The organism is Butyrivibrio sp. LB2008 (assembly GCF_000621565.1).
Lineage (GTDB): Bacteria > Bacillota > Clostridia > Lachnospirales > Lachnospiraceae > Butyrivibrio.
The window spans coordinates 1-42,432 of sequence record NZ_JHXZ01000023.1 but is presented as its reverse complement, the minus strand read 5'-3'; the positions used below and the strand labels follow the sequence as shown (position 1 = coordinate 42,432).

Here is a 42,432-nt window from a genome sequence, read left to right as displayed (position 1 = left end):
AGATAGTTAGGATTGGGATACATCATGGTAGGATCATCGTCGCACATCTTACCAATAGTAGTCCGCTTTGGGATGTTGTACTTCTTGTCAGGCTTATACACCCTGTCGTACTCGTAGTTGATGTAGACAACTCCCTTGATCGTCTTCGTGTAAATCTTGCCCTTTTCTTCCGGGATCTTCACTCTGAAATCGTAGTACATAGATCACTTTTCTCCTTGATAATAAGTATGTATACCCACTCAATAATTATAACAAGAAAAGCCCGGAAAATCAACAGAATTGCTGAATTTTCTGGGCTTTTTGCCGTTTTTATTTGATTGAGTTTCAAAACTTACTGGAAGTTAGGATATAGTGATGTAAAAGAATTCATCAATTATCTGCACAAAAATTCGGCAACAAGTAAAGATGCCCGTATTAATTTCAATAAATTAGTTGCATATCTTGATATCCTTGAAGAGATGGGAACACGAGTTGGAGCTCCTATTACCAAGCATCTTGATGGCGATATCTGGGAATTGCGGCCTTTATCGAACCGAATATTATATGCATACTACAAAGACAACACGTTCCTACTTCTCCACCACTTCAAAAAGCAATCTCAAAAAACTCCTCCCCGAGAAATTGAGAAAGCAAAAAAAGAGCTGAAAGATTATATGCGGAGGTACAATACAAATGAGTAACTGGAAAGAATTTAGACAAGAACTTAATATCACTCCCGAAGAAGAAAAAATAATTGAACTTGAAAAAGACCTGCTTCGAACAATGGTCACTATACGCGAAGAGCAAGGCTTATCCCAATCAGAGCTTGCAGACAAATGTAACGTGAAACAACCTGTCATCGCCCGAATGGAAAAAGCTGTACACTCTCCACAAATCGATAGTCTACTTAAAGTATTGGTTCCGCTAGGGTACAAGCTCGCAATTGTACCAATAAAAAAATAATTATATATTTTTGCAACAAAAAAATCCCCCGATGCTCACAACATCAGGGGATTTTCTTTGTTATAGCAACTAAGCTTTTGCTCTAATTATGATCAATATTTCTTAGCTTCCTCTTCGCCGTTCATAACACGGATAGCGCCCTGTGCAAGTGCAAGGAGCTCGTCTTCTCCGGGATATACGGTTACAGGAGCGATCCAATCAACACTTTCCTTAATCTTATCTGTGATAACCTGACCATATGCGATACCGCCTGTAAGGATGATCTGATCAACCTTACCCTTAAGAACTGTAGCGCATGCGCCGATGTTCTTGCAGATCTGGTAGATGAATGCGTCACGGATAAGATTAGCCTTCTCATCGCCCTCTTCGCACATCTTGTTTACTTCTCTCATATCGTTGGTTCCAAGGTAAGCGTTAAGTCCGCCGCCACCAACGATCTTCTTTTTCATCTCATCATATGTGAACTTGCCTGAGAAACAAAGATCAACGAGTGCCTTAGCAGGAATACCGTTAGCTCTCTCAGGTGAGAATGCACCGTCACCGTTAAGTGCTGCAAATACGTCAACCATCTTGCCGTTCTTATGAACGCCTGTTGATGTACCGCCACCCATGTGAACTACGATAACGCTGATCTCATCATATTTTTTACCGATCTCTTTTGCATATCTTCTGGCAACAGCCTTCTGGTTAAGAGGATGATCGATTGAAACACGCTCAACTTCAGGAATACCTGAGATACGTGCAACAGGCTCCATCTCATCTACAACAACGGGATCAACGATGTATGAAGGAACACCGATCTCGTCACCGATCTCTCTTGCAAGGATACCGCCGAGGTTAGATGCGTGCTGTCCCTGAACACCAACCTTGAGGTCTGCAAGAAGTGCATCTGTACACTCGTATGTTCCGCCCGGAATAGGTCTTAAGAGTCCGCCTCTTCCTACGATTACGTTGAAAGATTTGATGTCGATGTTTTCTTTTTTAAGGAAATCAAGAATGATATTCTTACGAAAATCTTTCTGATCGATGATTGTTGCATACTGATTGATTTCTTCAGTGCTGTGTCTTAATGTTTCCTCTTTTACAAGTGTCTCATCCTCGAAGATACCGACTTTTGTAGAAGTTGAACCGGGATTTATAATTAAACTCTTTATCATGGTTTTTTTCCTTTCACATATTTTTTTATAAGGAACTTCCGCTCTCGGGCTTCGCCCTCGCCAGAAGACGTTCGAACTAGATTCGAAAAAACCTCATCAAGTTCTCTCAGCTTATTTATTGGCAACAACTGCTGCGAGTGCGATTGAGTTAACCTTTACCTCAACACTGTCAGATCTTGATGTAAGGATAACCGGTGCCTGTGTTCCTGTAAGGATGTTACCGTTTTTAACCTTTGCAAGACGAACGATTGTCTTGTATGTAAGGTTTCCTGCGTGGATATCAGGGAAAAGAAGGATGTCGGCATCACCGACGATTTTTCTGTCAAGAGCGCCTGCCTTGTGCTGAGCAGCCTCGGGATCGATAGCAAGATCCATTGAAAGAGGTCCGTCAACGATGCAGTTCTTAATCTCGCCTGCTTCGTTCATCTTTGTAAGCTCTGCTGCCTCAACTGTAACGGGCATTTTAGGGTTAACTACTTCTACTGCTGCAAGAGGAGCAACCTTAGGGCAATCAACACCGCAAGCTCTTGCTACATCTACTGTATATTCAATGATGACTTTTTTATCCTCAAGTGTGGGATATGGCATAAATGCAACGTCTGTAAGGAAAAGAAGACGATCGATTCCGGGAATCTCAAATACGCAAACGTGTGAAAGAGGACGTCCTGTACGAAGACCAACTTCTTTATCAAGAACGCTCTTAAGGAAATCTCTTGACTCCAAAGCACCCTTCATGTAAATGTCAGCCTTTCCGTCGTGTACAAGAGAAACTGCTGTACGAGCTGCCTCGATGGTATCCTTAACATCGATGATCTCGTAGTCTGCAAGGTTCATTCCAACCTCTGCTGCCTTCTTCTCGATTTCATCCTTGTCACCAACGAGGATAGAATCAACGATTCCTCTCTCCTTAGCAACCTTAACAGCCTCAAGAACGTGTGTGTCCTGCGCTACGGCAACAGACATCTTCTTTTTCTCAGCTGTCTTAAGCTTTGCCAAAATGTCATCAAAATTCTTACTCATTTTAAAAACCTCCAAAAATATTTATCTTAGATTAAAATATCCAAAAGCCATATGATAAAATTTTAACACTCAGTATTCATAAATGCAAGAATACCATTTACAGTAGCTACCTATTATTCAAAAAAATCTTTTCTTTTCTGAAAAAAATCATAGAAGTACCTAACGTTCTCGAGATCGTACCACTTGCTGACTCTGTAATCACATGTATCAAGATTATATATCTTGGCATTAAGAGTACCCAAAAGAAACGGTGAATGCGTAGCGATGATAAACTGGCATCCAAGAAACCTTGCCATCTTGTTGATTTCTTCCGCCATCGTCACCTGATTGGCGGGCGAAAGAGATACTTCAGGCTCATCAAGAAGAAACAACGCATCCGGGGTAATAAGATCATTTAATATCTGCAGCGCCGTCTCACCGTTTGAATATTTTTCCTGAGCAAATATTTTTTCAACCAAACGCTTTTTCCCTTCAGCTGAAGAAAGATACCGCTCTGCCTCCTTACGATTTTTTCCCTGCTTCATATTGTAATAGAGCATATCGCTTGACAGTACATCCCTTTGCTGAATCTTCTTGATCTCATAGAGAATATCTTCACTCTTTATATACATACTATTTCTTGGAATTTCATGAAAAGATAAGCCTGAATTCTCATCTACGCCAAGATCGTAAGCACACTCATTGTTATATTTCAATGTATAATCGATACGCCCCAAACCATTTGCAGTCACATGCTCCCTTCCTTTTAACTCGAGCTTGTTCGCAATGATATTGAGTATCGTCGACTTTCCCGAACCGTTATTTCCATACAGCACCGTAATATCCGAAAAGACAAACGGTTCCGGGTCCTTGCCTCTAAACACGCTGTACGGATAAATATGCGGACAGCTTTCTTCAAGCCGCTCACCGCTTAGTTTAAAACTCAAAAGATATTTCATTGTCCGTTAAACCTTTTTAATCTTGTCGACTTCGCCGCCGGTTCGCTCATAGCTATACTCACGGAGTATTCATCCTAATAGCTCCATAAAATCAGACTCTGTCATTTTTGAAATAATATTAGTCTCACCCGATAGTATTTCTTCAGCAAGGTCACTCTTACTGTTCTGGAGCTCAACTATTTTTTCCTCAATAGTTCCTTTTGCAATAAGTTTGTAAACTGTAACAGTTTTCTTTTGCCCAATTCTGTGTGCTCTGTCCGTTGCCTGATTCTGCGCAGCAAGATTCCACCATGGATCGTAGTGAATAACCATATCTGCTCCGACAAGATTAAGTCCTGTTCCTCCCGCCTTCAAAGATATCAAGAATACACTGTTCTCTCCGTCATTAAAGCGGTTAACAAGTTCTATCCTGTCTTCCTTCTTCGTAGCCCCTGTTATCTCAAAATAATTGATACCGGCCTTTCCAAAATCTTTCTTGAGAAGATCCAGCATAGTTGTAAACTGCGAAAAGATAAGGATTCTGTGCCCTGCTTCAATCGCTCTTTCCACAAGTTCCAGACAAGCCTGCCTCTTTGCCGATTCTCCCTCATAGTTTTCAACATACAACGAAGGATCACAACATATCTGCCTTAACCTTGTCATTTCGGCAAGAATCTTCATTTTGGCCTCATTGAATGATTTATCACGTTTTGCCGATTCTATCATAGTCTTTAGGTGCTGCACCTGCGCATTATAAAGAGTCTGCTGCGCACTCTCCATGACAACGGTCTGCTGCTTCTCAAGTTTATCCGGAAGCTCTTTTAATACATTTTCCTTAAGGCGCCTTAAAAGAAACGGTGCCACCATTTTCTTAAGCCTGTCCGAAGCGTCTTTATCTTCATACTTTACGATAGGTGTCTCAAATTGACGTTTAAACTGTTCATACTTATACAAAAATCCTGGCATCAGGAAGTCAAAAATGCTCCACAGCTCGCTGAGACGATTTTCAATAGGTGTACCCGTAAGCGCAAGGCGTCTTTTACTATTTATCACCTTAACCGCTTTTGCTGCTGCCGTAGTATGATTCTTTATATACTGAGCCTCATCAATTACCTCATAATAGAACTCTTTTTCCTCATACTGCGCCACATCTCTTTTCATCAGGTCATATGACGTTATAAGCACATCATATTTATCCGCATCGGAAATAGTACGCGTTCTCTCAGCAGCCCCGCCCGCTACCGTCACAACATTCATATCAGGTGCAAACTTGGCAAATTCATCCGCCCAGTTATAAACCAATGATGCGGGACAAACAACAAGTGAAGGAAGTTTTTCACCAATACTCTTATCCGTGTAATGTTTATACAAAAAACTTATGGTCTGCAAAGTTTTGCCAAGTCCCATATCATCGCACAAAATTCCGCCAAAACCATATTTTTCCAAAGTGCTTATCCACTTAAATCCTGTCTTCTGATAATTACGCATTATCTTGGAAAGATTTTTGGGCGCTTTAAAATCCGCATCCTTTATAGTCTTAAAGCCTTTTACAAGATTCTTAAATCTGCTGTCTCTATCTTCATAGATTTCCTCATTTTCCTCCAGAAGTTTATCAAGATAGAGCGTACGATATACAGGGACATGCATGTTTCCTTTAAGAAAATCTTTCTCTGAGATCTGCAAGGTTTTAAGCATATCATCAAGAGTTGCAAGCGCTTCGTCATTAAGATTTATGTAGCTGTTATCACGAAGTCTGTGATACCTCTTTTTGGCTCTGTAACTCGCAAGTATTTCCAGAAGTTCATCCTTTGATATCTCATCGGAAGAAACTTCGAGGTCAAGCATGCCCTTCGAAAGCGAAACTCCGACAGACAGATTTGCCTTTTTGAACACATTAACGTGTTGAAAAGAATCCGTAACTTTAATTTCTCCGAGTTTTGCAAGTTCTTCGACACCCAAAGTCACAAAATCATATATCCTGTCTTCATCCCTGTCACAATGAAACATGCCTCGATCCGTATCAATCTCCGGCAAAAATTGCATAACACTCCCAAGAACTTCGTTCTCCTTTGAAAAAATACGCTCTTGGCCAAGTATACCTGATGTATTGGTATTTAATCCCTTGCAATCTATAACATTGTATTCATTATCGCCATACTCAGCGATTGCCTTGCAGGTAACATTTCCATTTTCCGCATCAAGATAAAAGCAGAATTCAACATCCGAGGAAAGATATTTTGATATAACTTCTTTGTCAGTTTCCTTAACTGTCACGAAATCCGCCAATTCAGGAAGAATTGAATGGTAAAAATCCGAAAGGTAGTTGCGGCCGATATCCATATGCACGCTTCCCATGTATCTATCCTCAATGAGCGGAATCATCTTCTTATAAACATCCTGAGGTATCCTGCACAAATTGTCACCATCAATATAATATCCGTAAGCTTCACCGTGAAAAAGCTGTGGAAGAATTATTTCTGCCTTCACTCCGGAAAATTTCTTTTTCTTTCCTTTACCGGTCAAAAAAGGTGTAATCGTCATGCTAAGTTTAGGCTTCTTTTCCTTGAAATGGATAACGGACTTTTTCTTTTCAAAATCTTCATAATCTATTCCACGATTTTTAAAGCTGTTAAAAAAATCATCCAGTCCACGCCCGCTAAGTGGAATGCTTTGTCTTATATGATCCTCGCTGCGTCCGTATCTTCTGTCAAAATAGCCTTCACTGTAAGAAAATCTGATTCCCTCCTCAATGCGACTTATTGACTCACCTATATAGTCCAAATATTCACAGGAAGTTTCATCAAAATAATCTCTGTTAAGCGGAAGAACAGTCGTTTTTCCAAATGTTTGTGATGCACCGTTTTTCACGTTCCTATGAAATTCAGACAGATTCTTTATTACAAAAAGTCTGCTTGCTCCAACTTTAAAAGACAGTTCTAAAGTGCCGTAATCATTTTTAAGCCTGGGCTGCAGAGTAAGTCGTTCATTAAAAGTCTCAACAGATTTTGCCGCAATCTTTCTTGCTCTGGAATTATGTATACTCTTAAACAAGTTGATGGTATTTTCATCGGTGAAGTCGATCAAACGCTGATTTCGCAGTTCTTTATAAGCGGCATAAAACAAAGCCCTTGCGTGCTTACAGGGTTTGTTATACCAATAGTAATCCGAATGTTTACACGACTTACAGCCGCAAAAAAATCCTGAAATATTATTTTCCGTAATAACGAACCCTACAGATTTATCGTACTTATCCGTATCGCTTTCCCTGGCCATTCCATATACATGAATAGTCCTTTCATCAAGCATATTCGCTCTGCCTGCCGTCATGTGACTAAACTTTACGAAATCTTTTTCAAGGAGCTGGAGTGCAATCTTTTTATCACGTTCTTTTTCAAAAAGTTTTTTCTCAATCCCATCAAGATCTATGTAAGAATAGTCATCCTCCCCATCTGCCCCAACCCACTTATCACGTAGGCTAAGATTGATCTTCTCAAGTTCTGCATTCTCCGCCTCAAGAGCAATTTGACGACTGAGCATATCTTTATATTCCAAAAGTGCTGCCACCTGATGCTTGCATTTTTCTCCACTATAGGCATATTGGCAATTACAGTGCGTATCTTTAACTCTGTCATTATCTGTAATAATTTCTACCCTATATAAATAATGCCCGGCGACTATTGCTTCATAGCCGCCGGTAATCTTATGCATTTCTCTTACATGACCGTTCTTATAATACTGCACGCCCCTTCTGTAAATTGTATCAGCAAACCAATTTCTCCAGTTGTTATCCATTGTAGTCATTCTCCGTTGTTTATTATTTATAGCTTAAATATTTTCATTCAAAAAAGCAGTTACACAAACCATGCCGAAAATTGCCATTATGTTTCAAAAAGCATTCGCACGCTTTCCGGTTCGGCAAGTATACTATCAATGTCCTTTATGTTAATAATTCCTGATTTGAGAATCACCCATTCGAATGATTCAGGAAAATACATTGTTACATATTTTCTGCTTTTAGCTATAGCCATTACTTTAGCAATATATGCACCGAACGCAGCTCCATCAGCGATAACAACAACCTGCTTATCTTTATCCGCATCCTCAATCTTACTTACAAAATTTGAATTGCCATCAACACTTATGCACGCATCTTTTTTACATATCGAAGAAAAAAACTGATACCCAGACTTTGAATCCTCTACCATGACAAGCACATCTTTTGAACTCTGTTCTTCCGTATCATCCTATATCCTATAAAACTCATTATAAATTTTCTCAGGATAATGATATTTTCCGGTAGTTCTGATTCCATATATCTCCTTAACGCTATATGGCAAGTTGTATAATGGCTGTCTTGTAATCAAAACATAATAATTTGATGTTCCCTGTATTACATCAGCAAACTCTTTAGAATAAATGAATGAATAATCTTCATCAATGAAAACTATGCTGTTTTGATATGTTTCCATTGCAACTTTCCAAAGACTTGTATCTCCGCCAAATACAACACACGGAACATCTGACTGGAGGCGTACTCCACTGTCTTTTCCATACCTCGAATATGTCTCAAGAAGCTGAACAAGCGTTGTCTTTCCCGTTGCACTGTCTCCTTGAATAACAGTGATATTCCTTCTTATATCAAATTCATATTTTAGTCGCTCTGTCTCGACAACAATATGATGCTTATTCTTCATTTTCAGATTCCTCTATCAAACATATTTCAGAGCTATATGCATATAATCATCAATATTATTAATCTTTTTATCCTCATTGATAATTCTGACCTTAAAATCTCCGCAATTATCAAAAGGCATATAATACCTTAGGTTCACAGAGACATCTATTCTTCTTCCAATCTCCAAAAGCCACTTGGCACAATTTTCTCCACAACTTGTAGCATTAAACATAAGATCAGGTCTTTTATAAATGCAAATAAGCGTCTGTAAACCGCCTGACAATCTTTCAGGCGGAATCGGGCCAAGTACATCACTCTCAATAAGTTGTCCGCCCTTATAATGTGATTTATCAATATCTTCCATCATCTCAGCAATAAGCGGATCTTCAAACCACTCTTCCCGAAAGTTAAACCTGAACCATGACGGCCCATGCATCGCTCCTTCAATTTCTCCAAAATAAATATTCAACATATATATTTGTCCTCAAATAAATACACTCAATACCAATGCCTTATGACTAATACCGAATCATAATCGTACATTATATAAACAGCCTTATTTCACAATATTACAAAAAAACAATCGCATAATATAACTCTATCAATCATTACGAACTAAAAACTTTTTAATCAAAATACTTACTCCCAAAACCATCAAATATATTGCGCCACTAAGCAGTATCTTAATCAGTAATGCCACCACAGAATTCTCTATTGGTAAAACATAATTTTTACACAAAAAAAACATAACCATTCCCGCAAAAATGAACGGTAAAGAATTTAATATATTCTGACCGATATTGGCTTCTTTATATACATATGCAACCTGAACAACACATACTACCATTTCAGCTACTAATGTTCCAATTGCTGCACCTACAGAAGCATATCTTGGAATTAATGTAGCATTTAAAAATACATTTACAGCTGCACCTGAAAACAAAGAAATAATAAACAGCTTATCCTTCTTTCTAGGTAAAAGATACTGTGTCCTAATGACGTTAGCAAACGCCAAAAAAAGACAGCTGGGAAGAATTATCAAAAATAGCAGCTCGCATTTTTCAAATCCCTCGCCAAAGTATAATATCACAAACTCCTTGGAAACTGTCATTATCCCCATGCATAATGCAGTGGACAAAAACATGGCAAAAGTAATGGATTTGTCAAAAACAGTTCTAATCTGTTTCTCATTTACATCATTTGATAACATATTAGACATTCTTGGAAGCATCACAGTTCCAAGTGCTGTAATAAAAGCCATAGGAACCATGATTATTTTCTCAGAACTATGATAGTACCCCAATTCATCACTATTTGACATAATTCCAAGCATTATCTTATCCATTGTTTTATATAAACTTACTGCAACTGTCGGTAAAAACAATATCAAATTGGGTTTGATGTGTGACTGTACACCTGCAAAACTAGGCATAATAAACTTTACCTTTTTAGATAATACCGGAAGTGAAACAGCCTGGCTGATAAAGAATCCAACACTATATATTAGTGAATACTTCCATACATCTGCCCCATCCTTAACAAATATAAATATACAGATTGAGGTTATGATTTTGGTTAATATATCTCTGATAGATGTAATCTTAAATTCTTCAAGTCCATATAACGCCCATGTAATATCTATTCCCCCGGCCAATACAACCGCTGTAAAAATAAAAGACAAAGACTTGTTTGGCGAAAGAAAGATGCAATACACAAGGTAAAGCACTGTCATAATCACACCTAAAGAGAATTGAAAAGAATACAATTCAAAAAAAACTTTTGATAACTTGTCAGTATCATCCTTCACATACGCTATAGTACGGTTACCATAATTATGAAGACCTAATCTAATGAAAATATAGAAATAATATGCCACAGAATATGCATATGAATATTCTCCCAACCCCTGCGCATGTAAAACTCTAGTCACATACGGTAAAGTTATCAACGGAATGATAATCCCGGATAATTGATAAAGAGCATTAAATATAAAATTTGATTTTATAGTTTCTTTCGTCGTCATATTCCCGAATTAAGATTCCACTGATCTCCCAAAATTCTATCAAATTCCTCCGGAACAAATCTAATATATCCGCTATTTGTCGTAAATGTCATTTCTCCAAAATATATCTTCCCACTAATATTGTATAAATCAACCCGCACATGAGAAAATCCATAAGAAAGCTTCTCTGCAATTTCAACCATCTTCTCGTAATTTTTAGGTTTATCCAATTGTTCCTTTAAAGAAGCATAATCAGCTCTATAATATGGCATCAAATTATAATCTCTGTCAAAAAAGCCCACTTCGCCTTTTGTATGCCCTTCATATGTCTTTATTCTGGTATATGAGCAAAATACTTTCCCACCAAAACAAAAAAACTTGTAATCCGGAAGATCACTCATGCCATCCTCCAGAAGGTTTTCTTCAATGTAAATCCGTGGAATAATATCCTTATATTGCAATTCTAAACTATTATATGCATAATTGCTATTCATCCATTTCTTCAGACTATTCTTAGCAGCTTCCTTATTTATTTCACTACTATCATTTACAATAATGTTAAAACCGCTTCCTGTATTCAACTTAATTACATATTTTTCCGGAAGGTTATCAAAATCAATATCTTCAGCATCAGTATAAACCTCCCCCACTATAGGAATAAGATATTCTTCACCAATTGTAGAAGACACCCACTTTCTAGCCTCAACCTTATCAGAAAGTTGCGTTAACAATGGATTTTTTCTATTTATTTTAGCCCATTGAATTTTCTCAGTATAATTAATTGGATTTCTAAAATGTAATTTCTTTCCAACTCTTTTTTTATATTGATATTTAAGATATAACGGATAGAAAATACTTGGCATTATTTCCTTCACATATTTTCTATATGCTAAAGTCATTACTATTCTCCCTTGTTAGATTGTTATTCTTATCCGTGAAGGAATTACATTTTCCTGCTTTAGTTCACGTCTAAATATCGGATATGAGAAAAGTAATAGGAATATATTTCGTGACATAGAGAAATTATTTTCCATAACTCCATAAATCGCAAATAAACACATTATTTCAAGAAGCATGTACTGTTTTTGTTTTTTTAAATAAAGCATAGTCGAAATGTATAATGATGAAAAAATCAGAAAAACTACCACTCCATACCTTAATAATATGGACATATATGCATTATCAAGCCAAAAATGATAAATGCGTCCAATTACATGACGTTTCACTATGCTTTGAATATCCTGCCCCCAAACAGATACGCCATAATGCTTCAGAGTCTCATGACCTGTAGAAAATCTAATCGACATTGCTTTATCAATTCGCTTTAAAAAAGGATATTTTTTTATATCAATAAATGTCAGAACAATACTTAATACATTCACAGCACCAGCCATATAAATTGTATAAGAAATATACCGCTCTATTCCAATATTCATCATGTTGGAAATAACACGCACAGTAATCATAACCGCAAACACCAACAATGAATAATAGGCCGTCTTTGAATTTGCAACACGATTAACAAAAATAGCTGCTGCAAGAATTATTAATATATCACTAATACCAAGTTTCTTTCTTCTAAGATAGCATCTGCAAACAATCAACTGAAGTACCCTAATACCAAGTCGGTTAGGATGGCCAAAGCCTAATGAATGTCGCAGAATCGCCCCTCTGTACATGGTATATTCATCAATAACACCACTAAAAAAAAGATATAACACTATCGCCACCATAATAATTTGTACAACATAAGCTATTTTTATAAGTTTATCAAAATCGATATACTTTGCAGCTACTATAAATATCCAAGTAGACATCATTACGTTATGTGAAGAAGATATCGTAGCTATTACGATTGGAATTGTCACTATTGCAATATATACTAATTCCTTTGTCTGGTATCGTTGAAAAAATACAATCTGAATCACTAGTAAAATAAGAACAAACCAATCCATAAAATCATTTACATATTCTGTTTCCCACACAATGATTCTTGTAATGGTCGAGCTAAATAGCACCTCACTGGCAAGCCAAATAGCCAAAATGAAATATATGAAATTATTTTCTATTTCTTTTCTTGTGTTCTTCATCATCATTCAATCCAAAAAATAAGTATATCTACTAGTGTGCTGTATTGTTGACAATTTGATAAATTACTTGTGAAATAATCCATGTACTGCGTTGTCGTCAATCGTCGATGCCCGCATTGACTCAATCCTCCGTCTTGTACATGAATTATTTCACTTCGCAATTGATCAAAAGTCAGCAAGACACCACACTAGCTTTTCACACATTGCTCATAGATTTCTACAATTTTACTGTAAGTTTTATCCATCTGAAAATTGCTACGTGCAAAATTATATCCATTGTACGCTATCGAATTAACTAATTCTGGATTATTGATGCAAAATGAAATCTTTTGTGCCAAGTTTTCAGCATCACCACACTTATATGTCATTCCAGTAATCATATCTTGTACCAATTCAACAGTACCACCTGTGTCTGCCCCAATCACTATGCAGCCATTAAGCATCCCTTCTATCGTAGTTCTCCCAAATGCTTCCTTAGTTGAGCAGATACAAATGCACTTGTAATCAGCAAGCTGCTCATATGCATTTGAAATATAACCATCAAAAAAAATGTTTTGTCCAATTCCATAACTGTTTATCAATACTTCCAATTCTTCATAGTATTTTTTATCTTTTTTAAATCCAATAAAATGAACCTCACATTTTTCTTTGTCTTCATCTGATAATAAGCCTATTGCCCTCACTAGATCAATTTGACCTTTTCCTCTAATAATTCTGCCAAGCATACATATCTTAAACTTGTCACCTATACTTCTATTTAGGTGGCTGACTTTACCAATATCAAATCCATTATAAACAACATCAATATTAGGTTTTAAAATAGCTGAATATTTTTTCTTTACTGCTTCTGAAACTGCAATAATACGTTTTGATTGATTGATTATTTCAATAGCTTTCTTCTTGTTCTGAAATTCACCATTTAAATCTTCTTCAAGAAACTCTCGAATATGCCAAACAACCGGAAGGCCCTGTCCTATCGCTGTCTCTCCACACATTCCACCGGTAATTCCGTTAATATGCACAATTTCAACAGCAGACCTACGCATAAGTCTCCTCAGTAAAATAACTTCAAAAGGAACTAAAAAAGGTCTTACCAGTTCCTTTATCAAACGCATAGACACATTTTCCTTTTCAGACCATTTTAGCCATTTCTTGTTCTGCATAACAACATGTGTTTCTATTCCTTTTGATTTTAAATTGTTATACAATGCTCCTTTTTTTTTCAATAATGCCACAACGTGATATTCTGTATTTTCTTCCAGCCACACTGCCAACCCAAGAAACGAATATGCAATACCTGCCGTCATTTCCGAAACTTCGGTGGATAGCAAAACATTATGCTTTTTTTTTATTTTATTGCATACATCACCAACATTCATTTAACAAACATCCTTGCTTTTATAAGAATATATAAATAACGATTGAATAATCACTCATTTTTCAAAACTGGATTTATTTGGGAGCAGTGTATTAAGTCGCTTATTAATTGCATCTCTATGTTTAATAAAAGAACTCTCTGTCTTCTCTTCATCATTTATACATATAACTGATCCTTTTGAATTCTCAATATATTTTAAGCATTCATGAAATGATTTATCATCGTTCAAAACAAAGCTTTTACCAAAGCTTGTTTTTCTAGGATAAAAATCGCCGGCGGCAATCTGCCAATTTCTCATTGTCCAATGTGAATAATCCACTTTTGTTCGAAACTTGTTATGACAAGTTTCATTCAACAATTCACCTTCCTTATCCCATAAAGTATCAAATGTCTCTTTTAAATATGAGCACGGCAAGTGGTTTTGTCTTATTTCAGGAAAAACAGGACACGGAAGCAGATATATTGTTTTTAAAAGCTGTTTACCATATATTGGATTAAACCACTTCGTAAAATTTCCCAAAATAGACTTTTTCATATTAAAATATTTATTGATTATTCCTATCGCTTGTAAGCTTGCATACACATCTGTTTTATCCAGCGCTATTGAATGAATAGTCAAATATGCAGAATCACAAGGCAATCCCTGCATAAAAAAATCAGTACTCTTCGTAGGTTTAATCAAAAATATATCATCATTAAAAAGTACAAATTTATTTGACAACCCTTCTATTCTATTAATCATAAGTTCTATAGTATTACTATTAAATGTTGGCAAACAATCTTTCGCAATAAACTCATCATGTCTAACAATTTTCAGCTTAGGATGCTGAGTATTAAGCCATTCCGGGATATGCCCCCAAGTAATAAAGAATATACGATTTACCCATGGTGCAAAAGCTTCAACACCTCTAAAAAAATATTGTAGATTATCCCAATTTCTGTATCTGCAAGATCTATGATCACCCACATTTCCAGCTAAAAACTTTTCTCTTTCAGCGAGCCATTTGGGATCATTCCCATCAACCCACGTAATCACAAAATCAATATTATCCGTAGCCATATTTTCCTCTCATAAAACAGTTATGTAGCATAAATATATCTTTTATAACCGCCCCATAACAAGCATCAAATCGCTCATTAAGCGCCATTTTAAGGGTACACCTTCATTGTATTTTTTTGAAAAAAACAATTCGAGAATAGACCGTAAATCATTCTTATAATGACATGTTGCTAATTTAATATCAGGAAAACATTTTTCAATTTCTTCAGCATATTCATATTTCAATCCTGACCATTTTATCCAAACATATTTCATAACTTGCATCTTGTGAAAAAAAGATAATATTCCCTTTTTATGTGCTCCAGGCGAAGTACTACTGGATATTTGCCGATATCCCATATGCGATGTGTCGTCAAATATAACCTTACCCACGCACATTGCTATCCAAGACACCCAAATATCATGTTCTCTAATTCGGTTTATATCCGGCTTATGTCCAAGCAGTTCACTGTGCATTTTCTTATTCCATATCATTGTGCAACCACGAATCAAATTTGTTTTAGAAGCGGAGTACTTTGTACATTTTATAATTCTACCCAACGATGTATCTTCGCCCAGGATTTCTCCTCTTTCATCTATTATTCTCTGACTACAAAAATACAAAGATGGTCCGTCTACTTTTTTCATAGCGTTCCATCCAGCTATTATTTTATCCTCATCCCATATATCATCTTGGTCAGCAAACGCATAACAATCGTAGCTATCATCACTTGAATACATAAGCATGCAAAACGATTGACCATGCCCCATGTTTGCTCCGCTCGAAATTCTTATTCTAGGATCTTCACTGTATCTTCCAATTATCTCAAGGGTATTATCAGTAGAGCCATCGTCTCTTATCATCAAATTGACTTCTATATCTTTTTGATTAAGTATAGAATCTATTTGTTGTTCAAGATATTCTCCACCATTATAAGTTGACAAAAAAATAGCACATCTCGGTTTCATTTTCTTCCTATATCTCTACACCTGTTTTATATCCGGATTATATTTAATTCCGATAATAAAACCATCACACATTACTTTTATTTTTTTTACCTTATCTTTTTGCGAAAACAAAAGAATATTAAATGCAGTATAAACATCTTTTAATACAATATATATCCATCCCGGCACACCATACTGCCTGTAGCAATGCACATCATTTCTATATATATATTTATATCTATCTATCCTGTCAGATTCATCCGTAGCAAAATTTACTCTTGTATGCCTAGTCATTGCGTGTATCACTTTACTTCCGGGTACAACATAGCACTTATTTTTTCTTGATATTCTGCCGGTAAATTCATAATCATCTGTCCATATAAAATAGTCTCCAATTGGCAATCCAACCTCTTTGACTATCTCACTTTTCACCAAAAGCGATACAAACGAACACATTTTTATAGGTGAATACTCTGATTCATATTCTTTTTTACCAATATGCCTGAAAATATTTCTTTTCTGAATGTTCATTCTACATATTGCTCCGTCGGTCCAATATGCAACACTTGATAGAAATCCCCATTTCCCATTAAGTTCAGTATCAACTTTTATTAATTCATATAATGCTGTTTCACTAGGCCATGTATCATCATCCATAATCCAAATATATTCATAGCCTTTTCTTACTGCCTCTTTTACTCCAAATTCAAAGCCACCTGCGCCCCCCAAATTAGCACCGGTATTGTAATAATATATACCCATGATAGTAAATTCATTACGAATCATATCGTAAGTCCCATCTGTGCTTGCATTATCCACAATCAAAACATCGCATTTTGAACCTACCTGTCGTATAAGGCACTCTATGCATTTTTTAAGCTTTTCTTTTCGATTATAAGTTACTACAACCGCACAAATACTTGGCATCTTATCCATTATTCCTCTGTTATCTAATACTCTTCAAAATTCTTTATTACACATATAAAACTCATAACAATTATAATCTATATATAGTATTTTGTCATAGGAAAAGACGCATATTTTGTACCCATTCCGTACCAATCTGCGCCCTTATCTTTCATTTTATAAACCTAAGCAAAAAGTCCGTTATCCCAATAATTGTGAAACCACGCTCGTCGCGTGTCTCCTTTATCGGTTTGTTGACCACAATGACTTTCTGAATTTGATCGTTGAGCAAGATATACGGTCTTATCTCTCTTTCCTTAGTCGTTTCATTGGAAATATCCGCTGTCACCTGGATGTAATATGAGCGGATGCCCTTTGTTGCATAGAAATCCACTTCGTTGTTCTTTCTAACGGATTTCCCAGCTTTATTCTTTTCAACTGTATCGAAGGTACCGACATTTACAGAATATCCGTTATAGCGTAGCTCATTATATACGATGTTTTCCAGCATCTGACCTTCATCGGGAAATGCAAAATTTAATCTGGCATTTCTAAGCCCCGTATCAGCAAAGTAATACTTTCTCAATGCTCCGATTTCTTTTCTTCCCTTAATGTCAAACCTACGAGCCTCTCTAAGAATAAAGGCATCTATAAAGTAACCTATGTAGTTCTCAATTGTAGCCTTGTTTATTTTTGATTTCCGAACACTCAGAAATGTATTGGCTATCTTTTCAGAATTAAGCAGTTCACCTGTCAAAGAACTTATGATGTTGCAAAGTTCTTCCAGTTCCTCGCCTTTCTTTAATCTGTTTCTTTCAAGAATATCGCTAAAATATGTTGTTTCAAATAATCCCTTGAGATACTCTTTTTTTTCATCATCTTTTTTCAAAACAGCAAGCGGCATACCGCCATACTGCATGTATTCGTACAGCGCTTCTGTTTCATATCCTCCCACATAGGCATAGAATTCCTCAAATGAAAGTGGTGCCAGATTGATGTTCGTCGCCTTATCTCTAAACTCAGTCACTATGTCCGAAGAAAGCATTTTTGAGTTGGAGCCGGTCACATAAAGATCAATATTTTTTTCGCGAGACAACCCCAAAACCACATCCACGAACGATACCGTATCTGTGTCTTTCTTTTTGGCAGGAACATGCTTGCCATCGGTCAGATTCGGGTTCTTTATCGTATATACTTTCTGGATCTCATCCACAAATACAAAATGCATTTCTGAATCTGTGCAGATTCCCCGAACATATTCGCCAAGCTTTATCGGATCTCTGTACTCTATGTTCCTATCGTCATCAAGCTCAATAACATGAATATGAGAATAGTCAACGCCCTCATCAAGCAAATAGCCTTTATAAATTTCTTTCAGTAAAAAAGATTTTCCGCATCGTCTGATTCCGGTAATAACCTTGGGAAAACCATTTTCTCTTGCTTCAAGTAATTGATTTAAATATTTATCTCTTTTTATCATTTTTATTCTCCAAAAGTGTAGAATTCTACATTTTTTCTTGTTAAATTTTAACATGCGATTACATTTTAATCAACAAAAGTGTAGAATTCTACATTTTTTCCCAATAAAAAGAGACGCAGATTTTGTACCTATTCAATCTGCGCCCTCAAACATCTCTATTCTCTTTTACTCTTATCAGAATCCTTCCATCCTGCGCTTCTTCCTGAGGATGATCCTCTTCTCCGCGCCTTCCCACTCGGCCCTTTCGTTTGCTGTTCTGATATTCAGACCGTAAGGGACAATTGCGGGCGTGTCGTCATCGTCGATGCACACTTCGGTGAGATATGCCCTGTTAAGGACGTGCCTCATGCCGTTTCGCCTGTCTTCTACATAGGTGTCAACTCGTATCTCCATCGAAGTCCTGCCGACATATGTTATCTTGCCGATGATGACGATTATATCATCGAGCTTTGCGCCCTGCTTGAACTGCATATTGTCGACAGCCGCTGTGATAACCGGATTTCCGGAATGCCTTATCGCAACTGTTCTTGCGACTTCATCTATCCACGACATCAGTTTGCCGCCAAAAAGCCTTTTTTCGCTGTTAATATCACTGTACTCAACTACTTTAGTCCACTCTGTGACTGAATCTTCCACATTCTTCTTATCTATCTGATGATCTACATGAAAAACTTTACCCATACGCCCTTTCCTCCTGGATTTTTTGTTACTATTAATTTTACCTCAAATGCCCCAGCGTTTCTATCCTATTTTGACACACACGCGCAGTCACTGATAAGATAGTTTGTAGAATTGTGAAAATGGCGATAGTCATTGAGCAATTCGTATATAATTCAGATGTCAAAAGCCAAATTTCAGAAGGGAAAAGAAATGTCACAACCCAAGATCAGTGTAATCATTCCGGTTTACAACACCGCCAAATATATGGACGAGTGCCTTGAAAGCGTACTTTCACAGACTTTCACTGAGTTTGAAGTAATCCTCGTTGACGACGGATCCACAGATGGCATAAGTCCCGCAAAGTGTGACGAATACGCCACAAAGGACAATCGTGTCATAGTAATCCATAAAACCAACGGCGGTCTCATATCCGCCTGGACCGAAGGTGTTAAAAGAGCCTGTGCAGACTATCTTTGTTTCATCGACAGTGACGACTGGATTGACACCGATATGTTCGAGAAACTCTATGCTCTCACCGATCCTTCTTTTTCCGACAGTGAAATAATCTCAGGAAACTACATTGTTGAAAAAAATAACGAGAGAAGAAAAGAAACTCAGGGACTTACCCCCGGCGTATACACCGGAGACTCCCTTGATAAGATAAAAGAGAATCTTCTTGGAAACGAAGTCCGTCCCGTTACCATGTCCAGATGCATGAAGCTCACATCAAGAAAGCTTCTACTTGATAACATCAAATACTGCGACACTTCGATCGTAATGGCCGAGGACGTAAATATAATGCTTCCCACCATCTGCGACGCCAAAAGACTTGTTATAGCAAAAGACAGCTATTTTTACCACTACAGACTTATCAGCGATTCAATGGCACACGGCCACAGTCAAAAGCTCTTGTCAAACCTTGAGCTCAACGACAAGACTTTCAAAGATATCCTTAGGGATAAAAAAATATCTACCGCGGAAATACAGGTAGACCGTGAATTTGTCATAATGCTCTTTGTTGCCATGAAGATTGAACTTCGCCACAGAGCTCCGAATGTAACGGAAAGGGTACGCGCAATTTTCCTCAGAGATGATATCCGCAAAAAAATAATGTCCACACATGTAGACATTTCTTCAAAAGCAAACAAACTCTTATATTTTTGCATGAAGCACCCGATTTTCCCTGTAGTTCAAGCTACACGCTTCATTCTTTTATCCTATGACAAAAGAACCAACTAAACTCGCCAAGTGCTCTGAATAACAAAGAGTTGCAAAGCAACTCTTTGCGCACCGATGCGCGCAAGCTTTAGCTTGCATAATACTTCTGCGCATCGGTCGCATCCATAGCGAAGCGTTTTTTTGATAGCTATCAAACAAAAAAGCTGCCACTTTAGTATCAGATACTATAAATGACAGCTTTGATTTTTATTATTCTTTTTTGTCCGAAAAACTCAGTACGCTCCGTCCTGTCCGAATACCGCAGGAAAAGTTCTGATGATGAGTTCTATATCTTTCTTTATACTCATGTCCTGAATATATTTAAGATCGAGTTCTACCCATTGATCCCATTTTATCTTGGCTCTTCCGCATACCTGCCAGTAACAGGTAAGTCCGGGCTTAACGATGAGCCTCTGCTTCTCATATGCATTGCAGGCTTCCATCTGCTCATAGAGAATAGGTCTCGGTCCAACAACACTCATATCGCCCTTAATGATATTAAAGAGCTGAGGAAGCTCATCAATTGAAAATCTTCTGATAAACTTGCCCACGTGAGTAACTCTGGGATCGTCTTTGATCTTAAAAGCATGTCCTGTCTGCTCATTCTGTTCCTGCATCTTCTCGAACAGATCCTCGGCATTTTTGTACATACTTCTAAATTTATAAATCGTGAAGCTCTGCATATCCTTACCGGCTCTCTGCTGGGTAAAGAAAATTGGGCCTCCGTCTTCAACGAAAATAGCGATTGCTGTTATAAGAAAAACCGGAGACAATAAAACAAGCGCTACGCATGCAGCAATCACATCAAAAGCTCTTTTGACCCACTTATAGATATTGGCCTTATGATCGTAAATCTCCCAATAATTCAGCTCAATAATCTTTCTGCCTCTGATATTTACGACTCTGTCAGCCGTAACCACATTCGTTCTCGCCATATCGTCCCCTCTCGTGACTATGTTTATAAGGAACAATTACCATCAGTATATGTACCCAATTGATGTATCGGCATTTAGGCATAATTATTTTAGAGAAAATTTGAGTATTTTTTAAATAATTTTAGCGCAGTGATTGTTGTTACCTTTATCATCAATAAGTTTATTATAAACTAAAAAAATCACATTGTCACAAGAAAGCGCAGAAATATCTGCTTTTTTATAAAAGTTTAATCATATTATTACAGTATTTCGCTGATATTCGAATTAATATACCAGCGAAATACTGTGCATTTATCAGATTTTTTTACAGATATAAAGAAGATGTGTAGAACTTCCAAGCAGTTCTCTTTTCTCCGAAAATGCCAGGTACCACTTTTTCAGCGACTCGAAATCTTCATCCGAAATCTGGAACTCCGGATTCATCTCCATAGAAATAAGTAGTCCGTCAACGCCTGTTGTCGTGATGTGTTCTGTTTTCTTCCCGGTAAAAAGATCTTCAAACTCCGTGACATCATAGCCAGTAAACATCTGCTCTTTGAAATGCCTTATTTTGTAGTCTTCCGTGAAGTTCTCTTTTTCTCCGTTCTTCCAGTTTCCGTCCAGATGGTTTGCGTACATAAATGCAAAGACTGAAATAAAGGCAAACATCATAGTTCCGCCGGGCTTTGTTACTCTAATTGCCTCATCTATAGCTTTGTCCACATCCTCCCTGTCATACAGATGATACATAGGTCCCAGAACCAGCGTCACATCAAAGCTGTCATCTTCAAGGCCTGTAAGCTTAGTCGCATCACCCTGCATTGGATGTATGTTTGCGATTCCTTCACTGTTTTTCTTTAATATCTCAATGTTTTTTTCAACGAGATCTACAGCAGTGACATCAAAACCTTCCTTAGCAAGTGCTATTGAATATCTTCCCGTTGCCGCGCCGACTTCAAGGATCTTGAACTTCTTATCTAAATCCGCAAACCTGTGAATATAGTGCATTGTTGTCGCATACTCAAGCTGTCCGTGTCTTGATTCATCAAGCCTTCCATCCTCTTCAGTCTGGTTGTAATAATCAGTTACAATCTTTTCCCTGCTGTCAGACTCGCTTATCGCATTTATCCTTGTGTAGTACTTACTGTCATCCTCATGGTGGATATATGCACCATTGTTAAGCTGAGTCTTTAAACTTCCGGTATTGTCCTTGTTTACAGAAAGATAAGCTTCATGAATCCCAATCTCCCTTGCCTTTCCAAGTGCAAGTTTAAGGCCAGCCGTAGCATATCCTTTTCTTCTGTATTTCTTGGAAATGCCATATCCGATGTGCCCCGGACCGTTCCTTAGAAAGTCGTTCAGATAATGTCTTAAGTTAAATACGCCGACATACTCACCGTCCACCGAAAGCACAAAAGATGTATCAGGTACAAAGCCCTCAGGAAGCCCTTTTCCCATTGACCAATTTCTTTTCATCTCGATCCACTCTAAGAACTTGTCATAATCATAGCCGTACACGCTGTTGACAAAGCCGTTCTCGTCCTTATCAAAAGTCATATACAGCTCATACGCCTTCCTGTAGTCTGAATCCTGCACTCTTATTAGTTCCATAACAATTCTCCTCTCATATATAATTAGAGCCCCACCAAACATGTACGCTTGATGAGGCTCTTAATCTCTCTGTCTCTGTGATTACTTTTTATCTCAGATATGACATATCCGAATATCCTCATCAAATATAACACTAATAGTCCCCTGATTATTGGTCACGGGATTTGGATTGGTATTAGTATTATTGTTGATGAGCATAAATTCTCTCATATCCATATCTTCTTTCTGAAAATTATTAGTACCGATTATAATTGTCATACTATTATATGTCAACAACATATCCCAATTTCTATTATTTTTTTAATCCGAAATTCTTGCAGATTAGGAACATTTCTTTTCGTCAATATCAATATTTATCTAAGATGTGACTTGGATTATAATATACACATAACAAATCAATAACATACATCTTTTCTGATTCTACACATTTTTTTCAGGGAAAAGATGTATTCGCGGCTGAGTTATCTCAGTCAGAATGGAGGACAACTATGACAGCAATTATTGGCGCTTCAGTTACAGCTTTGGTTGTAATACTTATTTTCGCAATGGGTTATGTAAAAGCGCCTCCGGATCAGGCATTTATCATTTCCGGACTTCGCAAAGAGCCCAGAATTCTAATCGGAAGAGCGGGCGTAAAGATTCCTTTCTTTGAAAGAGTCGATAAACTTTATCTCGGACAGATGACAGTAGATATAAAGACAGAACAGTCAGTTCCTACAAATGACTTTATTAACGTCGATGTAGACGCTGTTGCAAAGGTTCGCATCGCAACAGACAGAATCATTAACATAGGCACTGATGAAGATCCCTTAAATGTAAAAGGAATCCTTCTTGCATCAAAGAACTTCCTTAACAAGGCACCTGCACAGATTGCCGAAGAACTCAAAGATTCTCTTCAGGGTAATATGCGTGAGATCATCGGTACTCTTGATCTTCGTACAATCAATACCGACAGAGATTCATTCTCAGATCAGGTTATGCTTAAGGCTTCAAAGGACATGGATAAACTCGGTATCGAGATCATATCCTGCAACATTCAAAACGTAACCGATGAAAATGGTCTTATCAGAGATCTCGGTGCCGACAATACAGCAAGGATTAAAAAAGACGCTGCTATCGCAAAGGCACAGGCTGACAGAGATGTAGCTATCGCCCAGGCTGAAGCCGACAGAGCATCCAACGATGCGAAAGTTGCCGCTCAGACCGAGATTGCGCAGAAGAATAACGAACTTGACATTAAAAAAGCTGCTCTTAAGAAACAGGCTGATACAGCACAGGCTGAAGCTGATGCCGCTTACGAGATTCAGAAACAGGAACAGCAAAAAACAATCCAGGCAGCAACAGTTAATGCTGAGATTGCCAAGGTTGAACGTGAAGCTGAACTTAAGCAGAAAGAAGTACTCGTAAAACAGCAGGAACTTGCCGCTGAAATTGAGAAAAAAGCCGATGCCGATAAGTATCGTGCAGAAAAAGACGCTGAAGCAAAGCTCATCCAGAGACAGCGTGAAGCTGAAGCCCGTAAGTACGAACAGGAAAAAGAAGCTGAGGCTCAGAAAGCTAAAGCTGAAGCAATGAAGTACGCTGCCGAACAGGAAGCTGCCGGTATCAAAGCAAAGTACGACGCAGAAGCTGCAGGTATTGCCGCAAAAGGTAGAGCCGAAGCCGAAAGCATCAAAGCTCAAGGTCTTGCAGAAGCCGAAGCAATGGAAAAGAAAGCTGAAGCATACAAGAAGTACAACGGCGCTGCTATGGCCGAAATGATGATCAAGATCATGCCTCAGATGGCTGCTGAAATTGCTAAGCCTCTTTCACAGATTGACAAGATCAACATCTACGGAACAGGCGACGGATCAAACGGCGCAAGCCAGATTTCCGGTAACATGCCCATTGTAATGAAACAGGTTTTTGATACCATGTCAGAAGCAACAGGAGTTGATTTCGCAGAGATCATGAAAGCCGGCACATATGATGCCAAAGTCACCAAAAACGTAAACATCACCGGACTTAACGATGTCGAAGTTAAAGCAACACCTAAGAAAAATAACGATGAAGAATAAAGAATAATAAACAAAGTGGGCAGATTATGTCGTATGCATAATCTGTCCACAAATTTTTTAATTAGTATTTTCTCAGGGTAAAAAAGAGAATCTCATCTTCCAAAAAATTATTTAGCGAATGCTCTTCCAATACTTTTCAGCCTCCTTAGTTTTATGCGCCAACACTTCCTTCGCCGGATAAAGCTTTTTTCCCAAGTAATTATCTATACTCTCAACAGCGCTCCGCCCCAGATCATCGCTTATGATGGGGTTAAATTCCTCTTTTGCATACCAAAATTTTATACAATCGCTAAATAAATTATTTGGATTGGCATCATATTTTTTTGCAAGCGCATATGCTTCATCAATCGTCTTTCTCATCTTTTCATACTCATTAAGACAAGATAAAGCCAGTGCTTTAATCACGAGAAGAATAACTTTCATTTTGGATATATAGCAGATTTTTCCCAAGCCGGCTGAATCTATATATGCTACACTCCGATCAATCAGATCACAAGCATCTCTGAAATCTTTATTTTTCCCGCGCTCCATAATTGCCCATGACATATTAAAAGATAAATCATATTCCTGCATGAGATTTCGAAACAAGGCCTTTGTATATCGGTCCAATGCTTCATCCTTTTCTCCCTTTTTGTGCAGCAAGCGTGCTATGTCTATATCCGCAATCCCAAGATAATTAATCTTGCCAAACTCCGCCAAAGCTTCATCCGGATCCAAGTAGTTCTTTATTTTTGCTATATCCATCCGTATAGAAAATTCACTGCAATCAGGATCATCATTTTGCGAAAGAAGCGTTAATGCCTTTTCAAATAATTCTACCGATCTTTTTGCATCTTCATTTTTTCCGTTTGCCAGAAAAAGAACCGCATACATTGAAGCACACGCTCTTATTATCTTGAAACTTGCAGGATAGCGAACAAGCGCCTTCTCAGCTTCAGAAACAGCTTCTTCATATTTTTGTTCCTTTGCCAAACTAAATATCCTTTGAGTTATGTCTTCAATCCTTTTTGATGACAGATTATAGCCAAGAAGTATATCCATTGAAATATTAAAAAAGTCGGCTAACTCAATCATAGTCATAATGTCCGGAACAGTACTGCCGCTTTCCCATTTTGAGACCGCGCCGACGGTGACTCCAAATGCTTCAGCAAGTTCCTCCTGTGTCAGATTCATTTCTTTGCGGTATTTTTTGATATTCTTATTTAGATTAAGTTGCAATGACTGGCTCCTCCGTTTTTTCCAGAACAGGCTGTATAACCGTGATCGTTATAAGCATTACTGCAGAAGCTATGGTACTGAAGATCAACATATATGTCACGCTGATGTATGTAACAAACATGCTGATAATAAGTGAACCTATCGGCATGGCAGCTGTCGCAGAAGCACTAAAAACAGCCGATGCCCGCGCCATGAACCTGCTATCCACACATTTCATGAATTGAATATTGATCATTCCCCCGACCAGCGAAGATGATGCTACCATCGCAAAAAAACTGACACTTATCACCAAATACGAAAGAATCGCATCCCCTTTTACCAGTCTTCCACATGGCAAACAAGCCATTCCGGCCGTCAGCATCATCGCCCCGAGAATTGTAACCCTAAGCGGTGATAATACTTTCGCAAGATAAGGCAAAAGAGCTGCTCCCGCGATACCACCTATAGATGCAAATATTCCGGCAATACTCAGTAATTCGCTCCCCATCCCGAAAATTTCATCTGCAATCGGAGCTTGCAACGCATTGATCGGAATCAGCATACAGTTAAAAACAATGCATATGACACAGAAATTTCTTACTGCCGGAGTCTTTAGCATGTAAGCTATACCGTCTTTAAGCAGCTTTGCATATCCGGGATTACCGGCTTTTACGATACACGCTTTCTGTGTAGCGATATTATCATTTTCTTTTATAAGCTTGATAAGCATTGCTGCGACTATAAATGTTGAAACATCTATAAACATCGCTGCTTCAATCCCGCTTTTTGCAATAATAAATCCGGCAACACCGTTACCGACAAGTGAGGCAGCATTGGTAAAAACAGAATTAAGACTCATACCTGCACTTATGTCTTCACGCCTAATGACCTGCGCAGTAAAGGCGGTATCTGCAGGCAAATTAAAAGATTCAATAGTCGTGATAAGCAAGGTAAAAACTGATAAGATCAGCGGATTAACACAATCAAACTTGTACAGAATAATGAACAACGATATAAGTGCAGCTCTAAGAAAATGTGTAGTAATCACAACCATTTTCTTATTAAGCTTCTCCACAAATGCCCCTGCAAAAGGTTGAACCAAAACATTTGGAAGCGTATTAAGCGCAAAGACTATTGCAGACCATGCCGCACTATGCGTTATCCGATATACAATCCAAATCAAAGCAATTGATTCCACCGAATCCCCAAATCTGTTGATCAGATTCGAAAACAACAATTTTCTATATTCATTATTCTTGAGGATATTACTATAAATCCCTCTACTCTTACCGTTTTCCATCGCTAAATCTCCTTCTCAACAAATGATTTATGAATTTAGCTTATAGAAAAACAGTCAATAATATAATACATCGGTTGTAGGTGTTAGGAAAAGAAAACTTTCCTAATGGGAAAGTTTTTAAAAATGTTATGCAAGACTATTAAACATAGGCCTGTCTTCCAAGTATTCCGGCAAGTCTCGCAATTCTTCTTTTGCTTCTTTTTGAGCATTCCTTACGGTACTATTATAAATTGCGTAGAATTCACTATTTTTCTGCAACTCTGCAGGAGTCATCTGGTATCCCCATCCGTAATCACTTCCCGACAGTATCTGCACTCCGCCTTGTTCAATAACTACTCCGTATCCACCTGTTGTCAAAATAGGACATGTAACCGTAGCTCCACCTGCAAGAGGAAAACTTTTATCCGCCAAATTTTGAGATTTTTCCGCATGCTTTAAAAAATAGAGCAATGTCAATTCTCCGATTCCATGTGGTATGCCTTTATTATCTTTGTTTTGAGATTTAATTACTTTTTCTGCTTGCTGATACAATCCTATCCTATCAGGTGAAACATCAGACAGATAATCAGCATGAAGTTTTAAAACCTCCCGATTTAGCAGTTCTTTTTCTATTCCTTCTTTAGCATTCGCCACTCTATTTGCCAGATCTTTTATTTCAAATACAAGTTGTTCCTTTGTTTTCTTACATCTTCCTGCTGATGGAATAATTGCCCAATTAGGCTCCCCATAACTCATTGTTATCGCCGTTGTGATATTATTGGTATTTCCAACTCCTAACAGTAAACCATTTCGCATGTTTTATCTCCTTTGCACATTAGAATGAAAACAGATAAATCTCTTCTAGTAATTTTTTATTCACTGCAGATGATTCCAAAAGCTCTATTATGTATATCGGGTTATTATTATTTCTGTTAAAGACATTTCAAAGCACATATGCAAAAACAAAGTATTGACATACCATATATACCGTAGTAGTATACTACGATAGGCATAGTACGACACACATAGTATAACAGATATAGTAAAGGAATGGAGAAAAAATCATGAATATATTAAAAATGATAGGTAAAGTTCTTGCAATACTTCTTGGAGTCGTGATTGTTCTTTTATCGCTCACATCTATTCACTACAGGTTTAAAGTTCATAACATAATGAACCGGTTGAAAAAAAACGGATATTGTAATTTGGTATCCGCAGGAGACTATAAACTAAACACATTAAAAGTTGGAAACGAAAACGGTAAGCACAAAATAGTATGCTGTTCGGGATTGTATGACGGTACCATGAATTTTTCCTGGAGAAAAATGACAAAAAGTATCGAAGAGGATAACCAGCTTATCTTTATAGACAGAGCCGGCTATGGATTCAGTGAGGACACAAAAACTGATCGTACCGTAGAACAGATCGTGGAAGATTATAGAACGGTTCTCAAAAATATGGGAGAAGAAGGTCCTTATATTTTGCTTGCCCACTCAATCAGTGGACTTTATGTCTCTTATTGGCAGAACAAATATCCAGATGAGATTGAAAGTGTAATAATTATGGACGGAACGCTTTACATTGACGAAGAAAGAGGAAACTATTCAAATAATCGATCACGCATATTTTATGCAGCAGAAAAAGTAGGTCTTCAATCCATAATAATGAAAAATGTTTATGGATCCCTTGCTGATATTGATAATATGACCGGTGAAGAACTTGATATGAATGTCTATATGTTTTCAAAAACAACCGGCACTCATGCAATTATGTCTGAATCAAATTTAATATACCAAAATGCAAAAAATGTTATAGATAATTTGAAACCAAACGATATTCCCAAAATATATATTGATGCTATAAATGCCTTCGATGAAAACCCTGAAAAAAAAGAAAAAAAATGGATTCCATATGAAGAAAAAATTGGAAATTGTGAGCTTGTTCCTTTATATGGTAAACATGCAATATACATGGATCGTACAGAAGAATGCGCAAAAATCATAAAAGACCATATTGATAGTCTAAAATAACTCAAAAAAATAAGTGTCTTCAGAATATATGTACCCTCTTTACCGGTTCATCCATTAAAGAGGGTATATATATCACTGGACTAATCATATCCTGATGCATCTCAAGCCTTCATTATGCCACCATGAAAAAAGCATTCATAAACTCTTATATTATTACAATAGATTTCCTCATACCCTTGAAACCAACGAATATCTCCGGTTACATTACACTTGTATGTGTATCCGCATGAATACTGTATTCTTTTCCAATCATGATAGCCTTAGCATCATGGCCATGTCCTATATCTCTTGTACATGCTACGGGAAGCACCTCTGAGATATGCATTTTCAAAAGATCATATACAGTAAGCGATGGTCCTGCTTTTTCGTAATTAGTGAAAGTTCCAAGCAATACACCTGATATTTGGTCAAACACACCTATATCATCCAATTGGTTAAAAAGAGTCCCTATCTGCCCGAATTCTCCGCCAAGTGCCTCAAGAAGCAATATCTTCCCATTCATATCAGGCCAGTACCTTGTTCCTGCAAGCTTAGTAAAGCAGCGGATATTGCCGCCTACAACCACACCTTGCATGTCGTTTCCTTGCAAAAAGCTGTATTTTATATCAAACAGGTCATTATTCTTTCCTGAAATGTAATCTGAAAATCTCTGCTTTTGAACATCTCCGCATGACCAGATAATATTTTTTATCTGATAAAGAACTCCCGGCTTGCCCGTCATTGTGTATATGGCGTTAATAACAGTTGTCAGGTCGCTATATCCCCAAAAAATCTTATCGGTCTTGGCTATGGCGTCATAGTCTAAATATTTTAACACTCCATTAGCCAAGTCTCCGCCGGAAATGTCATAGATTGCATCTATCGCATCATCAGTGTAAAACTTCATGAGATCTTCGGCTCTTTCCTTATCAGTCCCGCTATATTCATCTATAGTTCTCATAATATGCGGTGAAAGAGCTGTTTCAATATTCATGTTGTCAAAAACCTGTTCAAGTTCAGTTATCTGATCCTGCCACTCCGGCAAATGTCCGTTTGAACAAGCTGAAATACCAATTTTCATTATCTTTTCCCTGTTTTTATATAGCTTATCAGTTCCTCTAAATCATCAAAGTCGTCATATACCCACTTGGAAGCTTGACTTTATCTGTATATAACGAAAATATTCCACATTCATATACTTTGTTTCTGTCAAGTCTCTCCGGAAAGAGCTTATTATCCATTCTTAACCCTCTCTCTTATAACAATGATAAAATGTGCTATCCATGTCTACGGTAACAGGGCCATCTTTCAGCAACACAGTTGCAAAGTATTTTTCTATAGCACCCCTGTTGTCCTCAAGATATTTCCCGCCCTCGGGGTATTTCATTTGCACTCTGTCAAAAAGAGCATCTGTGCTATCGAATACTAATGGCCCCGGAAGTGCTATCTTTTCAACTCTATCGAAGTTCTCTGATAAAAGCGCCTCAAACTCTGCGTCTGCCTGCCTTCTTTCTTGTCTCTTTTTAAGGGCAAAAGAAATATCTAAACCCGCTTCAGTTAAACAATTTTCCCAGAAATCGTATTCCTTCACTGCTTCTCCGTAATGATTAACAGAGAACATACCGCCTGGCGCCAGCACTTGCGCCACATTTTGAATGAAGTAAGCATCATCATGCAGATAAGATAATAGATAATGCGCAATGATCTTTGAATACTTCTTTTCTCTTATCTTTTCCCATGTCTCATCTTTTTCAAGATTACTGAAAAAGATCTGAATACCAGATCCTTCCGGAAGCGTCTCGCGGTTATCCACCAGATAATTGTAGAGATCATCAGCCCAATTTCCGTGAATGTCTACACCTAATACATTGAAGTCCTTGGGAATACGATCCCAGTTCTTTCTCCACAAAAGGCCGTAGCTGCAACCAAGATCAAGAACAGTATCATTTTCTTCAAATGATAAAGAATTAAAAATCTTTTCATACCACTCAATTCCGTCTGCAGCATGTTCCGCAGCATACCATCTGCGCTCATCCGCCCCCTGACTCATTTCCATTTTTCTTATAATGTCTGCAATATCGTCCCAGTCAGGATTTTCATCAAACCTTGCAAGCGCTGATTCTATGCACTTTGCAGCCTTTTGAAGTTCATATATTTTCTGGTCCATCATTTCAAGCTGTTTCTCGAGGATTTCTCTTATAGAACTCTGTTCATCATTCTCAAGACTGCTCTTAATCTCTTCAAGACTAAATCCAATATGCTTGAGCGCAATAATCTTTTCAAGAATTATCAGTGAGCTTTTGTCATAGAGTTTGTAATTGCCCTCAGAAAGCCCAACAGGCTTAAGCAGCCCTTTTTCATCATATATACGAAGCGCCTTAGTTGATACTCCTGCCTGCTTTGCAATTTCTCCCGATGTCATTTTTTCCTTCATACTGATGCCCTCCTTTTTAGGTAAATGCATTTTTAGAAACTAAGTAATACAGCTGATTCGTACGTACTTCATCCTATGATTACTTAATGGTAAGGGCTGCCCCAAGGGCAAGGTAAATACTTTTTTATAATCTTCCATGCACTCAGAAGCTTTTCCATATTCCAGGCAACATTTGCGGGAAGACTGTATCACCTTCCAAAATCTATTCTGTTTATGTCCATAGAAAAAAACTTCTTCTCTTGATTTAACAGAGGGAAAACTCCCTAGAATAAGAATATATACACACTCTTCTATAGTACAAGATGGCAACAAAAAAGAGAACCGCATACTATGTGATTCTCTAATGTTTTACTGCCGGCGACCGGGATCGAACTTTTGTGACATCTCAGAACCCGCATGGAAAGGAGCCTTGCGGACTCACCTTCTTTTTTGGTCCATTTTCTGACCCACTTTCGTATGATAAAGGATATTCATATTTATTGAATAACAAACAATATTTACAGCAGCGATATCAATCTTTAAAACATATCTGTATCTTTGATTATCCAAAAGTAAGCTCCAATAGTTCAAGCGCTGCTTCTTTACTCTTAACTCGAATCAGATTGTCATCAAGCTTAGCTCTGGATAGTAGATTCATACTTCCATACCACACAATCTCATTGTCAATAATTGCATAGTGTTCATGCATGTGATCCTGTATTCTGACGTTTACTCCGTTGTCCTTTAATAACTGCACAATGCCTTTGGTATCTTTAATCCTTTCCTCCGGATATCCTTCTGGGTTAAGGGTGACAACAGTTATTCTGATCCCATCTTCCTGTTTTTTCTTTACAAGCCTAATAAAAGATTCAACTTTAGAATGATTTAAGCCTGGACTTGAAATAACAATTTCCTTATTTGCTTCCAAAAGATCCTTCTCATAAACACTTTCATATGAATCCATGTCAAAGATAGAATTTGCATCCTGCTTGTCTATAATCGCATTATTCCAAATTTCATACCCTATCTTCTTATAAGCTCTAAGGCGCTTGTGGTACATTTTTTCAAGAACTCGGATATGCGAATCTACGTAATCATATATTATTACTTCCGTCTTTGTCTTATAATCTCTATGTAACCTCCCGGCAAATTGCTCAATATTGCCTTCAGCTGCTGCAGGCATTGCCAGCATCAATGTATCAAGTCTTGGAAAATTAAACCCTTCACCAACATATTTATCAATTGCCACGAGTATTACAGATTCATCATCAGAAGCAGCTCGCATCTGCAATCTCATTTCATCTTTAGCTTTTCTACTTCCTCCGCCTTGCAGAAGGTATACATGATCTGCTTTTCCCTGCAATCTCTGATAAATCAGCTCCGCATGTTCTTTGTATTTGGTTAATACCAACGGAGTTCTACCATCCTTAATACAGTCTTCCACATCAGATATTATCTGATCATTCCTAGAATCACACTCAATAACAGCCCGGTTTGCGTCTGTTATCTTCAGATCTGTAGAACTTACAAGCCTCGTAAATCGAGGATATACAAAATGCGCTATGCCTAGTTTCTGCGCTCTCTCTTTAGCAGTATATCTGAACCGAATAGTTCCAAACTGCATAAACACTTTCTTTTCAAGTCCATCTTCCCGTTTAGGAGTAGCTGTTAATCCATATACATACTTTGCTTTTGCTGCCCCAATTACATCTTCAACCGTCTGCGCTGCTCCATGATGGCACTCATCCATAATTACCATTCCGTAGTTTTCGATAATTGGATTGATTTCATCACCCTTTCCAAGAGAAGAAAAAATAGCAACATCAACTATTCCAGTCATCGAGTCATGCCCGGCATACAGTTTTCCAATCAAGTTTTTTCTCTTTTTAATTCTTCCTGTTTTTGTTTTATATTCAGGTAATTCAGCTTTAATATCTAAGAATCTGCTTAAATCTTCAATCCAGTTCTTCTGAATTTCTGTGTTATGAACAAGAATTAGTGTATTCACCTTTCTTTGGGCAATTAAATATGCACCTACAACCGTTTTCCCAAAAGATGTCGTGGCTGCTAGTACACCGTTGTCGTGCTCCAAAATTGCTTGTGCACCTCTCATCTGTTCCTCATATAAAGCACCATTGAAAGAAACATCTAAAGGAGTTCCCTTACATCTGTTATCAGTAAGAGAAAATGGAATTCCAGATGCATTTAATTTTTCAATTAGTGAATCTAAAAGAGCTCTCGGAATACAAATATAATCTCCATCATCATAACCACAAGAAATGATTCTAGACATACCTTGCGTTGAAAAGCCCATACCTGCAGTCTTATAGAACTCCGAATTGCTAAATGCAGCCATTCTCCTTATAGCATTCTGCATTTTATATTGCATTCCTTTTGAATTAATGTATATCTTATCAGAAATGATGATTTCTACTACGGAAGGTGCATCTTCCTTACAAAAAGAAAGTTTCACTTTTTCCCAAGGCTTCTGTTTTCTCGCCATGGGATCATCTGCATCTTCATCAAAATCATTACATAGGCCCCCTAATAAGCCATCTGCTCCCCAGGCCTTTATCTTTTCTTCAACAATCTCTTTAGAGATTCTTTTAACATTCTTGAGGCACTCCCATTGATCAGGATATGCATTCCAGTTTTCATCTATGAAAGCACTATTCCCAGCCTGTAAAGCCAGTCCCTGTAATGGCAGCGCTATCAGATTTCCTAATCCAGATCTCCCAGTCTTTGCATTAATCGGAATATGGTCCTGAGCTGGGAGCATTCTGTCGTAATATGTGAATTTTTTCATATTAACAGATTCGGCACCTTTGGTTAGCAAAGCTGTTCCAAATCTTCTTGCTGTAGATGCCAATATCGGCTTTTCAAAGAATATCCAAAAATGGGCTCCCTTGCCAGATCTTGAGCGCTCAACTAAAATCGGCACGTCATTGTCTTCACATATCTTCCTAAATGTGTTTACTTCAATCATCCATTCAGAATCAGGATTTGCCCAATCATCACCACAAACATCATCATTATGACAATCAAAGTCAAACACAAGAAAGTTTATAGTTTCATCAAGAAGTAGCGGGTATACCCCTAATACATCCGAAGCATCTTCCTTCTTTCCTCTCAGATGCTCATAAACCACTTCATCCGTCAATTCCTTATAATTCGGATTTCTACATTCACCACAAGAAAACTTGGGATTATTTCTCTTTGGACACAATCCATCTTTCCAAAAATACCAACACTGAGTATAGTAGCTGTGCTTTCCGGTTTTCTTATTAACCTTTCCATAACGCAGACTATAAACATCGTTTCGTCCGTTAAACAAGTTGCGGAAGAATTTTATTCGATGCTTGGTTATTTCCAAAGGTCTGACTCTGGCACCTTGATTATCTTCAAATAGAATGTTCTTGTCAGGAGATAGATCTTCAATATTCTTTGCTTCTTTTCTATAAGTAATACCAACCTCATCGAGCAAACTATGCAAATAACCTATCTCTTTTTCAAGTTGATTGATTCGTGAAATATATTGATCTTCGTTCATATACGTTATCTCTTCAAATATCCTTCCATTTGTCAAAAATGGGTACGGCATAAGCCATACCCACAAAATATCATTTTAATTTCTTTTGCCATTCATCAGCGACCCTAATGACATGTGCTATAGTATCTCTCCTGATAACGCTTGTTGGATAATATCTGGACACCACTTCCCAGGATGTAATCATCTTAGCCTTTTTACAAATAAAATCAGGTACATCAACGCCATTTTGTTGGGCTAAAATTACAAGTTTTGTAATATCATGTCCCCAAGGCTGTCCTCCCGTTTTTAGAGAAATAGCATACTTTAAAGTTTTCTCTACACCCTGCTGAGTCAAATAGGCAGCCTGATGCTTTTGATACTTATCATCACTGTTAACAAGGTTCTTAGCAGTTTTTATATCAGCTTTTGCAATTGATAACAAAGTATTCCCCATTACGCAGCCTGCCTTTTATAAATAATCTGTCCCTTCTCCGCTAATTCCTTGCAGATAGGAGCTTTTTCCTTTTTCTGATAAATTTCATCAATAGATTTAAAATATAGGAAATCATATTCCTGGGCAAAATCCAAAAGATACAAGTCCTTCATAAATTCGTTAAAGGATTTTCTATCACTAAGCGCATTGACTGTTTTCTTACTGATTATAACAATATCTATGTCAGATTTTTCTTTACATCTCTCTTCCAACACGGATCCAAACAGCATAATAGCATCAATATCCGGGCACTTTTTTGCTGTACTAATGATGTGCCTGATAATCTCAGCTTTATAATCCGCAACCATTACGGATGAATCATAATTTGTATTAACTTTGATAAGTTTGCACATAAATGATCACCACCTATCCATCAATAACTATGATTTATAGCCTTATTATACCTTACAAACATCGTAAAAAAAAGAGAAGCATCTTACGCTTCTCTCTTACTGCCGGCGACCGGGATCGAACTTCTATTCATCTCGCAAAGCCACAAAGAAAGGAGCTTCGCCGCCACGCCATTTTTAATGGAACCCTTTATGGAACTCTTTCTAATTGGTAGTGTTATGCAGAAAAAATGAATAATCAACCCTATTATTTTATCCAAATGAAAAAGAGCCCCTGTGTAATTCAGAATCTCTTTTGACTAACTATTTTATTAAAATAGCTTGGTAATATAAAGGCAACTACATTATTTAGTTATGCAAGACTATCAAATATAGGCTTGTCTTCCAAATAGTCCGGTAAATCTCTCAATTCTTTAATTTCTTTTTGAGCATTTTTTACAGCACTATTATAAATAGCATAGAATTCAGCCTTTTTCTTCAATTCCGCAGGAGTCATTTCATATCCCCATCCGTATTCATCTCCTGCCAATAGTTGCACTCCGCCTCGTTCAATAATTACTCCATATCCACCAGTAGTCAATATTGGAAATGTAAGCATAGCTCCACCGGCAAGAGAAAAACTCTTATCCGACAAATTTTGCGATTTGTCCGCATGCTCCAAAAAATAAAGCAACGTTAATTCTCCGCCTCCATGTTGTATACCTTTTTTATTATTGTTTTGAGATTTAATCGCTCTTTCTGCTTGCTGATACAATGTCCTCCTATCAGGAGAAACATCAGATAGATAATCAGCTCGAAGTTTTAAAACCTCTCGATTTAACTGTTCTGTTTCTTTTCCATTATTAGCTTGCGCTACTCTATTTGCAAGATCTTTTATTTCAGATACCAATTGTTCCTTTGTTTTTTTGCATCTTCCTGCTGATGGAATATATGTCCAATTTGGAGTGTCATTATTCATTGGTATTGCCGTTTTGTTAGCGTTGGCATTTTCAACTCCTAATAGTAAACCATTTAGCATGTTTTATCTCCTTTGCACCTTTAAATGAAAACAGATAAATCTATTTTAGCAATTTTATATTTCACTGTAGACAGTTACAAAAGCTCTATAATGTATATCGACACATTATGATTTCACGATTACCTCTTATACATCAAAAAAAGAGAATCCTACTTACTCACATTATGCAAATTAACTACCTCAAATAAAAAAACGTCCCCAAATGTCCCCAAAAGTAACCCAAATGGCAACCATATGGCACCCAAATGGCAATTTCCAATCACAACCCAAAATGATATTCTTATAATGAGCAAAACAATAACTTATAAATCTATCGTTGATACATAAATTCACAAAATATAGCTGTCCCTATTTTGTCCCATTAATGTCCCGGTTTTGTCCCGCTATTGTCCGTTGATGTTATTTTTAGGGGTGGTAAAATAGTACTTGTAAGAATATCAAATAAGTTTCATAAACAGAGCAATCAGGAAATTTTCTTGATTGCTTTTTTGTTGCAATTAAGAAAAACGCATTCAGAAAAAAATGCAAACCTAAGCGAATGCGCCGTCACGGATTTTTCCGTTGTGAGGGGTTTGGGGAAGTTCCCCCAACAAGCAAAAAATTGCATTTGTCCCACAAATGCACTGCTTGCCACTTCTTTTATAGCCCTCGTAGGGATTCTTGAGAAGCGGCGCCACTCCAGTATTTGAAGGAGGTTGAATAGAAATGAGCATTAAATCACCTAACTTTAAAAAAGAGTCTGTTTTTGACATTGTAAAATCAAATATCTCAGCCCGTCAGGTTGCCGATTGTTATGGAATTACAATTAATCACAACGGAGTGTGTCTGTGTCCTTTCCATAATGACAAACATCCAAGCATGAAAATTGATAAACGCTTCTATTGTTTTGGATGTGGTAAAAAAGGAGATGCGATAGATTTTGTCTCCGACTATTTTCATCTTAATGCAAAAAATTCTGCAATTAAGATCTGTGAAGATTTTGGATTATCGTTTGATACAAATTATCATGCTCCTCCCAAAATCAAATCGCGATCAAAATCAGACGAACAGATCTTGTACGAAACAGAAAAACATATTTTTCTTGTTTTGACAGATTATCTACAGCTGTTAAAAAAAAGGAAAACTGAATATTCACCAAAGGATGAAAACGACGAATGGCATCCTTACTTTTGCGAAGCTCTGGAAGAAATCGATCACGTTGAGTATTGGTTAGACACACTACTTTACGGAAATATTTCTGACAGGGCTTTTTTTATTACAAATTATGGAAGGAAGGTTATTACTATTGAAAAACGAATGGAACAACTTAGATGAAAATACAAAGAGAGCTCTGCTTGATGTTGCCAAACAATTTGAATTTACAAATGAAACTCCAAGCTGGTATGACAACAAAAATAATAAGATTGATGAAGTAGAATTTTGTACTTGGTTCATCAGCAAACATCCTCTTAAATATGTCGGAGGAATCTTTTATGACATTGACGGAATTATCAGCGAGGAAAAACTCAAAAAAGAAATCGTTGATGCCCTTAAGCCATATGTAAAAACAAATATTGTCAAAAGAGCCAAACAAATATTAGATGCGCTGAGATATGAATCCATGTGTGAGATTATTCCTAAACATACAGACAGGATTCATTTTAAAAATGGAACATATTTTATTGACGGTGGTTTTGTTCCCGAAAAAGAATTTTGCTCTAACAGATTACCGGTTAATTATAATTCAGACGCTGTTCCTCCAACCAGATGGTTACGTTTTCTTGACGAACTACTTTATCCTGAAGACATATATACTCTACAAGAATTTATGGGATATATCCTTATACCAACGACAAAAGCCCAAGCCATGTTGCTCTTAATCGGAAACGGTGGAGAAGGCAAATCAAGAGTCGGATTCGTATGCAGAAACCTTCTCGGAAACAACATGACTATATGCAGCATTAGCACTTTGGCAAATAACAGATTCAGTTTAGCAGATCAGGAAGGAATGCTCCTTATGATTGATGATGATATGAAAATGGAGGCTCTTACTGACACCGGAGTTATAAAAGCTGTAGTAACCATGGAAGATAAAATGAATCTTGAGCGCAAAGGAAAGCAAAGTTATCAAGGTTATCTAAATGTTAGAATTATGGCTTTCGGAAATGGTTCGCTCAGTTCTCTGTATGATAAATCCGACAGATTCTATCGCAGACAAATAACCATCAGGGTAAAAGAAAAATCGCAAAACAGAGTTGATGACAGAAATCTTTCTGCAAAATTATCCGAAGAAACTGAAGGAATAGCTCTATGGTGCCTAGAAGGTCTAAAAAGACTGACCGCCAATGAATTTCATTTCACAATAAGTGAACGCACTCTACAAAATCAAGCTGAACTTCGCAGGGAGGAAGACAGTATACTCGATTTCTTTGAATCAGAAGGATATATCTTCTTTGATGAACCTGCTATCGCAACTACTAAAGAGCTATATGAAGCATATTGCCTATGGGGCAATGACAATCTTATCAAGATTCGTTCAGAAAGCTCTTTTTCGAAAGAACTACGACAACGTGCAGATAAACTCGGGCTCAAATATTTAAAAAATGCGACTATTGATAATAAAACAGCCCGTGGATATAAGGGAATATGCGCTATCCACACGTTAAAAGATATTCCCTTCAAAAACTAAAAGGCAGAAAGGCATCCGTTTTTAATCAATTTCTTTTTACCCATATAAAATCTTCATTGATTTCAAAAATCGTGCCTATGTGCCTAATTATTGATATTTCATGGCTTTAATCATGTTTTTCTCAGCCTTATATAAGGCCTATGTGACTTTTAAATAAAAACAATTATTTCTTAAGCTGATGAATAAAAAACTGATAAGGAGGTGCTTACAATTGAATAATGTCAATAAAGATGCAATTGCAAGTGCTCCTCCATCTGTTTTTGCATCAAGTTATCACAATAATTTCAAAATTAAGAAACTTCAATGTATCGTAAATGAAGAAGATAAAGAAGAATCCAGAGATATTTCTCAATTGAATAAAATTTTAAAATCTGCTACCCTCGTTTCAGGCGATGGCGACGAGATTATAAATATGATTTCAAAGAAAAAAACTAAACTTGTTGAAAAAGTCTATAGAACTGCACATCCGCGCGCAAAGGAGGAATTATTTTATAAAGGCTCAGATGGAAGATGGAAAAGTAAAAATCCTACATTCAGTGCTAAAAGCCGAGAAGAATTAGTTGAAAAGCTTTATAACTTTTTCTTTTCTCATACTTTTGAAGAAGTTTATCTTGAATGGGTTGATATGCGTATAAGGCATGGTGTTAAATCCAATAAGACTATTCAGGAAGATCTTACATTACTAAAAAATGTCTTTAAAAATGAGCCAATTGCACAAATGCAGATTGCTGATATCAAGAAGAGAGACATAAAGTATATGTTTGAGCGATGGACTGGTCCAGGGCTAATTACCAGAAAAGCTTTTGTAAATCGAAAATCAGCATTAAATGGCGTTTTTATATATGCTGCTGAAAATGAATACATACCCTTAAACTTTATTCCATCCATAGGAACAACAGAACTTAAGTTTAAGGAGCCACGGCATATCAACAAGGCTTTCCACCTCGAAGACAGGGATGCTCTTTTAAAACACTTAAAATCAATTAAACAGGATGGATATACTTTAGCTATTCAACTTGCGCTTTACTCAACCTTTAGAGTCGGTGAGCTACGAGCAATCAGATATGAAGATATTCGTGGAAATATACTTACTATCAAACACCAGCTTGTTGAAGAATCAGTATACTCAATTGATACCAAAAAGATGAAAGTAACTAAAGCTCCCAGACATATAAATGAAAAACTTCCAAAAGGAAATTCTCATTTTTCTGTCAGGGAAATCTATCTGGTACCAGAAGCTTTAGCAATCATTGAAAAAGCACATGAACTTAATCCAGACGGAGAGTATCTTTTCATGTGCCATGGAAGAACAATCAACAATGATACTTTTAATGAGCGTCTTAGAAAGTATTGCGCTGATGCAGGTGTTCCTTATCTTTCAAGCCACAAATTACGCTTCACTGTTGCATCAACACTACGCGCCGCAGGTGTAGATATTGCCTATTTACAAAAAACTTTAGGACATTCAAATCGTGCCATGACAGAACATTATATCTATGAAACTGTTGCAGAACCTGAAGGTATTGAAAACCAACTAATGAATGCTCTAAGTATAGGTTAATATTCATGCAAAAACAATGCATAATATTGTACGCAATATATCTCGCTGAACCTCAGTATTTTCAATACGTGGAACCCTTTTGGAGCAAAATGGAACCATTGAATAAAACAAAGAAAAAAGCCGCAAACTCAGATATCATCTAAGTTTACGACTCAACACATTACTGCCGGCGACCGGGATCGAACCGGTACGGGTATTACTACCCACGGGATTTTAAGTCCCGGGCGTCTGCCAGTTCCGCCACGCCGGCATACCATATTATATGATGGTAAAAAATTCGCGATATGCTTAGCACATATCGCGAGTGGGGCCTACAGGGCTCGAACCTGTGACCCTCTGCTTGTAAGGCAGATGCTCTCCCAGCTGAGCTAAGACCCCATATTTCTGGGAATGGTTTTTATTAAAAAACCGAGTGGAGCTTCAGGGACTTGAACCCGGGACCGACCGGTTATGAGCCGGTTGCTCTAACCAACTGAGCTAAAGCTCCTGAATAAAAAGTTCTGTTTAAATGATACATACAGAACAAGTTCGAACACGCTTTATAAAAGCAAGTTCTCACAAGTGACTCCGACGAGAATCGAACTCGTGTTACCGCCGTGAAAGGGCGATGTCTTGACCGCTTGACCACGGAGCCATATTACAGACCGTAGCTACAGTCTTCATTCATACTAAGCTCTCACTTAGTATCTTAGCTCCCCCTGTCGGACTCGAACCAACGACACTTCGGTTAACAGCCGAATGCTCTACCGACTGAGCTAAGGAGGATTATCGGTACTTCTAAAAATAAAGAGCCGTTTTACGACTCTCTTTTGTACCTTCAAAACCGAACACTGAACTATCTTTCTCCAGATTCTTCTATACCACTTTATGGATAAGCCCTCGACCTATTAGTACACATCAG

Annotated in this window: 36 protein-coding genes, 5 tRNA genes and 1 pseudogene; 8 read left to right on the top strand and 34 right to left on the bottom strand. The window is 37.4% G+C overall.

The features are described 5' to 3' along the window. Positions 1–200 (bottom strand): annotated as a pseudogene (locus T356_RS0108965) (IS1634 family transposase); the annotation flags it as partial. A gap of 117 nt (positions 201–317) precedes the next feature. Between T356_RS0108965 and T356_RS21770 the strand changes: the two are divergent. Together T356_RS21770 and T356_RS0108955 are read left to right on the top strand one after the other, a co-directional pair. Continuing rightward, positions 318–680 carry a type II toxin-antitoxin system RelE/ParE family toxin gene (locus T356_RS21770; protein WP_026514202.1) on the top strand — a complete coding sequence of 121 codons (363 nt, stop codon included), beginning with the start codon at positions 318–320 and terminating at the stop codon, positions 678–680. Then, positions 673–942, top strand: coding sequence for a helix-turn-helix domain-containing protein (locus T356_RS0108955; RefSeq protein ID WP_026514201.1), 270 nt, complete (start codon positions 673–675; stop codon positions 940–942). Before T356_RS21770 ends, T356_RS0108955 begins: the two co-directional genes overlap by 8 nt. Positions 943–1,034: 92 nt before the next feature. Here T356_RS0108955 and buk read toward each other — a convergent pair whose 3' ends face one another. From buk to T356_RS0108875, 16 genes are all read right to left on the bottom strand, one after another. After that, positions 1,035–2,099 carry a butyrate kinase gene (gene buk / locus T356_RS0108950; RefSeq protein WP_026514200.1) on the bottom strand — a complete coding sequence of 355 codons (1,065 nt, stop codon included), beginning with the start codon at positions 2,097–2,099 and terminating at the stop codon, positions 1,035–1,037. A 111-nt stretch (positions 2,100–2,210) separates the two neighbouring features. Next, on the bottom strand, positions 2,211–3,119 hold the full coding sequence (gene ptb, locus T356_RS0108945; RefSeq protein WP_026514199.1) for a phosphate butyryltransferase: 909 nt from the start codon (positions 3,117–3,119) through the stop codon (positions 2,211–2,213). Between the two features lie 113 nt (positions 3,120–3,232). Further along, complete coding sequence (locus T356_RS0108940) at positions 3,233–4,057, bottom strand: AAA family ATPase (protein WP_026514198.1); 825 nt, start codon at positions 4,055–4,057, stop codon at positions 3,233–3,235. A gap of 69 nt (positions 4,058–4,126) precedes the next feature. Next, positions 4,127–7,828, bottom strand: a complete 3,702-nt coding sequence (locus T356_RS18955) for a DEAD/DEAH box helicase (RefSeq protein WP_051563312.1) — start codon at positions 7,826–7,828, stop codon at positions 4,127–4,129. Between the two features lie 86 nt (positions 7,829–7,914). After that, positions 7,915–8,241 carry a hypothetical protein gene (locus tag T356_RS0108930; RefSeq protein WP_026514197.1) on the bottom strand — a complete coding sequence of 109 codons (327 nt, stop codon included), beginning with the start codon at positions 8,239–8,241 and terminating at the stop codon, positions 7,915–7,917. 39 nt (positions 8,242–8,280) lie between these two features. Continuing rightward, positions 8,281–8,730 (bottom strand): hypothetical protein, encoded by a 450-nt coding sequence (locus tag T356_RS0108925; protein ID WP_026514196.1) that lies wholly within the window; start codon positions 8,728–8,730, stop codon positions 8,281–8,283. Positions 8,731–8,745: 15 nt separating this feature from the next. Then, positions 8,746–9,183, bottom strand: a complete 438-nt coding sequence (locus tag T356_RS0108920; protein WP_026514195.1) for a DUF4869 domain-containing protein — start codon at positions 9,181–9,183, stop codon at positions 8,746–8,748. A gap of 129 nt (positions 9,184–9,312) precedes the next feature. After that, positions 9,313–10,734: a flippase gene (locus tag T356_RS0108915; RefSeq protein ID WP_026514194.1), complete on the bottom strand. Its 1,422-nt coding sequence runs from the start codon at positions 10,732–10,734 to the stop codon at positions 9,313–9,315. Then, complete coding sequence (locus tag T356_RS0108910; RefSeq protein ID WP_026514193.1) at positions 10,731–11,612, bottom strand: ATP-grasp fold amidoligase family protein; 882 nt, start codon at positions 11,610–11,612, stop codon at positions 10,731–10,733. Before T356_RS0108910 ends, T356_RS0108915 begins: the two co-directional genes overlap by 4 nt. 15 nt (positions 11,613–11,627) lie before the next feature. Beyond that, complete coding sequence (locus tag T356_RS0108905; protein WP_155839009.1) at positions 11,628–12,803, bottom strand: hypothetical protein; 1,176 nt, start codon at positions 12,801–12,803, stop codon at positions 11,628–11,630. 188 nt (positions 12,804–12,991) lie between these two features. Further along, positions 12,992–14,182, bottom strand: a complete 1,191-nt coding sequence (locus T356_RS0108900) for a glycosyltransferase family 4 protein (RefSeq protein WP_026514191.1) — start codon at positions 14,180–14,182, stop codon at positions 12,992–12,994. A 54-nt stretch (positions 14,183–14,236) separates the two neighbouring features. Continuing rightward, positions 14,237–15,241: a stealth family protein gene (locus tag T356_RS18950; RefSeq protein ID WP_035780834.1), complete on the bottom strand. Its 1,005-nt coding sequence runs from the start codon at positions 15,239–15,241 to the stop codon at positions 14,237–14,239. Between the two features lie 42 nt (positions 15,242–15,283). Further along, positions 15,284–16,189 carry a glycosyltransferase gene (locus tag T356_RS0108890; protein WP_026514190.1) on the bottom strand — a complete coding sequence of 302 codons (906 nt, stop codon included), beginning with the start codon at positions 16,187–16,189 and terminating at the stop codon, positions 15,284–15,286. 15 nt (positions 16,190–16,204) lie between these two features. Further along, positions 16,205–17,095 carry a glycosyltransferase family 2 protein gene (locus T356_RS0108885; RefSeq protein WP_026514189.1) on the bottom strand — a complete coding sequence of 297 codons (891 nt, stop codon included), beginning with the start codon at positions 17,093–17,095 and terminating at the stop codon, positions 16,205–16,207. Between the two features lie 151 nt (positions 17,096–17,246). Beyond that, a complete protein-coding gene (locus T356_RS0108880; protein WP_035780831.1) occupies positions 17,247–18,554 on the bottom strand; it encodes an ATP-binding protein in 1,308 nt (435 codons plus the stop codon). A gap of 174 nt (positions 18,555–18,728) precedes the next feature. Next, positions 18,729–19,235 carry an acyl-CoA thioesterase gene (locus T356_RS0108875; protein WP_035780829.1) on the bottom strand — a complete coding sequence of 169 codons (507 nt, stop codon included), beginning with the start codon at positions 19,233–19,235 and terminating at the stop codon, positions 18,729–18,731. Positions 19,236–19,424: 189 nt separating this feature from the next. Here T356_RS0108875 and T356_RS20350 point away from each other — a divergent pair, with 189 nt between their 5' ends. Then, positions 19,425–20,453 carry a glycosyltransferase family 2 protein gene (locus T356_RS20350; protein WP_197020897.1) on the top strand — a complete coding sequence of 343 codons (1,029 nt, stop codon included), beginning with the start codon at positions 19,425–19,427 and terminating at the stop codon, positions 20,451–20,453. Positions 20,454–20,665: 212 nt separating this feature from the next. On the opposite strand, the gene T356_RS0108865 is transcribed toward T356_RS20350, so the two are convergent. Beyond that, positions 20,666–21,367 (bottom strand): sugar transferase, encoded by a 702-nt coding sequence (locus tag T356_RS0108865; RefSeq protein WP_026514186.1) that lies wholly within the window; start codon positions 21,365–21,367, stop codon positions 20,666–20,668. A gap of 294 nt (positions 21,368–21,661) precedes the next feature. Next, positions 21,662–22,957 (bottom strand): GNAT family N-acetyltransferase, encoded by a 1,296-nt coding sequence (locus tag T356_RS0108860; protein WP_026514185.1) that lies wholly within the window; start codon positions 22,955–22,957, stop codon positions 21,662–21,664. Positions 22,958–23,445: 488 nt separating this feature from the next. Between T356_RS0108860 and T356_RS0108850 the strand changes: the two genes are divergently transcribed. Then, complete coding sequence (locus tag T356_RS0108850) at positions 23,446–25,014, top strand: flotillin family protein (protein ID WP_026514183.1); 1,569 nt, start codon at positions 23,446–23,448, stop codon at positions 25,012–25,014. 111 nt (positions 25,015–25,125) lie between these two features. Here T356_RS0108850 and T356_RS20345 read toward each other — a convergent pair whose 3' ends face one another. From T356_RS20345 to T356_RS0108835, 3 genes are all read right to left on the bottom strand, one after another. After that, positions 25,126–26,232: a helix-turn-helix domain-containing protein gene (locus T356_RS20345; RefSeq protein WP_051563305.1), complete on the bottom strand. Its 1,107-nt coding sequence runs from the start codon at positions 26,230–26,232 to the stop codon at positions 25,126–25,128. Further along, positions 26,222–27,511, bottom strand: coding sequence for an MFS transporter (locus tag T356_RS0108840; RefSeq protein WP_026514182.1), 1,290 nt, complete (start codon positions 27,509–27,511; stop codon positions 26,222–26,224). Before T356_RS0108840 ends, T356_RS20345 begins: the two co-directional genes overlap by 11 nt. Positions 27,512–27,637: 126 nt before the next feature. After that, positions 27,638–28,306, bottom strand: a complete 669-nt coding sequence (locus T356_RS0108835; protein WP_026514181.1) for a hypothetical protein — start codon at positions 28,304–28,306, stop codon at positions 27,638–27,640. Positions 28,307–28,554: 248 nt separating this feature from the next. Between T356_RS0108835 and T356_RS0108830 the strand changes: the two genes are divergently transcribed. Further along, on the top strand, positions 28,555–29,520 hold the full coding sequence (locus T356_RS0108830; protein ID WP_026514180.1) for an alpha/beta fold hydrolase: 966 nt from the start codon (positions 28,555–28,557) through the stop codon (positions 29,518–29,520). 101 nt (positions 29,521–29,621) lie between these two features. Here T356_RS0108830 and T356_RS21845 read toward each other — a convergent pair whose 3' ends face one another. The 7 genes from T356_RS21845 to T356_RS0108790 all read right to left on the bottom strand — a co-directional run bounded on the left by T356_RS21845 (position 29,622) and on the right by T356_RS0108790 (position 37,302). After that, positions 29,622–29,711 carry a DUF5680 domain-containing protein gene (locus T356_RS21845; protein ID WP_242846582.1) on the bottom strand — a complete coding sequence of 30 codons (90 nt, stop codon included), beginning with the start codon at positions 29,709–29,711 and terminating at the stop codon, positions 29,622–29,624. An 8-nt stretch (positions 29,712–29,719) separates the two neighbouring features. Beyond that, entirely contained in the window at positions 29,720–30,580 is an 861-nt protein-coding gene (locus tag T356_RS0108825) for an LD-carboxypeptidase (RefSeq protein ID WP_026514179.1), read from the bottom strand. 162 nt (positions 30,581–30,742) lie between these two features. Then, on the bottom strand, positions 30,743–31,933 hold the full coding sequence (locus tag T356_RS0108815) for a MerR family transcriptional regulator (protein ID WP_242846581.1): 1,191 nt from the start codon (positions 31,931–31,933) through the stop codon (positions 30,743–30,745). Between the two features lie 541 nt (positions 31,934–32,474). After that, complete coding sequence (locus tag T356_RS0108805) at positions 32,475–35,462, bottom strand: TOTE conflict system archaeo-eukaryotic primase domain-containing protein (protein ID WP_026514177.1); 2,988 nt, start codon at positions 35,460–35,462, stop codon at positions 32,475–32,477. A gap of 70 nt (positions 35,463–35,532) precedes the next feature. Continuing rightward, entirely contained in the window at positions 35,533–35,895 is a 363-nt protein-coding gene (locus T356_RS0108800) for a HEPN domain-containing protein (RefSeq protein ID WP_026514176.1), read from the bottom strand. Next, positions 35,895–36,287, bottom strand: coding sequence for a nucleotidyltransferase domain-containing protein (locus tag T356_RS0108795; protein ID WP_026499344.1), 393 nt, complete (start codon positions 36,285–36,287; stop codon positions 35,895–35,897). Before T356_RS0108795 ends, T356_RS0108800 begins: the two co-directional genes overlap by 1 nt. Positions 36,288–36,636: 349 nt before the next feature. Next, the gene (locus T356_RS0108790) at positions 36,637–37,302 is read right to left on the bottom strand and encodes a hypothetical protein (protein WP_026514175.1); all 666 of its coding nucleotides are present in this window, start codon (positions 37,300–37,302) and stop codon (positions 36,637–36,639) included. 705 nt (positions 37,303–38,007) lie between these two features. Here T356_RS0108790 and T356_RS18935 point away from each other — a divergent pair. The 3 genes from T356_RS18935 to T356_RS20340 all read left to right on the top strand — a co-directional run bounded on the left by T356_RS18935 (position 38,008) and on the right by T356_RS20340 (position 41,531). Further along, positions 38,008–38,616, top strand: coding sequence for a CHC2 zinc finger domain-containing protein (locus tag T356_RS18935; protein ID WP_051563304.1), 609 nt, complete (start codon positions 38,008–38,010; stop codon positions 38,614–38,616). Beyond that, positions 38,588–39,970: a DNA primase family protein gene (locus T356_RS18930; RefSeq protein WP_242846580.1), complete on the top strand. Its 1,383-nt coding sequence runs from the start codon at positions 38,588–38,590 to the stop codon at positions 39,968–39,970. Before T356_RS18935 ends, T356_RS18930 begins: the two co-directional genes overlap by 29 nt. 211 nt (positions 39,971–40,181) lie before the next feature. Then, positions 40,182–41,531, top strand: coding sequence for a tyrosine-type recombinase/integrase (locus T356_RS20340; RefSeq protein WP_051563303.1), 1,350 nt, complete (start codon positions 40,182–40,184; stop codon positions 41,529–41,531). A gap of 164 nt (positions 41,532–41,695) precedes the next feature. Here T356_RS20340 and T356_RS0108765 read toward each other — a convergent pair. From T356_RS0108765 to T356_RS0108745, 5 genes are all read right to left on the bottom strand, one after another. Then, positions 41,696–41,781 (bottom strand) — tRNA-Leu (locus T356_RS0108765). 55 nt (positions 41,782–41,836) lie between these two features. Further along, positions 41,837–41,909: transfer RNA gene (locus T356_RS0108760), tRNA-Val, on the bottom strand. A 35-nt stretch (positions 41,910–41,944) separates the two neighbouring features. Continuing rightward, positions 41,945–42,018: transfer RNA gene (locus tag T356_RS0108755), tRNA-Ile, on the bottom strand. A gap of 75 nt (positions 42,019–42,093) precedes the next feature. Continuing rightward, positions 42,094–42,165, bottom strand: a tRNA-Glu gene (locus T356_RS0108750). Between the two features lie 58 nt (positions 42,166–42,223). Next, positions 42,224–42,296, bottom strand: a tRNA-Asn gene (locus tag T356_RS0108745). Positions 42,297–42,432 lie beyond the last annotated feature (136 nt).

Coding starts and splice junctions, on each gene's coding strand:
- T356_RS0108955 (WP_026514201.1), top strand. CDS start 673: ATGAGTAACTGGAAAGAATTTAGACAAGAACTTAATATCACTCCCGAA.
- buk (WP_026514200.1), bottom strand. CDS start 2,099: ATGATAAAGAGTTTAATTATAAATCCCGGTTCAACTTCTACAAAAGTC.
- ptb (WP_026514199.1), bottom strand. CDS start 3,119: ATGAGTAAGAATTTTGATGACATTTTGGCAAAGCTTAAGACAGCTGAG.
- T356_RS0108940 (WP_026514198.1), bottom strand. CDS start 4,057: ATGAAATATCTTTTGAGTTTTAAACTAAGCGGTGAGCGGCTTGAAGAA.
- T356_RS18955 (WP_051563312.1), bottom strand. CDS start 7,828: ATGGATAACAACTGGAGAAATTGGTTTGCTGATACAATTTACAGAAGG.
- T356_RS0108930 (WP_026514197.1), bottom strand. CDS start 8,241: ATGGTAGAGGATTCAAAGTCTGGGTATCAGTTTTTTTCTTCGATATGT.
- T356_RS0108925 (WP_026514196.1), bottom strand. CDS start 8,730: ATGAAGAATAAGCATCATATTGTTGTCGAGACAGAGCGACTAAAATAT.
- T356_RS0108920 (WP_026514195.1), bottom strand. CDS start 9,183: ATGTTGAATATTTATTTTGGAGAAATTGAAGGAGCGATGCATGGGCCG.
- T356_RS0108915 (WP_026514194.1), bottom strand. CDS start 10,734: ATGACGACGAAAGAAACTATAAAATCAAATTTTATATTTAATGCTCTT.
- T356_RS0108910 (WP_026514193.1), bottom strand. CDS start 11,612: ATGACTTTAGCATATAGAAAATATGTGAAGGAAATAATGCCAAGTATT.
- T356_RS0108905 (WP_155839009.1), bottom strand. CDS start 12,803: ATGAAGAACACAAGAAAAGAAATAGAAAATAATTTCATATATTTCATT.
- T356_RS0108900 (WP_026514191.1), bottom strand. CDS start 14,182: ATGAATGTTGGTGATGTATGCAATAAAATAAAAAAAAAGCATAATGTT.
- T356_RS18950 (WP_035780834.1), bottom strand. CDS start 15,241: ATGGCTACGGATAATATTGATTTTGTGATTACGTGGGTTGATGGGAAT.
- T356_RS0108890 (WP_026514190.1), bottom strand. CDS start 16,189: ATGAAACCGAGATGTGCTATTTTTTTGTCAACTTATAATGGTGGAGAA.
- T356_RS0108885 (WP_026514189.1), bottom strand. CDS start 17,095: ATGCCAAGTATTTGTGCGGTTGTAGTAACTTATAATCGAAAAGAAAAG.
- T356_RS0108880 (WP_035780831.1), bottom strand. CDS start 18,554: ATGATAAAAAGAGATAAATATTTAAATCAATTACTTGAAGCAAGAGAA.
- T356_RS0108875 (WP_035780829.1), bottom strand. CDS start 19,235: ATGGGTAAAGTTTTTCATGTAGATCATCAGATAGATAAGAAGAATGTG.
- T356_RS20350 (WP_197020897.1), top strand. CDS start 19,425: ATGTCACAACCCAAGATCAGTGTAATCATTCCGGTTTACAACACCGCC.
- T356_RS0108865 (WP_026514186.1), bottom strand. CDS start 21,367: ATGGCGAGAACGAATGTGGTTACGGCTGACAGAGTCGTAAATATCAGA.
- T356_RS0108860 (WP_026514185.1), bottom strand. CDS start 22,957: ATGGAACTAATAAGAGTGCAGGATTCAGACTACAGGAAGGCGTATGAG.
- T356_RS0108850 (WP_026514183.1), top strand. CDS start 23,446: ATGACAGCAATTATTGGCGCTTCAGTTACAGCTTTGGTTGTAATACTT.
- T356_RS0108840 (WP_026514182.1), bottom strand. CDS start 27,511: ATGGAAAACGGTAAGAGTAGAGGGATTTATAGTAATATCCTCAAGAAT.
- T356_RS0108835 (WP_026514181.1), bottom strand. CDS start 28,306: ATGCGAAATGGTTTACTGTTAGGAGTTGGAAATACCAATAATATCACA.
- T356_RS0108830 (WP_026514180.1), top strand. CDS start 28,555: ATGAATATATTAAAAATGATAGGTAAAGTTCTTGCAATACTTCTTGGA.
- T356_RS0108825 (WP_026514179.1), bottom strand. CDS start 30,580: ATGAAAATTGGTATTTCAGCTTGTTCAAACGGACATTTGCCGGAGTGG.
- T356_RS0108815 (WP_242846581.1), bottom strand. CDS start 31,933: ATGAAGGAAAAAATGACATCGGGAGAAATTGCAAAGCAGGCAGGAGTA.
- T356_RS0108805 (WP_026514177.1), bottom strand. CDS start 35,462: ATGAACGAAGATCAATATATTTCACGAATCAATCAACTTGAAAAAGAG.
- T356_RS0108800 (WP_026514176.1), bottom strand. CDS start 35,895: ATGGGGAATACTTTGTTATCAATTGCAAAAGCTGATATAAAAACTGCT.
- T356_RS0108795 (WP_026499344.1), bottom strand. CDS start 36,287: ATGTGCAAACTTATCAAAGTTAATACAAATTATGATTCATCCGTAATG.
- T356_RS0108790 (WP_026514175.1), bottom strand. CDS start 37,302: ATGCTAAATGGTTTACTATTAGGAGTTGAAAATGCCAACGCTAACAAA.
- T356_RS18935 (WP_051563304.1), top strand. CDS start 38,008: ATGAGCATTAAATCACCTAACTTTAAAAAAGAGTCTGTTTTTGACATT.